The organism is Rhodococcoides fascians A44A (genome assembly GCF_000760735.1).
Classification (GTDB): Bacteria; Actinomycetota; Actinomycetes; order Mycobacteriales; family Mycobacteriaceae; genus Rhodococcoides; species Rhodococcoides fascians_E.
This window is the reverse complement of record NZ_JMEX01000005.1, coordinates 1-57,671: the sequence shown is the minus strand read 5'-3', so window position 1 is coordinate 57,671 and position 57,671 is coordinate 1. Positions and strand designations below refer to the sequence as shown.

Annotated in this window: 55 protein-coding genes and 1 tRNA gene (1 of these 56 running past the window's edge); 23 read left to right on the top strand and 33 right to left on the bottom strand. The window is 63.6% G+C overall.

Annotation, left to right across the window (positions count from 1 at the left end; genetic code table 11):
• Positions 1–86, top strand: the 3' portion of a protein-coding gene (locus BH95_RS04220) for an Fpg/Nei family DNA glycosylase (protein ID WP_037181171.1). The gene continues 733 nt to the left of window position 1, outside the view; only the last 86 of its 819 coding nucleotides appear in the window; its start codon lies beyond the left edge, outside the window; its stop codon occupies positions 84–86.
• Between the two features lie 73 nt (positions 87–159).
• On the opposite strand, the gene BH95_RS04215 is transcribed toward BH95_RS04220, so the two are convergent.
• Positions 160–909 (bottom strand): SDR family oxidoreductase, encoded by a 750-nt coding sequence (locus BH95_RS04215; RefSeq protein WP_037181169.1) that lies wholly within the window; start codon positions 907–909, stop codon positions 160–162.
• Positions 910–986: 77 nt separating this feature from the next.
• Complete coding sequence (locus tag BH95_RS04210) at positions 987–1,829, bottom strand: helix-turn-helix transcriptional regulator (protein WP_230594056.1); 843 nt, start codon at positions 1,827–1,829, stop codon at positions 987–989.
• A gap of 49 nt (positions 1,830–1,878) precedes the next feature.
• Between BH95_RS04210 and BH95_RS04205 the strand changes: the two genes are divergently transcribed.
• Positions 1,879–2,256 (top strand): VOC family protein, encoded by a 378-nt coding sequence (locus BH95_RS04205; protein WP_037181166.1) that lies wholly within the window; start codon positions 1,879–1,881, stop codon positions 2,254–2,256.
• Positions 2,257–2,298: 42 nt separating this feature from the next.
• Here BH95_RS04205 and BH95_RS04200 read toward each other — a convergent pair whose 3' ends face one another.
• Positions 2,299–3,477, bottom strand: coding sequence for an acyl-CoA dehydrogenase family protein (locus tag BH95_RS04200; RefSeq protein WP_037181164.1), 1,179 nt, complete (start codon positions 3,475–3,477; stop codon positions 2,299–2,301).
• A gap of 106 nt (positions 3,478–3,583) precedes the next feature.
• Here BH95_RS04200 and BH95_RS04195 point away from each other — a divergent pair, with 106 nt between their 5' ends.
• Complete coding sequence (locus BH95_RS04195; RefSeq protein WP_244164816.1) at positions 3,584–4,396, top strand: oxidoreductase; 813 nt, start codon at positions 3,584–3,586, stop codon at positions 4,394–4,396.
• A 30-nt stretch (positions 4,397–4,426) separates the two neighbouring features.
• Here BH95_RS04195 and BH95_RS04190 read toward each other — a convergent pair whose 3' ends face one another.
• The 8 genes from BH95_RS04190 to BH95_RS04160 all read right to left on the bottom strand — a co-directional run bounded on the left by BH95_RS04190 (position 4,427) and on the right by BH95_RS04160 (position 11,127).
• A complete protein-coding gene (locus tag BH95_RS04190) occupies positions 4,427–4,858 on the bottom strand; it encodes a hypothetical protein (RefSeq protein WP_037181162.1) in 432 nt (143 codons plus the stop codon).
• A 104-nt stretch (positions 4,859–4,962) separates the two neighbouring features.
• The gene (locus BH95_RS04185) at positions 4,963–5,484 is read right to left on the bottom strand and encodes a DUF3995 domain-containing protein (protein ID WP_019667769.1); all 522 of its coding nucleotides are present in this window, start codon (positions 5,482–5,484) and stop codon (positions 4,963–4,965) included.
• 234 nt (positions 5,485–5,718) lie between these two features.
• Entirely contained in the window at positions 5,719–7,710 is a 1,992-nt protein-coding gene (locus BH95_RS04180) for a TerD family protein (protein WP_020113262.1), read from the bottom strand.
• Between the two features lie 144 nt (positions 7,711–7,854).
• Positions 7,855–7,977 (bottom strand): hypothetical protein, encoded by a 123-nt coding sequence (locus tag BH95_RS29765; RefSeq protein ID WP_020113261.1) that lies wholly within the window; start codon positions 7,975–7,977, stop codon positions 7,855–7,857.
• A gap of 199 nt (positions 7,978–8,176) precedes the next feature.
• Positions 8,177–9,106: an aldo/keto reductase gene (locus BH95_RS04175; RefSeq protein WP_037159529.1), complete on the bottom strand. Its 930-nt coding sequence runs from the start codon at positions 9,104–9,106 to the stop codon at positions 8,177–8,179.
• 74 nt (positions 9,107–9,180) lie between these two features.
• On the bottom strand, positions 9,181–9,675 hold the full coding sequence (locus BH95_RS04170) for a pyridoxamine 5'-phosphate oxidase family protein (protein WP_019667772.1): 495 nt from the start codon (positions 9,673–9,675) through the stop codon (positions 9,181–9,183).
• 83 nt (positions 9,676–9,758) lie between these two features.
• Positions 9,759–10,082 (bottom strand): YbjQ family protein, encoded by a 324-nt coding sequence (locus BH95_RS04165; protein ID WP_026348243.1) that lies wholly within the window; start codon positions 10,080–10,082, stop codon positions 9,759–9,761.
• Between the two features lie 424 nt (positions 10,083–10,506).
• The gene (locus tag BH95_RS04160) at positions 10,507–11,127 is read right to left on the bottom strand and encodes a TetR/AcrR family transcriptional regulator (protein WP_033188761.1); all 621 of its coding nucleotides are present in this window, start codon (positions 11,125–11,127) and stop codon (positions 10,507–10,509) included.
• Positions 11,128–11,283: 156 nt separating this feature from the next.
• Between BH95_RS04160 and BH95_RS04155 the strand changes: the two genes are divergently transcribed.
• The 11 genes from BH95_RS04155 to BH95_RS04105 are packed head-to-tail and all read left to right on the top strand — an operon-like array spanning position 11,284 to position 21,898.
• Complete coding sequence (locus tag BH95_RS04155; RefSeq protein ID WP_019667777.1) at positions 11,284–12,513, top strand: sedoheptulose 7-phosphate cyclase; 1,230 nt, start codon at positions 11,284–11,286, stop codon at positions 12,511–12,513.
• Positions 12,510–13,547 (top strand): 3-oxoacyl-ACP synthase III family protein, encoded by a 1,038-nt coding sequence (locus tag BH95_RS04150; protein WP_019667778.1) that lies wholly within the window; start codon positions 12,510–12,512, stop codon positions 13,545–13,547. Before BH95_RS04155 ends, BH95_RS04150 begins: the two co-directional genes overlap by 4 nt.
• A gap of 3 nt (positions 13,548–13,550) precedes the next feature.
• Entirely contained in the window at positions 13,551–14,753 is a 1,203-nt protein-coding gene (locus BH95_RS04145) for an MFS transporter (protein WP_037159523.1), read from the top strand.
• A complete protein-coding gene (locus tag BH95_RS04140) occupies positions 14,750–15,745 on the top strand; it encodes a zinc-dependent alcohol dehydrogenase (protein ID WP_037181160.1) in 996 nt (331 codons plus the stop codon). The genes BH95_RS04145 and BH95_RS04140 overlap by 4 nt, the downstream gene beginning before the upstream one ends.
• Positions 15,738–16,571: an SDR family oxidoreductase gene (locus BH95_RS04135; protein ID WP_019667781.1), complete on the top strand. Its 834-nt coding sequence runs from the start codon at positions 15,738–15,740 to the stop codon at positions 16,569–16,571. The genes BH95_RS04140 and BH95_RS04135 overlap by 8 nt, the downstream gene beginning before the upstream one ends.
• A complete protein-coding gene (locus tag BH95_RS04130; protein WP_037181157.1) occupies positions 16,568–17,467 on the top strand; it encodes an NADP-dependent oxidoreductase in 900 nt (299 codons plus the stop codon). The genes BH95_RS04135 and BH95_RS04130 overlap by 4 nt, the downstream gene beginning before the upstream one ends.
• Positions 17,464–18,255, top strand: coding sequence for a VOC family protein (locus BH95_RS04125; protein WP_037181155.1), 792 nt, complete (start codon positions 17,464–17,466; stop codon positions 18,253–18,255). The genes BH95_RS04130 and BH95_RS04125 overlap by 4 nt, the downstream gene beginning before the upstream one ends.
• Positions 18,252–19,133, top strand: coding sequence for a TIGR03619 family F420-dependent LLM class oxidoreductase (locus BH95_RS04120; protein ID WP_037181153.1), 882 nt, complete (start codon positions 18,252–18,254; stop codon positions 19,131–19,133). The genes BH95_RS04125 and BH95_RS04120 overlap by 4 nt, the downstream gene beginning before the upstream one ends.
• Positions 19,130–19,834, top strand: coding sequence for an HAD-IA family hydrolase (locus BH95_RS04115; protein WP_037181150.1), 705 nt, complete (start codon positions 19,130–19,132; stop codon positions 19,832–19,834). The genes BH95_RS04120 and BH95_RS04115 overlap by 4 nt, the downstream gene beginning before the upstream one ends.
• Positions 19,831–20,790 (top strand): ROK family protein, encoded by a 960-nt coding sequence (locus tag BH95_RS04110; RefSeq protein ID WP_037181147.1) that lies wholly within the window; start codon positions 19,831–19,833, stop codon positions 20,788–20,790. Before BH95_RS04115 ends, BH95_RS04110 begins: the two co-directional genes overlap by 4 nt.
• 10 nt (positions 20,791–20,800) lie before the next feature.
• A complete protein-coding gene (locus BH95_RS04105; protein ID WP_037159502.1) occupies positions 20,801–21,898 on the top strand; it encodes an alcohol dehydrogenase catalytic domain-containing protein in 1,098 nt (365 codons plus the stop codon).
• A gap of 36 nt (positions 21,899–21,934) precedes the next feature.
• On the opposite strand, the gene BH95_RS04100 is transcribed toward BH95_RS04105, so the two are convergent.
• The 3 genes from BH95_RS04100 to BH95_RS04090 form a co-directional block, all read right to left on the bottom strand.
• Positions 21,935–23,080, bottom strand: a complete 1,146-nt coding sequence (locus BH95_RS04100) for a metallophosphoesterase (protein WP_037181145.1) — start codon at positions 23,078–23,080, stop codon at positions 21,935–21,937.
• Between the two features lie 111 nt (positions 23,081–23,191).
• Entirely contained in the window at positions 23,192–23,608 is a 417-nt protein-coding gene (locus BH95_RS04095; RefSeq protein WP_037181143.1) for a DUF1761 domain-containing protein, read from the bottom strand.
• Between the two features lie 125 nt (positions 23,609–23,733).
• Complete coding sequence (locus tag BH95_RS04090; RefSeq protein ID WP_208601140.1) at positions 23,734–25,017, bottom strand: MFS transporter; 1,284 nt, start codon at positions 25,015–25,017, stop codon at positions 23,734–23,736.
• A gap of 186 nt (positions 25,018–25,203) precedes the next feature.
• On the opposite strand from BH95_RS04090, the gene BH95_RS04085 reads away from it, so the two are divergent.
• The 4 genes from BH95_RS04085 (at position 25,204) to BH95_RS04075 (ending at position 29,225) form a co-directional block, all read left to right on the top strand.
• Positions 25,204–25,845 (top strand): TetR/AcrR family transcriptional regulator, encoded by a 642-nt coding sequence (locus BH95_RS04085; RefSeq protein ID WP_037181141.1) that lies wholly within the window; start codon positions 25,204–25,206, stop codon positions 25,843–25,845.
• Positions 25,842–26,867: an aldo/keto reductase gene (locus tag BH95_RS04080; protein ID WP_037181138.1), complete on the top strand. Its 1,026-nt coding sequence runs from the start codon at positions 25,842–25,844 to the stop codon at positions 26,865–26,867. Before BH95_RS04085 ends, BH95_RS04080 begins: the two co-directional genes overlap by 4 nt.
• A 40-nt stretch (positions 26,868–26,907) precedes the next feature.
• Positions 26,908–27,066: a hypothetical protein gene (locus BH95_RS28690; RefSeq protein ID WP_155291585.1), complete on the top strand. Its 159-nt coding sequence runs from the start codon at positions 26,908–26,910 to the stop codon at positions 27,064–27,066.
• A 1,532-nt stretch (positions 27,067–28,598) separates the two neighbouring features.
• A complete protein-coding gene (locus BH95_RS04075) occupies positions 28,599–29,225 on the top strand; it encodes a hypothetical protein (RefSeq protein ID WP_037159481.1) in 627 nt (208 codons plus the stop codon).
• Positions 29,226–29,746: 521 nt separating this feature from the next.
• Here BH95_RS04075 and BH95_RS04065 read toward each other — a convergent pair.
• Entirely contained in the window at positions 29,747–32,770 is a 3,024-nt protein-coding gene (locus tag BH95_RS04065; protein WP_230594054.1) for a DEAD/DEAH box helicase, read from the bottom strand.
• A gap of 328 nt (positions 32,771–33,098) precedes the next feature.
• On the opposite strand from BH95_RS04065, the gene BH95_RS04060 reads away from it, so the two are divergent.
• From BH95_RS04060 to BH95_RS04045, 5 genes are all read left to right on the top strand, one after another.
• Positions 33,099–34,979, top strand: coding sequence for a TerD family protein (locus tag BH95_RS04060; protein WP_167336892.1), 1,881 nt, complete (start codon positions 33,099–33,101; stop codon positions 34,977–34,979).
• A 253-nt stretch (positions 34,980–35,232) separates the two neighbouring features.
• Positions 35,233–35,919 carry a YncE family protein gene (locus tag BH95_RS27765; protein ID WP_052059965.1) on the top strand — a complete coding sequence of 229 codons (687 nt, stop codon included), beginning with the start codon at positions 35,233–35,235 and terminating at the stop codon, positions 35,917–35,919.
• Positions 35,916–36,530, top strand: coding sequence for a YncE family protein (locus BH95_RS27760; RefSeq protein ID WP_052059964.1), 615 nt, complete (start codon positions 35,916–35,918; stop codon positions 36,528–36,530). The genes BH95_RS27765 and BH95_RS27760 overlap by 4 nt, the downstream gene beginning before the upstream one ends.
• 318 nt (positions 36,531–36,848) lie before the next feature.
• On the top strand, positions 36,849–37,310 hold the full coding sequence (locus tag BH95_RS04050) for a hypothetical protein (protein ID WP_155291584.1): 462 nt from the start codon (positions 36,849–36,851) through the stop codon (positions 37,308–37,310).
• Between the two features lie 23 nt (positions 37,311–37,333).
• Positions 37,334–39,241: a GIY-YIG nuclease family protein gene (locus BH95_RS04045; RefSeq protein ID WP_037181134.1), complete on the top strand. Its 1,908-nt coding sequence runs from the start codon at positions 37,334–37,336 to the stop codon at positions 39,239–39,241.
• Between the two features lie 531 nt (positions 39,242–39,772).
• Here the strand turns inward: BH95_RS04045 and BH95_RS04040 are convergent.
• The 18 genes from BH95_RS04040 to BH95_RS28165 form a co-directional block, all read right to left on the bottom strand.
• Positions 39,773–39,846 (bottom strand) — tRNA-Pro (locus tag BH95_RS04040).
• 82 nt (positions 39,847–39,928) lie between these two features.
• Positions 39,929–41,374 (bottom strand): ribosome biogenesis GTPase Der, encoded by a 1,446-nt coding sequence (gene der, locus BH95_RS04035; protein ID WP_019667868.1) that lies wholly within the window; start codon positions 41,372–41,374, stop codon positions 39,929–39,931.
• Positions 41,371–42,069 carry a (d)CMP kinase gene (cmk, locus tag BH95_RS04030; RefSeq protein ID WP_033188366.1) on the bottom strand — a complete coding sequence of 233 codons (699 nt, stop codon included), beginning with the start codon at positions 42,067–42,069 and terminating at the stop codon, positions 41,371–41,373. The genes der and cmk overlap by 4 nt, the downstream gene beginning before the upstream one ends.
• The gene (locus BH95_RS04025) at positions 42,069–43,172 is read right to left on the bottom strand and encodes a pseudouridine synthase (RefSeq protein ID WP_080737951.1); all 1,104 of its coding nucleotides are present in this window, start codon (positions 43,170–43,172) and stop codon (positions 42,069–42,071) included. The genes cmk and BH95_RS04025 overlap by 1 nt, the downstream gene beginning before the upstream one ends.
• An 11-nt stretch (positions 43,173–43,183) precedes the next feature.
• The gene (gene scpB / locus BH95_RS04020) at positions 43,184–43,867 is read right to left on the bottom strand and encodes an SMC-Scp complex subunit ScpB (protein WP_037159470.1); all 684 of its coding nucleotides are present in this window, start codon (positions 43,865–43,867) and stop codon (positions 43,184–43,186) included.
• Positions 43,860–44,699 (bottom strand): segregation and condensation protein A, encoded by an 840-nt coding sequence (locus tag BH95_RS04015; RefSeq protein ID WP_019667872.1) that lies wholly within the window; start codon positions 44,697–44,699, stop codon positions 43,860–43,862. The genes scpB and BH95_RS04015 overlap by 8 nt, the downstream gene beginning before the upstream one ends.
• Before the next feature lie 3 nt (positions 44,700–44,702).
• A complete protein-coding gene (locus BH95_RS04010) occupies positions 44,703–45,602 on the bottom strand; it encodes a ParA family protein (protein WP_026348255.1) in 900 nt (299 codons plus the stop codon).
• Between the two features lie 305 nt (positions 45,603–45,907).
• Complete coding sequence (xerD, locus tag BH95_RS04000; protein ID WP_037159467.1) at positions 45,908–46,822, bottom strand: site-specific tyrosine recombinase XerD; 915 nt, start codon at positions 46,820–46,822, stop codon at positions 45,908–45,910.
• Positions 46,823–46,829: 7 nt separating this feature from the next.
• Positions 46,830–47,486, bottom strand: a complete 657-nt coding sequence (locus tag BH95_RS03995; RefSeq protein ID WP_033188363.1) for an NUDIX domain-containing protein — start codon at positions 47,484–47,486, stop codon at positions 46,830–46,832.
• On the bottom strand, positions 47,483–49,228 hold the full coding sequence (locus BH95_RS03990; RefSeq protein ID WP_037181132.1) for a CTP synthase: 1,746 nt from the start codon (positions 49,226–49,228) through the stop codon (positions 47,483–47,485). The genes BH95_RS03995 and BH95_RS03990 overlap by 4 nt, the downstream gene beginning before the upstream one ends.
• A gap of 152 nt (positions 49,229–49,380) precedes the next feature.
• Entirely contained in the window at positions 49,381–50,325 is a 945-nt protein-coding gene (locus tag BH95_RS03985; RefSeq protein ID WP_141216379.1) for a copper transporter, read from the bottom strand.
• Positions 50,322–51,506 carry a putative cytokinetic ring protein SteA gene (gene steA, locus BH95_RS03980; RefSeq protein ID WP_026348257.1) on the bottom strand — a complete coding sequence of 395 codons (1,185 nt, stop codon included), beginning with the start codon at positions 51,504–51,506 and terminating at the stop codon, positions 50,322–50,324. Before steA ends, BH95_RS03985 begins: the two co-directional genes overlap by 4 nt.
• A 157-nt stretch (positions 51,507–51,663) precedes the next feature.
• Positions 51,664–53,430 carry a DNA repair protein RecN gene (gene recN / locus BH95_RS03975; RefSeq protein ID WP_208601139.1) on the bottom strand — a complete coding sequence of 589 codons (1,767 nt, stop codon included), beginning with the start codon at positions 53,428–53,430 and terminating at the stop codon, positions 51,664–51,666.
• A gap of 2 nt (positions 53,431–53,432) precedes the next feature.
• Complete coding sequence (locus tag BH95_RS03970; protein ID WP_037181129.1) at positions 53,433–54,389, bottom strand: NAD kinase; 957 nt, start codon at positions 54,387–54,389, stop codon at positions 53,433–53,435.
• Positions 54,386–55,213 (bottom strand): TlyA family RNA methyltransferase, encoded by an 828-nt coding sequence (locus tag BH95_RS03965; protein ID WP_037181127.1) that lies wholly within the window; start codon positions 55,211–55,213, stop codon positions 54,386–54,388. The genes BH95_RS03970 and BH95_RS03965 overlap by 4 nt, the downstream gene beginning before the upstream one ends.
• A 1-nt stretch (position 55,214) precedes the next feature.
• Positions 55,215–55,430: a hypothetical protein gene (locus BH95_RS03960; protein WP_019667883.1), complete on the bottom strand. Its 216-nt coding sequence runs from the start codon at positions 55,428–55,430 to the stop codon at positions 55,215–55,217.
• 58 nt (positions 55,431–55,488) lie between these two features.
• On the bottom strand, positions 55,489–56,505 hold the full coding sequence (locus BH95_RS03955) for an HAD-IIA family hydrolase (RefSeq protein WP_037181126.1): 1,017 nt from the start codon (positions 56,503–56,505) through the stop codon (positions 55,489–55,491).
• Complete coding sequence (locus BH95_RS28165; RefSeq protein WP_019667885.1) at positions 56,502–57,395, bottom strand: hypothetical protein; 894 nt, start codon at positions 57,393–57,395, stop codon at positions 56,502–56,504. Before BH95_RS28165 ends, BH95_RS03955 begins: the two co-directional genes overlap by 4 nt.
• Between the last annotated feature and the right edge of the window lie 276 nt (positions 57,396–57,671).

The following is a 57,671-nucleotide window of genomic DNA, read 5'->3' as shown; positions in this document are numbered from 1 at the left end:
CGACGTGTCCTCGCTGCGGCGCACCGATGTCTCGCGGAACCGTCGGCGGCCGTACGACGTGGTGGTGTTCCCGCGAACAGGAGTGATGTCGTTCCCAGAGTCTATTCGGGCAGAGTAAATTCGGGCAGAGTCGACCCGGGCTGAGTCGACTCGGACGAGTCAGCCCCGTCCCATGTACGGCATCCGGTTCGCCATGATCGTCATGGTCGGGACGTTCACGTCGAGCGGCAGGTCCACCAGCTGCACGACAGTGTTCGCGACGTGCACCGGATCGAACGTAGGTTCCGGGCGGCTGGACCCGTCTGCCTGCCGAGCGGCGTGTGCGATGCCCGCGGTCATGTCGGTCGCGGCGTTGCCGATGTCGATCTGGCTGCAACAGATGTCGAAATCGCGGCCGTCGAGGGCGATGGACTTGGTCAGCCCGGACACTCCGTGCTTGGTTGCGGTGTAGGCGACACTCCCGGGACGCGGCGTGTGCGCGGAGATCGAACCGTTGTTGATGATCCGGCCGCCTCGTGGGTCCTGGGCCTTCATGATGCGCACCGCCTCGCGCGCGCAGAGGAACACCCCGGTGAGATTCGTGGCAACGGTCTGCGACCAGTCGGCGGGATCGACCTCGTCGATGCTTCCCGACGGCCCGAACGTGCCCGCGTTGTTGACGAGCACGTCGAGTCTCCCGAAGTCCGCGACCACTCCTTCGAACAGTCGTTTGACCGAATCGGGCACGGACACATCACATTCACGGACGTCTGCTCGATCGTGTCCTTCGGCAACCTCGTCGAGACTCGACCGGGTCCTGCCCACCAACACCACACGATGGCCGACGTTCAGCAGGCCGGTCGCCATGGCGCGCCCCAGCCCGGATCCCGCTCCGGTCACGACGATCACACGTTCGATTTCGATCACCATCACTCCATTCCATCACGCCGCCAGAACGAGGGTTCGGATCTGCGCACCCGACGCGCTCGACGCCTCACCGCCGACAGTCAGGTTTCAGTCGGTCGTGCTTGTGCATAGGTTCCCGGCGGAACGCCGACGAGTTCGGTGAACTCCCGCGTGAAGTGAGCTTGGTCGAACCAGCCGTAGCGAGCCGCGAGGTCAGCAAGCGATCCGGAGTAGCCGTTGTCCAGGTCCGTCACCGCGTCGTGGATGCGATAGCGCGCCAGTACCCACTTGGGTGTGGCGCCGACGAGCTTCTCGAAAAGTCGCTGCAGCCGCCTCGTCGCGATCCCGCACCGGTCCTCGACCTGCTGGACTCGGACGAGGGAGCGGTCGTGCAGCATCACCTCGATGATGTCCAGAACTGTGGAGTAGTCCGGCTCGACGCCCCGCACGTACGGGCGGAGTGCGGCGTCCATGTGCAATCGACACTCGTCCGGCGTGAGATGCGAACCCAGAGTTGCCAGCGACCCGACGGTCTCCGTCGAGAACGCGACGGGAGGTGCGACGAACACGTCGCGCAACGTGCGGGCGTGAGTGCCGGTGAACGACGCGAATCCTCCCGGACGAAACTTGGCCCCGAACACCCATCCGGAGTGCGCCAGTCGGACGTCGAACCGTCGAGTGAGTACGCCCGTCACGACCACCGGATCGGTCACCCCTTCTCGAAGGTGCCCGCGTTCGACGCTCAAGGTGCATGCTGGGTGCGGAAGCGTCGAGCTGGCGTACGTCGATCCGGACGGCAGATCCCAGCGCAAAAGCCAGTAGTTCTCGATCCACGGAGACAACGGAGCCGAGCAGGGAAGCCGAGTGAGCTCGACGTGGCGTGCGAGTTCAGCGGGTCGTAGAACACCCGCAGTGGTTGCTGTCGCATTTTTCCTATCCGCCACGTGGAGCAGTCTAGGAGGCTGTGACGACACCGTTCGTCAGGAGAGAGACATGAACACCACGCCCGTGGCAACACTGAAGATGGTCACACTGGACTGCGCTGACCCCGAGGCCAACGCGACCTTCTGGTCGTCTCTGCTCGGATGGGACGTCGTCCACTCCGAGAAGGACTACGCGATGTTGGCGGGCCCCAGCAGCGCGTTGGGGTTCGGACGAGTCGAGGACTATGCCCCGCCCACGTGGCCCAACGAACACGGCAGCAAGCAGTTTCACTTCGATCTAGCCGTGGCCGATCTCGACGACGCAGCACGCGCGGCCGTCGACCTGGGCGCCACCCTCCCCGACGACCAGCCCGGCGAAACCTGGCGGGTCCTGCTCGATCCGTCCGGTCACCCCTTCTGCCTGACCAAAGCCGAGAACTGGGGATAGTGCGAGAAGAACGACATCCCAGGGTCCGGTCCGTCCTGCGAGCTACTTATTCCGCTCCTGTTCCGCTCGGATCAGCCCGCCGCCGACGATCAAACGCTGTATCTCGCTCGTACCCTCGTAGAGACGTAGCAACCGCACGTCGCGGTAGATCCGTTCGACCGGTATCTCGCGCATGTAGCCTGCACCGCCGTGGATCTGGACCGCGAGATCGGCTACCTTGCCGACCATTTCGGTACAGAAGAGTTTCACGGCAGAGGGGGCGATGCGTCGGTCTGTTTTCTCGACCCAAGCCCTCGCTGCTTCCCTGACCATGGCGCGGCCGGCCATGACCCCTGCCTGCTGGTCGGCGATCATCGCCTGCACGAGTTGAAAGTTTCCGATCGGCTCACCGCCTTGCCTCGACACCGCAGCGTGAGACACCGACTCGTCGAGCGCACGTTGTGCCTGACCGACGGCGAGTGCGGCGATGTGCACTCGCCCGCGCGCCAACGACGTCATCGCCGCTTTGTACCCGATGTCGCCGTTTCCGCCGACAAGCGAATCGGCCGGGGCCCTCACGTCGGTGAACGTCACGTCCGCGGTTCCCGATCCCTGCTGGCCCATCTTGGCGTCCTTGGCCCCGACGGTGATTCCAGGAGTGTCGGCAGGGACGAGGAACACTGCGATACCGTTACCGCTCCCCGGTTTCGGATCCAACTTGGCGAAGACGACGAACATATCGGCGATCGGCGCGTTGGTGATGTACCGCTTGTTGCCGTTGATCACCCAGCCCGAACCGTCGTCTCTGGCCGTGGTCGCGAGCCCAGCAGGATTGGAACCGGCACCGTCCTCGGTCAGAGCAAACGAGGCGACGATGTCGCCTGCTGCCATACCCGGCAGCCACTTCGCCTTCTGCTCCTCGGTGCCGAAACCGACGAGAACCTGCCCGGCAATCCCGTTGTTGGTACCGAACATCGACCGCAGGGCCAGCGACGTGTAACCGAGCTCCATCGCGACTTCGACATCCTGAATCAGGTTGAGACCCAGTCCGCCCCATTCCTGCGGTATCGCGAACCCGAACAGGCCCATCTCCGCGCACTGCGCCCGCACATCATCCGGTACGGCATCAGCGTTCATGATCTCCACTTCGCGCGGTACGACGCGTGACCGCACGAATTTCGAGATCTGCGTCAGCACATCGGAAAAGACATCGTCGGGTACATCCGGGTTCAGGGTGTCCATGCACCCACTATCGACCCGGACACCACTTTGCAGCAATCACCAAGCGACTGGTTCGCTCGCACTGACAGCTTGACTCTCCCGTGCAGGGAGACTGGATGGTAGGAGCATGAACGAACCAACGCCGCCGGAAACACATACCTTCTACCCGACCACCCTGTCGCTGAAGGGTCGAAGGGCCGTTGTGGTCGGCGGGACCAGAGGCCTTGGATCGGCGGTCGTCGATCGCCTCGCAGACGCCGGGGCACTTGTGCTGTCGGTTGGCCGTACAGCTGCACCCGAAACCAGAGCGGCAGGCACGATCCAGGTCGACGTCACAGATCCGACATCGGCGGCCGAGATTGCTCGCGCAACGAAGCAAGCGGGCGGAGTCGACATCGTGGTGCACGTTGCCGGCGGGTCCTCCTCGCCGGGCGGTGGTCACGCGACGATGACCGATGCTCACTGGAACGACGAACTCGCGCTCAACCTGCTGGCAGCGGTCCGCATCGACAGAGCGTTGGTGCCACTTCTGTTCGCGAACGGCGCGGGTGCGATCGTGCATGTCGGGTCGATACAAGGCAGGATGCCGTTGTACGACGGGACACTGGGTTATGCCGCTGCCAAAGCCGCGTTGCGCACGTACAGCAAGGGGCTCGCGAACGAGCTCGCTCCTCGTGGAATACGCGTCAACACGGTCTCACCCGGCGGGATTCAGAGCGACGGCGCACTCGATCTGGCCAGGCGGATAGCCGCGGCTCGCGATGTGAACGAGCAAGAGGGCATGACTGTTCTCATGGACTCGCTCGGTGGGATTCCGGCCGGCCGATTGGCGCCGGCCTCCGAGATAGCCGACGTCATCGGATTCGTCGTGTCCGACGCGGCTGCATCGATGACGGGACACGACGTGATCGTGGATGGGGGCACCGTGAAGACGACGTGACCGCCGCACCCACGACGAGTCGACGGGTGCTCAGCGCGAGTGCGCAGTGACCTGTGCCGACCGCGGTCGGGTCAGGCTGCGCGGACCGACAGCAGCGGTACGGATGTTCGGGTACGACGGCTTCGGCGTGGAGGGCGCGGTCGTCGGCTCGGTGCGTCGTTCGCCCACACGAACCGACTCTGGACCGGCGCACGGGTATACGACGCCGTCGATCCGCAACGAAACCTCGTAGTTGCCCTCCACCAGCGCGAAGGTCGACATCGTGACGCCCGTGTGACCCTCGGGAACCACCACGCGGTGACTCAGTGCGAACACCCCCGCGTGCAACACCTCGCAGACCTGACCTGGGCGAACGTTGTCGGCTCGGACTACGATCACGTTGGCCGCACCGCTTCGTGGGACCGACGCGGACACCTCGGGTGCATCGTCGACGAGCCTGAGATGGTTCCTGTCGCCCCGCATGAACTCACTCCTCCAGTCAGCAGGCCCCGACATCGACGTCGAATGCCTCTCGATGGGTATTCGGATTCCGTCGCTGCAGGTATTGGTTTGTCCGCAGATCGGCTTCAGCGGTGACGCACTCGGCCGAGGCCCGCAGTCGATGATTCTGCGGTGCGCGTCAAACCCAACGCTGTCAACAACGCGATTCCCCACAGCGCGAACAGCGGATCCCACACGATCGCGTGTCCGATCATTGTCGTCTCGTTGTATCCACCGCTCGGTGTGAACAGTCCAGCCAGCACCGCGCCTGCCGCGATGGTCGACATGCCGCCCCACCCGACCAGAACGAATCCGCCCGCCCAACCGACCACCCGCAACGGGCGGTGGAAGCGCCCCTGATGACGCTCGTCGACCCACGGCACGACCGCCGCAACCAGCTTGACGACAGCGATCGTCCCCAGCGCCAGCCCGGTCGTCAGCGGGTGTTCAACCGAAAGCTGGACGGCCCACTCCCCGACCGATTCGAGCTGCCACCGCCCGCCGAGCGCCCAGTACATGCTTGCCACCGCGTGAACCACCCCGGCCCCGGCGGCAACCGCGAACGCTGCAGTCGAAGCCTTCGTTCGCTCGGTGCCCCGTGTTCGCATGGAACAACGGTACGAATTACCCGAGGGCGGCACATCCAGGATTACCCGGAGTGCTGCCCTGACCGCACCCGGATACCGACACCCAGTTTCCGGCGCCGCACTACGGGAGCGAATTCGCTTGAACGGTGACTGTTGTCGTGGGGCTCGAGCATCACGCTGGGGCTACCAGTGCGCGATGGGAACTGCATCTCGCTCCACTCCATGCGCCGCTATGAAGCACGGAGGTTGGCATCCTCACTCCGAATCGACCGTGCTCGTGGTCGATTCCGGCGCCGACGGCACCCAAGGCTTCAGCGGTTGCACCACATCACGGTAGAACGCATCTATCCCATCGGTGACACTGCCGATGAAGCTCGCAGCAGTTCCCGACCGCTTGCTGCCCATCTTCGAGGGTGACGTGAGGGTGAACCGTCGCAGTTCACTGACCCGCCCGGAAGTCAGTGATTTCGTGTCAGCGCGGACGGTCGCCAGGTTTTCGCACGATACCTCGCTGACATCGGCGAACACTGCCTCGACGAGCACGTCCGCCGGCGCATCCTTCAATTGTTTCAACAACCACGACGCGCGTCGGAGAGACGTTCCGTCGGCCGGGGCGTCGATACTCGTACTGCACTGAATCTTGTTGGTACGCAGATCCGCTTCGACGGTCACGTCACCCGCTGCATCGGGTATGCGGAGCGTGGCAACAAGACAACCGGTAGCGGCGAGTTGGTTGACGATGAACTCGTTCCGAGCCTGCGGGTCGCTGCCGAGTTTCCTGGGCAGGTGATGCTTCACCGTTGCTCCCAGATCCGCTGTCATACGCAACGCCAGATGCCGTGACAACGACGCCCATGTGTTGGCGACCGACAGTGCCTTCGCGTCGCTCGGACGAAGCGTGCCTGCCGACACCGAATCGCGCACCGCGACCCAGTGACGCCCCATGTCCACGAACTCCGTCGCGCCGGACTTGGGATGAGTCAGATATCGAACGAACTCGCTCAGGATCCAAACTTGCAGTGAGTCCGTGAGATCGCCGTGTGACAGCAACATTCGAGCTTCGTGAATAACTTCGGACCAGGACATGTGCCGCAAGGCAACATTGTTCAGCTTGAACTTGTTCACCTGAACCGGAAGTTCGCCCACCGACGCCGGAATGTCGTTGGACACGCTGAGCACGACCTCGTACTTGTGCCGTTTGGCAACGTCGAGATAGTTCTCGAGTTGCTCCTTCGTCAACTTGCCGGTGCCGGTCTTCACCTCGAGCAGTGCCGTCCATACGTGTCCGGCGCGGGACACCCGAAAGACGCCGTCGGGGATGACCTTGCCATCACCTTTGACGAAGGGAACCTCGAGGTACCCCTCGAACGGACCGGCCGGCGCCCCAGCGCGCGAACAGATGGCGCGAGCGAACGGACGCACCGCCTGCATCGTTGCGATGAGTGCGGAGGTCGCCCGCTTCTCCTGCTCTTCACCCGAGCCGACACCCGAGATGGAGAACAAACGGGCGGTGTGCCACCCCTCCCCTCCCGCCAGAGTGAATTGAGGCGGCGACGCCTTCTTCGCCACTGGCTTCTTCGTTCGAACGCCTCGTTTGGGCGGATCTACGTCGACTATCGAGACTTCGACGACCTCGCCCGTTTCCGTCCTGGCCTGCGCATGCGAATCTGCGACTTCGACCACGACGACGTCGTCGACCTGTTCGGTTCGATCAGCGTCGTCGACGTCGACACCGAAATCCTGCGCCAAACCGGCAAGTCCGGACTCCCACCCCTGGCCCACCGCCCGAAGCTTCCACACGCCGTCCCGGCGGTACACCTCACCGAACACGAGGGCATGCTCCGATGTCGCATCGGCTGTGACGAACTCACCCAGAATCGAACCGGATCTATCTCTGACCTGCAGCGCCAGCTTTCCGAAGTCGCTCAGTGGGCGCCCCTCCGAACTTCCCGCGATCACAACCTTGAGCACGTCCGCCGGAAGCGAGTGGAGATGGATCGATATCCGCTCCTGCTTGCCCTCGTCGGTACTGCTACGTCCCAAGTATCGAACTGCGGCATCGGCAGACTCGGGCTGGTTGTAGAACACGAAGTCGGAGTCCGATCGAACCCGGTTGCTGTCGTCGACGAGGAGAGCCGATGCATCGAGATCTCGGTCCGGATCCACCCACGACACGATGACATCCAGTTCGGTTACCTCTGCCGGTAACGCGACGTTCTCGCCCTTGGTCAGAAAAGGTGAACTCACGCGCAATCGCTCCTGTCGCACAAACAGACTCCGAAGTCTCAGAATATGCAGTCCGCCGGACGGTCGGGCGCTCTCCAAAGACATTCATTCGACCGAATGACTCCAGGACTGCTCCGAAGATCGACGATTCCAGCCTCGCCGGCGCTACCCGCCCCAACGCTTCAATTCGTCGGGCGCGAAGTACATCTGTTGAGTAGCACCGAAACGAACCAGGATCTGGTTCTTCTCCTCGTAGAACCAGACAACAGTGCCGTAGACACCGCTCATGGGCCCACCCGTCGTTGTTACCCCGTCTCCAACCTCGTAAGCCGCCATTCCCACAGATTACCTATCGCCCAGATGCGACGACGTGTGCAGAAGTAGTGAATCGACGCATTGCCTCTCGACCACTGCACCTTTGGGACTGCCCGACCTCACAGTTATCCGAGGATGATTGAAAGGAATCCGAGCAAACAGGCGCTGACCGTCAAGGCAGGCGGTATCCGGCAGCACGGAAGAGTCGATACCACTCTTCCCGGCTCAGACTGATATCGCTCCCGGCCACGGCTTCAGCTACTCGACTCGGCGTGGTCGTCCCCAGGACAACTTGGATCTTCGCCGGGTGACGCGTGAGCCATGCCGTCGCAATGGAAGTGGGAGTCACACCGTGATCGCGGGCGAGGTCGTCGAGAGCGTCGTTCAGTTCTGGGTAGTTGTCGCGATCACCGATGAAAACCTTTCCTGTGTAGCCGCTTTGGAAGGGCGACCAAGCTTGCAAGGCTATGTCGTTGATGCGCGCGTAATCCAGAAGGCCGTTGCTCAGGTCGATCGATTGGTCGAGACCACCGATGTTCGACGCCAAACCCGCAGCGATCAACGGCGCATGGGTGAGGCTCAGTTGCACCTGATCGATGATCAGCGGCTGCGTCACCTCGGTGGCAAGCAACTGAATTTGACCGGGTGTGTGGTTGGAGACGCCGAAACTGCGCACCTTTCCGGCCGAGTGCAGAGCGTCGAATGCAGCGGCGACCTCGCTGGGCTCGACCAGACTGTCCGGCCTGTGCAACAGCAGCACGTCGAGATGATCCATACGGAGCGCGGAGAGCGATTTCTCGACGGTGTCGAGGATGTGCGCCTTGGAGAAGTCGTAGAACCCGTCCCGGATCCCTACCTTGCTCTGAATGACGACCTGCTCGCGTTCGGAGGGCAGGAATGTCACTGCGTCTCCGAATCGACGCTCGCATCCGTGTCGACTTGTGCCGTAGATATCAGCGTGGTCGAACACCGAAACACCCGCATCGCGAGCGGTCCCGACGAGCTTCGCGATACTCGCATTGTCGAGTGCTTCGATGCGCATCAGGCCGAGAACGATGCTCGACGCGCGCGGGCCGCCAGCGGACATCTCGTAATACTTCACGCACACCCTCGATCACCATTCGTGCCTGCACCGTCCAGAGGCCGCCACCCTACCCTCCTCCAGCGCGCCAGTTTCTACATTTCGACGGTGTCGTTCGTGCCGACATCCGGCTTGTCGCCCGTGATCCTGGACTTGGCGTACGCGAGCAGGGTCGATACCTTGGACCCCGGCGCTGACCAGTATTCCGCGCCCTCCGCTTCGACAGAGATCAAAACGACCTCGGGAGACTCAGGGCCGTCGTCGAACCATGCTGCCGCCGCCTGATTCCATAGTTCCTTCTTCTTCGCCTCGTCGAGAACGATCTCTGCTCGTCCGGACACGGAAACCCAGGCTGTCCCCGACTGGAACGACACATTCACCGAACTGTCCGCGCGAACGTCGCCGACCTTGCGCGAATCGTTGCGCGCGAAGAACCACAGCGAACCGTCGAAGTCGTGCTCCTGCAGTGCCATTGGACGGGACAGCAGGTGTCCGTCACGGCCGTGTGTGGTGAACATGCACAGCTTCGAATCCTTCAGGAGCTCGGTCACTTTGGAGATACCGGCCGTACGGTCGTCGTCGATTGTCATTTCAGGGTTGTACCCACAGTGAGCCCCCGCAAACGACAACAGACTTGGACCCGACCGTTATCGCGCCCGTCCGGATGAAACCCTCAACTGGGTTCGGTGGTGACCGCGGTGCCGTAGGCGCACACCTCGACTCCTCCGGTGTCGCCGTAATCGTTGGTTTCGAATCGAAACGCGACCACGGCATTGCCACCCTTCGCCGTGGCTTCCGCCGACAATCGGGACAGCGCTTCGGTGCGAGTTTCCTGCAATAGCGTGGTGATGCCCTTCAGCTCTCCGCCCGCGAGCGCTTTGAAGGAGGCACCGATATTCGATCCGATGTGGCGCGAGCGCACGGTCAAACCGAACACCTCACCGTGTACCGCCGTGATGCGATGGCCAGGAATCTCGTTCGTAGTCACGATGATCATGCACTGCACGATAGGCGGTGATTCACGACCGCGACAACGTATTCGACAAGATGCACTGGCGGTGCCAGCCGCGGCCTCCGAAGCACCGACAACCACTCCGAAGTAGGTTCCGAGCCGTACTCGAATGTCGAATCGAGGGCGCATTTCAGGGAGCCTCCCCGTTTTTCGAAACGCGCAACCCGATGCGCGTTCCGCGAACGGCGCCGCAGAGTCTCGAACTCACGCCGGGGGTGAGGAACACCTGAACCACGCCAACCCATTCTCACGCAGCCTGCGGAGTTCAGCCCCAGGGTGCAATGACGTCGATGATCCAGGTGACTCCGAAACGGTCGGTGAGCCGAACGGAACGTGAATCGTGATGCGCTCGGACTCGATCCGAATTCAACTGACCTAGGTCATGAGTCTTCGACAGGGCGGGCAGTGATCATGTGCGCAGGGGCGTCGCAGCCGCTGCACCCAAGGACGCCACGGTTCGGTCGGCCACCCGCTCGAGCTGCGCACGCGTGGCGCCGTCGCGGGCTCGTTGCGACATGCCCTGGATGATCACGCCGATGTATTCGGCGATCTCGACCGGATCCCAGGATGTCGGGAGGACGCCGTCGGCAATGTCGGCGGTGATGCGCTCCGACAGAAGCGCCACGTTGGCATTGCGCATGTCGCGCAATCGATCTGCGACACCCTGGTTGGCGTCGGTGACGCTGACGGCAGAGCTGATGATGAGACACCCACCCGGACACGACTCGTCGGTGTAGTGCGACGCGGCGTCATACAACAGCCGGGAGATCAGCTTGGCCGCATGAGGTTCCTCCGAGAAGGCGCGGTCCATGAAGTCACCGCGTGTGGCGAGGTAATGCTCCACGGCCGCGAAGAAAACGCCTTCCTTGCCACCGAATGCGCCGTAGAGGCTCGGCGGGTTGATGTGCATCGCGGAGGTCAGCTTGGAGACGGATGTGCCCTCGTAGCCATGCTCCCAGAAGGCAAACATCGCCTGTTCCAGCGCGGTGCCCACGTCGAACTTCCGCCCCTGCCCCGGTACGCCTGCCATAGGACCTCCTGGTCTCGCTCCGAATTGTGATCTAGTCTACTCCTGTAGCGATCACTACGCGAATCCCTTACCCTCGGTTACGAACTTTGGTTCGCCGAAGCACAGCAAGGAACCGTCACAGCCCGAGCTTGCAGTTCATCGTCCAGGGGGATCGAAATGCGTAGTGCCGCTTCATTCAAACTCGGCCTCAGCCACACGGCGGACGCCGACTCCGCGTGGAAGGTCGAGGCCGTCAAGCAAGTCGAATACCATGTCATCGCCGCGCGAAACCTGTTCGCGCTGAAAAGTACGCAGCTACTCGACAGTTGCAGCGCGGCACCCTTGACCCGCGGCGACCGTCGTCTGATCATCATCGATGCCAATGTCGACCGCATCCACGGCGACCGTATCCGCAGGTACTTCGAACACCACGGCGTCGACGCACACTTCGTGCCCATGCGAGCCGACGAGACAGTCAAGGAGTGGAGCTCGGTAATCCGGGTGGTCGACGCCATGAACGGCTTCGGCATCGACCGGCGCCGCGAGCCGGTCATCGCCATCGGTGGTGGCGTACTGCTCGACGTCGTCGGATTCGCCGCCAGCGTGTACCGCCGTGGAACCCCCTACATCCGCATCCCGACCACGCTCATCGGCCTGGTCGACGCCGGTGTCGGCGTCAAGACCGGCGTCAACTACGCCATGGGCAAGAACCGTCTCGGAACGTATGCGCCGGCGATCGCCACCTACGTCGACCGCGCGTTTCTCCGCACCCTCGACGACCGGCACCTGTCCAACGGTCTCGCGGAGATTCTGAAGATGGCGCTGATCAAGTCGGTCGACCTGTTCGAGTTGCTCGAAACGTACGGTCCGCGTCTGATCGCCGACAACTTTCAGGGGACGTCAGGCGAACTCGACACTGCCGCAACGCAGGTCATCGCGGAGTCCATCCACCTGATGTTGGAGGAACTGCAACCGAATCTGTGGGAGTCCTGCCTCGAACGGTGCGTCGACTACGGGCACACGTTCTCCCCCACTCTGGAGATGGAAGCGCTGCCCGCGTTGCTACACGGTGAAGCCGTCGGCATCGACATGGCCCTGACGTCGGCACTGGGTTTCCTGCGCGGCAGCCTCGGCAGCGCCGACCTCGACCGGATACTGACGGTCATGAAGCAGCTCGGGCTGCCGGTCTGGAACGACGTGTTGGACAAGACAGGACTGCTCGACGCCGCACTCGCCGACACCGTCCGTCACCGTGACGGTCGGCAGCGATTGCCGCTCCCCGTCGGCATCGGCGGTCACCACTTCGCGAACGACGTCACGCCCGGCGAAATCGCCTCCGCGCTGAAATTGCTGAGCCGAAAGAACGCCGAACTCGGAGAACCGACGGTCACGAGGGTCGCGTCATGAAGTGGGACAGCCTCTACATCGAGGGCTTCGGTTCGTATCTTCCGGATGCGCGAGTCCAGGCTGCCGACATGGTCGCCGCGGGCCGCTTCGAGGAGGTCGAGCATCAGAAGACCGGGCAGACGTCGGCGGCAGTGTCCAACCCCGACCTCGGCGAGTCCGCTCCGGACATGGCCGTTCTCGCGGGCCGAGCTGCGTTGGAAGACAGCGGAATCAGCACCGAGGACGTCGACCTCCTCGTCCACGCCGTAGTCCTGCACAACGGGCTCGAGGCGTGGAACTGCGGCGCATACATCCAGAACGAACTCGGTATCGAGGACTGTTTGCCGATCGAGATCCGGACCGCCTGCGCCGGCGCGATCGTCGGGATGGAGATGATCGGACGCTGGTTCGACGGTCGCGGCAAGGGCCTGGTCACCGCATCCGACGCGTGGCGTGAGCCCCTGTTCGATCGGTGGACCTCCGACAGCGGACTGGTCTATGGCGACGGCGCGGGGGCCGCCGTCATCGGTCCGGATCCCGGCCCGTTCCGCCTGCTGTCCACCTCCGTGGTGAGCGACGCGCACCTCGAGCAGATGCACCGCGGCCACGACAGTCTCGCCATGCAGGTCTACAACACCGACGGTCCGCTCGACCTGCGGAAGCGGGTAGCCGGATTCACCGAAACGCATTCCATCGACGAATTCTGGTCCCGCAACTCGGCAGCCCTGTCGCGTTGCGCCGAAACAGCATTGGGTGATGCCGCCACGCACCACGGTGAGATCACCCGGTGGATCGTCCCGAACTTCGGCAATGTGCTGCTCCGCAAGCAATGCTTCGAGCCGCTGAAGATCCGCCCTGATCAGACACTTGTCGAACTCGGCCGCGAGATCGGCCACACCGGTGCCGCCGATCCTTTGCTCGGTCTCGATCTGCTCCGCCGTACCGAGACGCTGGACCCGGGTGACCGAATCATGCTCACCGGCATCGGCGTCGGATTCACCTGGGGATGTGCAGTCGTCGAATACACCGGCCACGACAACTCAACGAAGGGATAGACCATGGTCACCGAGACACGTCTGAGCGAGCCCGCAGCCACGCGTCCTACCAACGCGAACGTCGCCATCCTCTGGATGCTCCTCGCCGTATTCGGCGTCGGCACCGTCGAATATCTCGTCGCGGGTGTCCTCCCGGACATCTCGTCCGACGTCGCCGTGAGCAATTCGACGGCCGGCCTGCTCGTCACGATCTACGCCGTCACCGTCGTGATCGGCGGCCCGCTGCTCACCATCGTCACCACCCGGGTCCCGCGAACACCGCTCATCGCAGCGCTGATGGCCCTGTTCATCGTCGGCAACATCGGCACCGCATTGGCGCCGAACTTCGCCACCCTGGTCGTCTTCCGGGTCATCACCGCGCTTCCGCACGCGACGTTCTTCGCGCTGTGCCTCGTGCTGGCCACCTCCCTGGTGGCCCCCGAGTTCCAGGGCCGCGTCATCGCCCGCGTCACGCTCGGCCTCAACCTCGCTACGGTTCTCGGTGTTCCGCTGGGCACGTTGATCGGCACCCAACTCGGCTGGCGCTGGTCGTTCGCCATCATCGCGATCTTCCAGCTCGTCGTCACCGCAGCCCTCATCGTCTCGACCCGACGCGCAGCGCCGTCTCATCAGACCGGCAGCGTCACCTCGGAACTGGGCGTGTTCACCCGCGGCCCGGTGCTCTGGGCCATCGGCCTCACCGCGTTGAGCCAGGCCGCGCTGTTCGTCGTGTTCACCTACATCGCGCCGTACCTCACCGACCACGCCGGGATCTCGGCGTCCACCGTCACCATCGTGCTGTTCGTGTTCGGGGTCGGCTCGGTGGTCGGCAACCAACTCGGCGGCCACTTCGCCGACAAGGCCCTGGACAAGACGCTCTACGTCGCGCTCACCGCACTCGCCGCGGCACTGCTGGTGCTGTTCCTGTTCGGCGGCACCCCGTGGTTCGCGTTCGCATGGATGTTCGTCCTGGGCGCCGCAGGCTTCTCCATCATTCCGCCGTTGGCCTCCAAACTGATCGGCGCGGCCAGTCAAGCGCCGCACCTCGCCGCGACGGTCAACATCGCCGGTTTTCAGCTCGCGAACGCCGCGGGCGCGTGGATCGGGTCCATTGCGTTGTCCGGCGGCTACAGCGTCGGGATTCTGCCCGCCATCGGGGCTGTTCTCGCCGTCGCCGCCGTCGGATTGCTGTTCCTCAGTCGCCGTACCGCCCGGGTGGCCGCGTGAGAGCGGCCGTGATCGACGCACCTCACTCGGTGTCGGTCGTCGAACTCGACGCGCCTGTCTGCGGTCCTGACGACGTCGTCGTCGCGGTGAAGTACGTCGGCCTGTGCGGTACGGATCTCGAACTACTGCACGGCACGTCGTCGTATCTGGTGGACGGCAAGACGTCGTATCCGCATCACTTCGGACACGAGTGGGTGGGCATCGTCCAGGAATCGGGCGCTCACGTCCATGACCTCGCCGCCGGCGATGCCGTCACCGGCAGCACGATGATCTTCTGCCAGTCGTGCACGGCCTGCGGATCGGGTCGACGCAATCAATGTTCCGACCTCCGTGAGGTCGGCCTCTACGAGCACGGCGGCGCCGCAGCCGAATTCCTCGTCATGCCGCGTCGCGCCCTGGTATCCCTGGGCCGCGCTCCGGCCGAACCGGAACACGTTCTCATCGAACCCCTGGTCACCGTGCTCGAAGCCGTCGACTCGGCGTCGGTCTCCCCGGGCGATCGCGTCCTCGTCATCGGAGCGGGGACCATCGGCAGCCTCGCTATCGCCATGCTGTCGCAGTACCCCGTCACCGTCGACGTGCTCGAACCACGACCCATCGACCACCTCGGTCCCGGCGCCGCCGCACACAGCTTCACCAGTACCGAGGCCCTGGCAGGACCCTACGACATCGTCGTGGAAGCCTCGGGTGGCGACGGCGCGCTGGGAACGGGAATCGGCGTACTCCGACCGGGCGGAAAGTGCATACTCGTCGGGGTCGCCGCGCAGTCGGAGTCCATCGACCCCGGAGCGGTTGCGCTGGCCGGACTCTCGATCATCGGGGTGCGCCATGGCGTCGATCACTATCGGCGTGCAGCGGCCCTGTTCCCCCTCATCCGGCCCGCCCTGGCGTCGCTCATCGACAGCGTCGTGCCCCTCTCGGACGCGAAATCCGCCTTCGATCGACTCGAAAGCCACCGAACCCGGCCGAAGGTGGTGATCTCCATTGACTAGACCCGGCTACACGGTCGTCACCGGCGCGAGCAGCGGCATCGGCCGCGCCATCGCGCTTGCGCTCGCCACGGAAGGGCACAACCTCATCCTCGGCTACGGCAACGGAATCGATCGAATCGACGCCCTGGTCAACGATATTCGTGCGGATCATCCCGTCGATGTCGTCCCGCTTCGGCTTTATCTGCGCGACGCCCATGCCGCCGTCGAGACCGTTCTCGACGCAGCAGATCGCCTCGGCGAGATCCGATGCCTCGTCAACAACGCCGGTGTCAACGACCGTTCTCCGGCCGATGCGCTCGACGTCGGCCGCATCGAGGATGTGCTGGCGATCAACACGGTCACGCCGTTGGCGTTGGCGTCGGCGGTGGGTCGCCGCATGATCGCCGACGGTATCGCGGGATCCATCGTCAACATCACCTCGGTTCACGACTCGGTGCCCATCACCGGGGGATCGATCTACTGCGCGAGCAAGGCGGCGCTGGCGGCGTCGAGCAAGGTGCTCGCCCTCGAATTCGCGCAGCACGGTATCCGCGTCAATTGCGTCGCACCGGGCGAAACGGCGACCGCGATGAACGGCGTCGACGACGAGTCCTCCTACGCCGCCATCGACCGGCCCGCGATCCCGCTCGGTCGTCCGGCGGGTGTGCACGAAGTAGCCACTGCCGCGGTGTTTCTCGCGAGCTCCGCGTCGAGCTATGTCACCGGAACCACCATCACTGTCGACGGCGGACTCGTACTCACCGCCGCCGAGGAGAACGCACGCTATGCCGGTGAACTGCACACGGCCGATACATCGAAGGCCGCCACATCGAAGGGAGCTGCATGAGAGCCATCATCGTTCACGGCAAGGGTGACCCCGACGTCCTCACCGTCGGCGAGATCCAGGAGCCCACCGCGGGGCCCGGCGACATCACCGTGTCGGTGGCCGCCGCGGCCGTCAACCCGGTAGACCTCAAGACCCGGTCCGGATTCCTGCCCATCGAACTGACGTATCCCGCGGTGCTGGGATGGGACGTGTCGGGCACGGTCGAAGCAGTCGGCTCGTCCGTCACTCGATTCGCCCGCGGCGACACCGTCATCGGGATGATCGCGCAGCCGGCGCACCGTTTCGGTACGTACGCCGAGCGCGTCGTCGCCGACGAATCGCTGTTCGCCCACGCCCCCACCGGCGTCGGCCTCGAGCATGCGGCCGCGATCCCGTTGGCGGCGCTCACCGCCGTGCAACAGCTCGACAAGATCACGCTTCCGGCAGGCGCCACCGTGGTGGTGACCGGTGCTGCGGGCGCGGTGGGGCGCATAGCGTCGGCGATCCTGTTGTCGCGCGGCCACCGGGTCGACGCGCTGGCGCGGGAGACGGACACCGACGACCTTCTCACGCTCGGCGTGGGGACGGTGTTGGCCAAGCCCGTCGATCTCGAGCCACGGAAGTACGACGCGGTGGTCGACACCGCCGGAGTGGTCGAGGCCATCGACGGTGTGCGTGACGGCGGATCGTTCGTCTCCATCGAAGACGGCGACCAACCCGAGCCACAGCGGGGCATCACCCCGGGTAAGAGCTACGTGAACGAGGACGGGCCTGGCCTAGCGGAGTTCGCCTCACTCGTCTCCTCGGGGGAGATCACCGTGCCGATCGCTCGCACATTCGGATTCGACGAAGCCCCGCAGGCTCACGCCCTGCTCGCTGCCGGTGGAACACGAGGAAAGGTGCTGTTGATCCCATGACCGTCACCACGAATGCCCGAACATCGCTCAGCACGATCGGAATCACTGTTCCCGACGCGCACGAGGCAGCCGATTTCGTCGCGTCTCTGCTCGGCGTCGAGAGTGGCAACGGCGCGACGGTTCCGGTCGGCTCCACATCGATCGAATTCACGTCCTCGCACAGCCCGAATCAGGCCCCGCCGCGCCTGGTCGACATCGGCACCAATCACCTGTGCTTCACCGTCGGCGACATCGAACGCGCTGCCGATCACCTCGCCGGGCTGGACGGTGTGGCGGTTCTCGGCGAGGTGATCACCGTGCCGGAAGGCCCGATCGCCGGCAACAGATGGGTCTACTTCCGTTCACCGTGGGGGACATTGTTCGAACTGCAGAACTGGCCCGAGGTGCCGGGCTATTACGACGACACCGACGCCCGCCTGCATCACCGACGCGAGGACCTACCGTCGGCCACTCTGCCCACGTGCCGCGGATTGGACCACTCGGGGTACAGCGTCGCCGATCTGGACGCGGCCATCGACCGCCTCGTCAATTCTCATGCTGCGACCGAGGTTCTGCGGACCGAGATCGAAGCCGATCGCGGATTCATGACCGCGCAGTTCGACCTCGACGTCGAAGGCACCTCACGCATGGCGATGGTGTCGGTGGGTGAGCTGAACATCGAGCTGTTCGAACACCACATCGGCCGCCAGTACGACGCCCGCCCGCTCACCGCGAACGGCGGCAACTTCCTGACGCTTCCTGCCGCGGATCGGCGCGCCGGCGTCCGGTTGTTCCCGGGTGCGCTGTGAGGTACGGACTCAATCTCCCGAACTTCGGGCCACAGATCGATCCCGACGGGATCCTCGCGTGGGCCACCACCGCGGAAGCCGCCGGCTTCGACAACGTGCTGCTGTCGGATCACGTGGTGCTGACCGACGACGCCCATCGCCGTTCCCCCGCGCCGTTCTACGAGTGCCTGGCGACGCTGTCGTGGTTGGCGGGTCAGACCCACACCATCCGTCTGGGTAGCGGTGTCCTCATCGGCAGCCACCGCCATCCGGCGCACCTCGCGCACGCGACCGCAACGATCGACACACTCAGCGGTGGGCGGTTGATCGTCGGCGTGGGTGTCGGGTGGACGTCTGAGGCGTTCGACGTGCTGGGTGTCCCCTATCACCGGCGCGGGCGGCTGACCGACGACACCCTCGACACGCTGGTCGCGGCATGGTCGTCGGAGACCTACGAGACCTCCGGCGCCAGTGGCACCCCGCGCCGCGTGCACGGTGGACCGCTGCCCGCCCAGACGCCGCACCCGCCGCTGTGGATCGGCGGCAACGGCCCCGCTGCGATCGCGCGGACGAACCGCGTGGGCACCGGGTGGCATCCGCTGCACCCGTCGCGGCAGCTGTGCACGGCCGGCGCCGACGCCCTCGACGACGGCAAGGACTTCGTCCCACGTATCTATTTCCTGCCCACCGAGACTCCGGTCCAGTCGCCGAACCGTCCCCTCGGATACGGCAGCATCGAGCAGATCCACTCGGATATCGATTTCCTCGAAGGTGTCGGCGCCACCACCGTGGTCCTCGATACCGATCCGGGCGATCAACGGCTACGCCGATCCACCGAGCACGATCTCGAACTCGTTCGCTTCGCCGGAGAAACCCTGCGGATGGGAGTCACGGTATGAGCCTGCAGCCCAGACCGATTCGGCAGTCCATCACCGCGGGCGCGTTCCTGTTCGACATGGACGGCACCCTCGTCGACTCGCACGCATCCATCGAGGCGGTGTGGTTCGAGTTCGCCCAGCGGCACGGCGTCGACGAATCGATTGTTGCCGAGGCACTTCCGGGCCGACTCGCCGCCGATATCGTTCTGCGGGTCCTCGGACCCACAGCCGACGTACGATCCGAGCTGCAGTGGATACGGGAGCAAGAGCACCAGAGCTTGGTGCCGGTTCAGCCGATTGCCGGGGCCGCGGAGTTCCTTGCGTCGGTGCCGCCCGAGCGGTGGGCGGTGGTCACGTCGGCGACGCGATCGATGATGGTCCGGCGCCTCACCGCCGCCGGGCTCCCGACGCCGCGGATCGCGGTCGCCGCGGAGGACGTGAGCGTCGGGAAGCCGGCCCCGGAAGGGTTCCTGTCTGCGGCAGCGCAACTGGGCGCGTCCATCGAGTCGTGCGTCGTGTTCGAGGACTCGTCGGCCGGGATGGCGGCCGCAGCGAATGCCGGTGCGCGGTGCATCACCATCGGCGACGAGCCCGGCCGGAACATCGCGCGCGTCGATGACTTCGACTCCCTGCGCGTCGAGGTGCGCGACGGATCGCTGGTCATCGACGTGCACCCGGTGATTGACGTGCATCCGGTGATCGACGCGGTTCCGGTGCGATGACCGATACGGTCTCCGTCGATCTGGGTGGCACGTGGCTGCGCATCCGTGTCGGTACCTCGGTTGAACGGTTCCCGGCGCCCAGTGTGCTGCGACAGCCGGGCGCGTCCGCGGACGATCTGCTGCACCAATTGGTGGACACGCTCGACGCCCACGTGCCACAGGGTGCGGCGGTGAACATGTCCTGCGGCGCCGCACTCGACGAGCAGAAGGGCATCGCACTCGGTTCCGGGCCGCTGTGGGGCGGCGCGCCGTCTGGCGAGATTCCGCTGCTGCACCACCTGTCGTCCCGACGCCCCGATGTGCGCTGGACCCTCGTCAACGACGTGACGGCAGGGTTGGCGTCGTACGCTCGGGGGTTTGCGCGGCCCACCGACCGGCACCTGGCGTATCTCACCATCAGCAGCGGCATCGCGGTGCGCACGGCCTACCTGGCCGAGAAGACAATTCCGGTAGATCACCGCGGGTTGCAGGGCGAGGTCGGGCACGTTCGCGCCGTCAGTTCGGCACCGCCGGCCGTACTGCAGTTGCCGTGCGCGTGCGGTGGCGTCGGGCATATTTCGTCGATCTCGTCCGGTCCGGGGGTGGCGGCGGTCGCACGAAGCCTCGGAATCGACTACGACGTAGACAGTTTCGCCCCTTCCCTGGCAAGGGGTTCGCGTGACTCTGCACAGTTGCTGACCGTTGTCGTCGAGCCCATCGCGGAGTTGATTCGCACCATGATCACGCTCGAACCGCGACTCGACCGCATCGGGATCGGCGGCGGGGTGGCCGAGGGACTGGCCGAGTTCTACGAGCGCGAACTGACTGCGCAGCTTGCCGACTCGCGCTCGTATGCCGACTCGCTCACTCCGGACCGGGTTCGCGAGCTCATTCATGTGTGCACGCCCGGCGACGTCGACACGCTCGCCGGCTCCGACGCCATCGCCGACGGTTACCTTCGCGTCACCAAGATCTGAAAGAGGAACGATGACAACCGAACTCACCCATCGCGCCATCGTCCGGCACGGTAGCCACTCGTCCGTCGAGATTCGCCCGACGCCCTCCCCTGGGCCCGGCGAGCTGCTGCTCGCGCCGGAAGCGGTGTCGCTGTGTGGAACCGACATTCAGATCGTGCGGGGAGACCGGAACGATCCGTCCCCGATCGTCGGGCACGAGGGTGCTGCGCGAGTCGTCGAGCTGGGCGAAGGGGTGTCGGAATTCGCAGTGGGTGACCGCGTGGTGGTCAACCCGACCCATCCCCACGATTCGTCCTTCCTACTCGGCCACAATGTGGAAGGTCTTTTTCAGGAACGCGTCGTGATCGGAGCGTCCGCAGTCAGCAGCGGTCTGGTGTCGTTGCTGCCGGACGACTTGTCGAGTGTCCGAGCGACCCTTGTGGAGCCGTATGCCGTGGTTCGCTATGCACTGTCGTGTCTCGCGCGCGAGACCCCGCAAACGCTTCTCATCTTCGGGGACGGTCTGATCGGCAACCTCGCGGCCACACTTGCACCCTCGGCGATGTTCCCGACCGTCGAGGTGGCGATGGTGCACCGTACGGAGCTGGGTGCGAAGTGGACCGCCAACTACCTGCCCTCGGTGCAGAACTTCTCCTCCGGCGACGACTGGGAACGTCACATCACCGGGTCCGTTGCGGTGCTCGGCGCGACCCACCGCGCGGGAACTGTCGCCTCGATCGACGAGGCGATACGGCGTCTCGGGGATCGGGTAGTGGCCGTGCACCCTATCGGCGGGGTGCCGGCCAAGGCGACGTCGGGCCTGCTACCAGGTGTGGACATCGCCGGGGTGAGGCAAGCCAACACCGGTGGCCCGACGCCTCCCGCGGTCACCACGTTCAGCCGCGGTGCGCAGCGAGTGGCATTCACTGGTAATCGAGGCGTCACCAACGACCAACTCACCGCGGCGGCTACGGCACTGACCGCAGCGGACGACGCGATCGACGGACTACTGACCCACCGGCGCGACATCGTGGAGGGCACGGCGTTGATGAACACCATCTGCGAACAACGGACCCGGGTGGTGGACGGTGAACTCGTGATGCGGTTGGTGGTGGGGTTGGGGGCGTGAGGCGGGCCCGTGCCTACTTCGATAAGTGCCTCGAGGTCACGCACCAACCGAATGTAGTTCCAGCATCGATATTTCCGGCTCGGCACCTACGCGCACGGGCGGTCCCCACGTACCGGCGCCGCGCGTTGTGAAGACGGGGGTGCCCGCGACGGTGACGAGCCCTTCGATCGAGGGTTGCTGCAAGGGAACGAGATACCGCAGAGGCCACAACTGACCTGCGTGAGTGTGTCCGGAGAGCTGGAGATCGATTTCGGCACCGACGGCGTCCAACGCCTGAACTGGTTGATGAGCCGCCAACAGGGTGAATCGATCGGGTGTTCGCTCGCCGAGCGCGAGTCCGAGGTCGGGCGCATGTGGCGGCGGAGCGGAGACATCGTTGATTCCCGCAAGATCGATGAACGCGCCGCCACGCTCCAGTGTCGCAGTGGCGTTGCGCAGAACTTCCACACCCAGGCTCGACCACAGCCTGGTCCATTCATCGGCGTCGGCGTAGTACTCGTGGTTGCCGGTGACCGCGAACACTCCGAGGGGGGCGTTCAGCTCCGACAGCGGCGTCAACACATCGCCGACCAACTCGACCGTCCCGTCGATGAGGTCGCCGCCCAGAATCACCACGTCGGGATCGTGCTGATTGATCTCGCCGACGATCGCCTCGACGAAACCTGCACCTCGCGTGGGCCCGGCGTGGATGTCGGACACGAACGCGATCCGTAGACCGTCGAATTGCTGTGGGAGGCCATCCGACGCGATGGTGGTGTGCGTGACCTGAGGCTGGGCCGCTTCGACGAGACCGTATCCGACGGTACCGGCTGTTGTCAGCGCGACCACGGCGGCACCGACCCGCGCAACTCGCATCCTGGTGGGCGCACTGTCGCGTTGTTGCGCAACACCTTTGATCCGGATCGCAAGCAACACTGCACCGACCACAAGACCGCCGAGGCACAGATACAGCAGTGCGGCAGCCCACGTAGCTCCGACGAACCCCGGGCCGCGCGCCCAGGACGGATCGAAGATACTTCCGCTTCCGTAGCCGACCACCGTGAGGCACAACAAGACCGCGAGAACACAGTCCACGGTGCGTGCCAACGGACGTGACAGACGCAGAGGAGGAAAGAACATGACGCGCACGAAGATCGACAGCACTGCGACGATAGCGACGAGCGCGAGAAGAGGAGCAGGCATAGTGAACGATGACCGGGTTTCTGTTGAAAGAACCATTGCAGCAGACGACGTGAGTTCGTCACGTCGGGTGCCGCTCCGAAGCTGCTGGGCAACTCCGGAGCGACGGACGTCTCAGCCGATCAAGACGATGATCACGCTGGTGAGCACGCTGGTGATGATGAAGAACGGGGCATTGAGCACCCCGTAGTACAGCGGACGGGGGAAGTTGGGGTTGAGCGCGATCTGAAACGTCATGGCCGTGAGATAACCGATCCCGACGAGGAGACCGAATACGACGGCGTCGCCGACCGCGGTGATGTCCAGCGCGGTGATCAACACCGCGCTCGTGATGGTGGTGGCAAGGATGCACACCACCGGGCCGAGATTACGCACGAGCGAGGACTCGGGCTCCCGCGCGTTCTCGCGGCCGAGTACAACGATGTACGGCTTGGCGATGAGGACGGGGAAATACACGCCTGCGATCACCGCGGAGGCCACGAACGCGGCAAGCACTGCGAGCCAATTGATATCGGTCAGAACATCGAACATTTCGGATTCCTTCGAGAATGAGCGTCCGTCGACGCCCGTTGAAGTCGGTTGGTGAAACGGGTGTGCGGTGTGCCGCTCAGAGCGCTGTCACGGCCACCTCGCCCCGCTGCGCCGCAGCAGCATGCTCACGACCGTCCCGAGAGGAGATCGACAACGCCGCGAAAACCATGCCTGCCACCGCGACACCCGCCCCGACGAGAAACGCGTCGTGGAAGCCGTCGGTCAACGCCACGGTTCGATCGACACCGCCGGACATCGCGCGTGCAGTCGTCGCTGTTGCCACCGCCGAGATGACCGCCAGCCCCACTGCCCCACCGATTTGGTTGCCGGCGTTGACGAGACCTGAAGCGGGGCCGGCCTGTTCGTCCGTCGTTCCGGTGAGGGCGGCTACGGTCACGGCCACCAAGGATCCACCCAGTCCGAGGCCGGTCAGAACGGACGGACCGAAGACGTCGGAGATGAATCGACAGAGCCAGAGGCAGGTACGCAAGACCAGCCTGAAGCGGGGTGAACCCCAGGACCTGCTGTAGGTACAGGGTGATGAGGAAGAAGCCGGAGATCAAGGATGCGCCCACGAGGAGCACGACGACGTTTGCGCCACGAAGGGTACGTAGTCGGAAGATCGACAGTGTCACCAGCGGTGCCGCACTGCGCCGCTCGATCACCACGAAGACCACCAGAAGTGCGACTGCAGCCGCAGCTCGCAGCAGTGTCGTAGTCGATGTCCATCCGGCTTTTTCGGCGTCGACGAGTGTGAACACCAACAGCGCCAGGCCGGCCGTCACGCTGATCGAACCGGGTAGGTCGAAGCTGCGGGCCCCGTCGACTCTGCTCGACGCCGGGAACAGGCGGAATGCTTGCCACACCATGAACAATCCCACGGGAACATTGACGAAGAGCACCCATTCCCATCCGAGATACTCGGTGAGCACACCGCCGAGCAGCACGCCGGCCGCCCCGCCCGCACCGGACATCGCACCCCACACCGCGAGCGCGCGGTTACGTTCGGAGCCTTCTTTGAAGGTGGTGGTGAGGATCGACAGGGCAGCAGGAGAAACGATGGCCGCCCCGAGTCCCTGCACTGCTCGGGCAATGTTGAGCCATGCGTCGTTCTGCGCCAAGCCGCCCATGAGCGAGGCGACCGTGAAGATGAGCAATCCGGTGCCGAACATCTTGCGCCGTCCGAGTAGGTCGGCGAGCCTGCCGCCCAACAGCAGGAACCCGCCGAACGCGAGGATGTAGGCGTTGATCACCCAGGACAGGCCGTCTTGACCGATCCCCAGTGATTCACCGATCGACGGCAGCGCGACGTTCACGATCGACGCGTCGATGACGATCAGGAATTGAGTCAGGGCAAGTAACGCGAGAGCAAGATTTTTTGCTCTCGGCGTCGAAAAATCTCGTGACATTGTGTGGACTTTCCCGAGTGAGAACTGTGCGACCCGGCGCGCGATACGCGAGCGATCGGATGTCGGGGTGCCGACTGGTGGAGAGCTGACGAGCGAGACGAACTCTCATTACGGTACTTGCTAGTATCGGATCTGTCCAGTACCGTAATTACCAGGCCAGCATCCAACCCGGAACAAGGAGGAACCGTGCCAGATAGGACAACGACGCCCGATGCGCCGACGCCGCGCGGACGCAAACGCGATCAGTCCCGCGACGGCGACATCCTGGACGCAACAGTCGAGGTTCTCGCCGAGCACGGCTACGACGGAATGACGATGGATATGGTCGCTGCCCGCGCGAAAGCCGGAAAGGCCACGGTGTACCGGCGGTGGCCGTCGAAGGCGCACATGATCGTCGACGCCGTCGCGCGTGTGTCCAAACAAGAAGTCGACGTCGACGAGCTGCCGGACACGGGAACCCTTCGGGGCGATCTCAAGGCCTTGATGCGCCCGGAGGCGTTCGACAGCGGCAACAAACAGCTGAAGATCATGAGTGCGGTGGCAAGCATGCTTGCCGCCCAGGACGATCCGGAATTGGCAGCGTCGATATCCGGCACCAATCCGTGGATCGCGGCCAATCGCATCATGATCGAACGTGCCGTCGCGCGTGCTGAAATCGCCGCCGACACGGACGTCGAGTTCATGGCCCGAGTCATTCCCGCCATGTGCTATTACCGCGTGACCGTGGAGGGTCGCTCCCTCGATCCCGAGCACGTACTCACACTGATCGACACTCTGCTGCTGCCAGCACTGACAAACCCATCCGACGCCACAGAAGGTGGACAATGAAGTACCGAACCCTCGGACGAACCGGTGTACGAGTGAGCAACCTCTGTCTGGGCACCATGATGTTCGGAACGTGGGGCAACAAGGATCACGACGAATCGATCCGAGTCGTGCACCGCGCGCTCGACGCCGGAATCAACATGATCGACACCGCAGATCTGTACTCACACGGTGAAGCCGAGACAATCGTCGGAAAGGCATTGGCCGGCGGACGCAGAGACAATGTGGTGCTGGCGAGCAAATTCCACAACCCCATGGGCGACGACGTCAACGCACGAGGAAACTCCCGCCGTTGGATCGTGCAAGCCGTCGAGAACAGTCTCCGCAGACTGCAGACCGACCATCTCGATCTGTACCAAGTGCACCGCCCCGATCCGGACACCGACATCGAAGAGACATTGGGCGCGCTGACCGATCTGCAACGAGCCGGAAAGATCCGATACTTCGGCACAACGACGTACCCCGCACACGAACTCGTCACTGCACAATGGACCTCGGAACGGCGAAATTTCGGCCGCTTCGTCACCGAGCAGCCTCCCTACTCACTGTTCGCACGAGGAATCGAAGCCGACGTTCTCCCCGTCGCACAACAACTTGCTCTCGGAGTCCTGGTCTGGAGTCCGCTCGGCGGGGGCTGGCTTTCCGGTGCATATCGAAAGGACTCCCCCGACTTCGTCAGCGACCGAAACAAGCTCATGCCCGGCCTGTTCGACATCACCGCACCGCACAACGCGGGCAAGTTGGACGCCGCCGAAGCCCTCGCACTCCTTGCCGAGGAACTCGGCATCTCGCTCATTCATCTCGCACTTGGATTCGTTCTGTCGCACCCGGCAGTGACCGCGGCCATCATCGGCCCAATGAACGTCGATCAACTCGAAAGTCAGCTCGCGGACAGCGATCTCGTGCTCGATCACGAGACACTCGACCGAATCGACGACATCGTCTCCCCCGGCCGCAACATGACCGAGCGCGATGCGGGCTACCTTCCCCCTGCCATCGTGCAGCCGTCTCTGCGTCGGCGCTGAACCTCCGACCCGACAGCGGGCCCACAGAAAGAGTCGTCGCATGAGTCGCCCTCCGGAGACCACTCCCGGCAACGAGATTCACTGCCCTGCCGGAGCGAACAACCCAACTAAGCACCATCCCCTCGCCGACAGCCCACCGTTCGTTCAGATGTTCTTCGAAGCCACGACCGATGGACACACCTCGAACAGCAACCGTTGAGACACAGGCCTCACCTACAATCCCGTAGTGCTGACCTCCGGTCGAGGCTCGAACGCTCGACACCTCGACCGGCTGCACAGTGCTTAGCAGCGGGTGCACGCTTAGAATCAGGCCCACAACGGCCTGCGCTCGTCTTCTCGATTTCACATAGGCGCAACTGAAAAAGGCGACCTCGGATTTCTCCGAGGCCGCCTTTGAACTGCATTGTGCCGGGCTGACAGGATTTGAACCTGCGACCACTTGACCCCCAGCTAGATAACCCACATTGCCGTGGACTCACCTGTACCCAGTGCATAGCCGATGAGCAGGCAGTTTCGTCCGCAATCGTATGCGACGATCCATACCCGGTTGCACCGAGTAGTGACACGCTCGCGGCACGCTCGAATTTCGATTGCTTCATACGGATCCACCGACATTTCTCCGCACGCTGTGGGGGTCCATTGTCGCGAAAAGTGGTTAACCCGTCGACGCGCGACCGTATCCACGCATGCGTTCTGGCTCTTGAAACCGACAGCAAGTCACCCATGACGGTCTCCGCGCGAACACCGCAGTCACCGACTCACGTCCACGGAACCATTCCGCACCATCGGGCGAGACCCAACCGACGAGCGCGAGCGCGTCCGCGACGTCATCAAGAAAGAACACGTTGATGAATTGGCTCATGATGCGCAGCCCTGTTCCGCACGAACGCCAAACTCTGAAGCCGCAACTCCACCTGGCGTCGCCGCTGCCGCGCATCCTGACCGCCGTACGGGAATGCGTGCTGCAGCGCCGGAACCCACAGCGACATCAGATACCGCGATTCAGCTAGGTACCGCCACAACCGCAATGACACCTCAGCAACCACCTTGCCGTCTACCTCGCTCGGCTGGCGCCGAACGGCCCGCCCACGCGCTTCGACGACATCGCCTCGACCACGCGGATTTAACGGACTATGACCGAATCATTCTGCCGTCCCCCGCGTGCGCTGCGACCACCCGCTCAACCGGCCGTCAAGCGAGTTTCGAACAACGACCTCGACCATCGACTTCAGCGACAACACTGCACCCGATGCTTCTATATTCCGGTCTTTCAACGCAATCGCCGTGTCGCCATGCCCACCACTCGCCGCTGGAACGACTTAAGCGCTACCGAGTCAACAGATCGGCGATGACCTCGTTACCCCACGACAAGGTCACTCCCTGCTGGTTGACACACCGAGACTGTTCCCCAAAACTGGACAACGAAGGCCCCGGAACGATCCCTGACTCTCGTCACATCGCCGGGGCGACGCCCCTTCCCCAAACATTTCACCTCGAGCACCTCGACGCAGTCAAACCACTTCAACCTGCATTCACGACCCTGCACTGCCGATTGGGTCTCGAATCGTCGTCAATCGAGTGTGGCAAATCCGCAAGCCGAGGCTGCGCTTGGCACACAGCACCGCGAATACTTCGACCGAGTTCACCGACATTCTGAACTTGCCCGGACCGGAGACCGGGCGACTCCGATGTGTCTATCGAGGGTGCAGGGGCATCAGCTAGCGTTGCGGTATGAAAGTCGGTGACTCGGTTCGTTACTCGTTGGATCACTGGGATCGACAAGAGTGGGAGCCAGCCATGCTGCATGCCTGCAATGCCGTTGATGGAACTGGCAGGAAACGCTTTCCCAAGAAGGGAGTCGCGGACCGGTTCAAGTCAACAATTCGCGAGTCGCTCGAGGTGCTGTCCATCCTGGGCCTACCTGGCATTGACTTGGAGAAAACCAGATTTCCATTGAAGGTCGAGTCACACCTATCGGACAAGCGACCCGACATCGCCGACGTGATTTACGGTGTGCATCGCTGTGCACACGGCCATGGTGACGAACTACCGGACGGTTATGAGCTGACACCGTACGAGAACGGCAGTGGCGCGCAGCAATATCAGTTCGCGAAGGACGAAGCCCATCTACCGTCCTCCGTTGTGCTGGGACTGCTGGGCGTCGCCGTGTTCGCAAGCGAGAACCGCGGTCAACCAATTCCTCCGGGTTACCAACTCTCCTGGCGTGATTGTAAATTCGAAATCTGCAACTGGTGGGGCCGACTTGAAGACTTCCATTCCGAGATGCCGGGCGACTGGATTCGGATTGAAATGGATTGGGGCGACTGGTGGGATGACTGGGTGCCTTTGAGACGCTGACCTATAAACCGCGCGATCGGGGCTTGCTGACGCCCTTGCACGTAGCTTTCAAGCTTGCTCTGCTACCTGTCTGCGCAGTTTGGTGGTCCGGTGGCGTTCGGTTTGCGGTCACGGCTCGCATCGGACGCAACGGCTGCTTCGATGCGGCGGCGCTCGTCGGCGAGCCATCGGCCGAGCAAGACTTCGTTCACACCCAGTCTTCGGCCTCGGCGATCCTGCGGCCGGCACCGATCACCCAGTGGGCGGCCTCGACCTTGCACTCGGTCTAGAACGACCCGCGCTTGCGGAACACGGGATATCTTTTAAGCGAACCATCGATCCCGCATCTCGATGTCCATCATCTAGGGTGGCAACTCATAATGCGCAAGATCGCTGAGAGGCTTCTCTTCCTCCAAGTACGGTTCATCATCGCGCCATTTCGGCGATGCAGGGCGCTTCCCTTCCTGCAAACTGGGCAGCGGGCCTCAGGATGAGCGCACCGAACGACCTAGCCTTGCGCTTCGAAAAACCGTGCATATCCACTAGGGGGAGCAGACCAGCGCCGAGTCACCGAGCGAACCAAGGGCATCATCGAAGACTGCCAAGAGGTCGCGGATCTGCGTCGCACTCAGGTCCTCCCGTTCAAGCTTGTTCTGCAATTTGGTCCACGACAATCCAGGCTGTGCGATGACGATGGTGCCACGCAGTTGAATCGCACGATTGGTCATTGACCAGGCTGGATGGTGTCCAACGACGCCGAGTATGACTCTGAGCAGGGCTTCGCGATCGCTGCCGGCAATCAGTTTGAGTACCGGCGACTTTGCACGTGAATAGCGGTCGGCCATTTCCTTCCAGATGCCGCGGTCGGTGAGCCAGCGCCTACTCTTAATGGCTTGCGCGGTCACTACTTGCATGTCGCTCACTCGCACAGAGGGCTTGGCTCCACTAGCGGGCTTCGCGTGCCATAATTCAAGGGACACTTCGTAGGTCCCGTTGAGTTCAAGGACAATCAGATCGGCAAGTTCTCCGGAGCCGTCGTTCTCTAGGACCCAGCGGCGCAGGGCTTTCGTAGGCCGCGTGGTCAAGTACGTGCGCAGAGTCTGGTGAATCGACTCACCAGCACCAGCAGTATTCGCGCTTCGGTCAGTCTCCTTTTCGATGTTGGTGGTGCTCCAATCGAAGAGAGTTGGAGCCCATCTAGTCAGGTCTCGTTGCACGGATGGAGGCATGTAAAGCGTTGCGCCGCTTACACTTTGTCCGTTAAGGAAGTAAACCGTTGGTGGCATCGAGGACAATAGATGAGCTATTGACCGAGGAGATTGATGCCCCCTTGAGACGAAAACCGGTGAGCTGGTGTCTGTAACGCCTCCTTGAGTATCGAGGTACCCGGTCCAGATGTTCTCAGCTGTGTCTGGTCTCACCAGGTTGAACTGCAGATGCTGCCTTGAATCTTCAGTGGCCACGCGCTGCAGATCGAGGCGATCAATCGGAAACCCGTTCGAAACCGTCCATTCACTTGCCAGCAGCCAGGGATTCATTTCGATGGCTGCGACTGGGGCCTCGGGGAAGTTTTCGAGGCGAACACCCCGCGCTACCGCTGGCAGCAGTGGAGCGATGATCTCCGTGGATGACCAGTAGCGATCCGCAAAATCCATTAGTGCGCCGTTGTACTCTCGAAGCGAGACATACCTCGACTCCCAGAATTTTGCTTTCTCAACGGCGAAGCCAGTGTTGTATGCCCCATTTCCTGGTCCCTCGCTCACCTGAGCCATCGCATGGCCGATCGCAGCCTGTGCGGTGTCGGCCTCCCGCATTCCGTGATCGACCCCGCTGCCAGCAAACATCTTGTAACTCGCGCTTCCCCTGCCGCCACCATAGGTGTTCCGCACCCCGACATTGGAAACGCTGAGGCGAGGCAGAATATCGAACGCACGCTGTAAGCGCTCGGGATCAGCGGTTCGGAGGTGCTCCACGGTTGCGTTGAGCGTCTCCTTGATTGTTGTCATGATCGCTCCGTCGCTCGTATTCGCCAGAACGAGCGCGCGGCGCAGTGATCCCGCAAACGGGAGGTAGGTGATGAGGTGCAAAGCGTACTCGGGCGCGTCCAAACCGGAGTCGAGATTCCATCGAGGCGATCGGACGCCCTGAGTGACCACGAGCAGGGTCCGGTTGTCCGGTGTAACCGTTGAGTACAGAACTTGTTGTCCCCGAATCGCGTCGCCCCGTACGAGACCGGCCGGCACGTCACCGTCCACAAAGGTCGGCACCCAGCCATCCACTACCTCAAACACTGTGGACCGAACTAGCGGCCGAAGATTCTCGAGCGAAAGTTCGGCTGGAGGGCTAGCGAGCAGTTCGGCGAAGCACTTGTCTGCGATGTCTGCGGCGACTTCGTCATCGATTACTCCGGGTAGGAGGGACGACCAGTCCGCGTCCTCCTGATAGAGGCTCCACAGCGCGCCCTTCAGCCCTGGGTATACTTCAGCATCCATGACGGTGACCAGCACTGACGGCTGAGGGAAGTCGGAGTGGCTGCGGACGAGCCGTCCGATCAGTTGAATAGTCGACGCGACCGACTTGTGTTTATCGTGGTAGGCGGCAAGTCGAAGGCGCGGCAGATCGAAGCCCTCGCCCAACATGCCGACGACAGCAACGGCGCGGATGCGACCGTCCTTGAGCCCATCAACGATTTCCGTTCGTCTGACCTCCCCGAGGTCAGACGTCAACGCGATTAGCTCTATACCTACCTCGGCGTATAGCTTCACCAGCTCAGTCGCCCGCGATCTGCTACCTGCCCGAACGAGCAAAGTGCTCGACCTGTGCTCCGGTCTATTGAACTCACTCCGAATTTTATCGCGAATCAGTTCGTCACACTCTCGGCGCTGTGCATTAGCGCTGGCGCTGAGTAATCTCGCCTCGACCTTCTTGTAATAGCCGTCTGACATCGCCGCGCGGAGCGGGTAGTGGAAAACCAGTGCACCGGGGACGCGTTTGCCGTCGCGCCGCCGAGGGGTTGCAGTGAGAAGCACCTTTCTCGCGTCATCGAAGTGGTCCAGAATGGCGCGCCAGGTTCGTGCCGGCGCATGGTGAGCCTCGTCGACAATGACACAATCGAAGAGGTCGGCGGGCGGCTTTGAATCATCGTCATAGTGTTCGGGGCTTATCGAATGCGGCAGTGCCACCACCACATCGGCCGACTCGCAATCGCGCCAGGACGTGAGTCGCCCCTTCACTTCGAAAACTCTCGGATCGCCTTTACCCGCCAATGCACCGATCCGGCGGAGCACGTCTTGATTCTGGAAGGCGCCTACTGTCTGATTACGCAGCTGGGTACTCGGGACAACCACCAACGTGCGTCGCGCCCCGGCCATGTATGGAGACGCTAGAGCGATCGCCGTCTTGCCTGAACCTGTCGGCACAGCAAGGAGCGCCGGTTCGCGGTGACGAACGGACCAGTGAGCCAACAGTGCTCCCAAAGCTCCGCGCTGGGGTGGTCGCCAGCCCGGAAACTCTGTGTCCCGAAAAAGCTGGAAACCACGGGACGGGTCGCTATAGAAATTCGGCACACGTTATCTTGCGACCTCCGCCTCGTCCGCTGCATTCGACACGCCCGAAGCAAATTTCCGCACTTACCGACAGGCATCCAGATCGCCGGCTACAGCGATTACTGCGATAAGAGTTCGTACTGCTCAGACAGCGCGATTACTGCATGTGTTCCGCCGTTTGCCAACGTTCGTCTTCTAAAGTGCACGACAGGCCCTCGGTTGACCCTCGATCAATCATTCGATCGAATGAATACCTACCGTGGAACGTCCCCGACCAACCAACCTCGCCACATCGTGAACGCGAGTATTCTCGCCTGCCAACTTCTACCCTGAGACCGTAGAGTCAACAATGAATCCCGCGATACTGGAGGACGAGTTGAGTTTCGGATTTCGAGTCGGAGTGCCCGGCATGCGCGTCCGCGTCTCTACTCGCGGGGTCCGCACCTCGCTCGGACCACGAGCCGCCCGGATCAACGTCGGATCAGGACGCACCACCGTCTCCTCTGGACTCGGACCGTTCTTCGCCTCCACCTCACTGTCGAGCGGCCGCGGCCGCACCACGACAAGGCGAACCACCCGCAGACACTACGGACCCTCCCCCGCACAACTCGCCCGCGCCGAGCGCGCCGCAGCACGCGCACAGCAAGACGCCCAACGCGACGCCGCGATCGCCGAACTCCACGAACTGCGCCGCTCCTCCACCAGCGTCCACCTCGACACCTTCCCGATCGCAGCCCATCCGGTCATACCCCCACCACCAGCGCTCCACATCGCACACGCCGACGCACAAGCAACCGCACACCACCTCAGCGGCATCGGCCTCCTCGCACGCACCGAACGCAAGCGCGCCAAAGAACGCGCCCGCACCGACGCACAGCACTACCTCGCCGCCGAACAACATCGTCTCCGCCACATACACGAGCAACTACAGCACCACGCAGACCAATGGTGGAACGCGCTCATCACCAACCACGAACCCACCGTCTGCGACGCCATCAACTCCGCATTCGCCGACAATGCAGCCGCCGGATGCGCCCTCGGAGTCACTGGAACCAGAGTCTCGATCGTCATGCGCCAGCAGGACATCGACACCCTCCCCACACAGACACCGTCCCTCACTTCCGCCGGACGACCCACACTGAAAACCCTCACCAAGCGCGACCGCATCGCATGGTGGCTGACCATCATGGGATCCAACGTCATCGCCACCTGCAAAGAAGCACTCGCCGTCGCCCCCGGCATCACCGACGTCGACCTTGCAGTGATAACCCGACTACCCGACACCCAACGACTCGGCATCGTCACCTACGGGTCCTGGTCCCGCCGCGCCATCGACTCCACACCATGGCACAACCCAAACGATGCCCTACGCTTCCTCGACGTCGGCACCGACGTTGCCTGTAGCGTCCGCACCACCGCGAGCGGCAACCTCTCCAGCTCGGTGAAACCACTCGACATCGACCGCATCCCCGGCCTCGCGGAACTACTCGACACCACTGACGACGACAGCACCACCAACCCGATCTCCGAAATCGACGCTGCCCTCACCCCGCACAACCAGCCCACCGACGCACCTACGTGCGATGATCCCTACGCACCAATTCCGTTCAGCCAGTGGGTCCTTCATCAGTCCAGTCAGAGCTTGCCACCAATCTCGCCACCACCACACGCCCCTACCCCGGCGACCACGCCGACAACGCTCTCACCCGGGCAGACACTCCCATTACTCGACGAGGCCGTCCATCAGATAGACGCAGCATTCGAGTTCCAGGGTGCCGACGCCGACATGACCCTTCTGCTACTCGAACACACCGGACGAGTAGGCACGGACGACGACTTCATCTTCTACAACCGACCCATCGGATCCGGCGGCGCAATCCGACTGCACCACAAAGACACCGACGCCACCACCACGACCGAACGAGCAACGCTGCACCTGTCCGACCTACCCCCGCGCATCACCACAGTCGTCATCTCCATCAACATCGACGTCGAATCCAGTCAGACCTGCGCAGACCTCCAAGGCGCCCGATTGACGATCTCCACACCACAACAATCCTGGCTGTTCACCCCACCGCCCGACCCGCACATCCGCGCCATGACCGCCGCCCAGATCTACCGCCACACCGCACCCGATGGCACACCGATCTGGAAACTTCGCGCTCTCGGCCAAGGATGGGCCGACGGCCTCGACGGACTCGCCCGCGCACACGGCGTCGACATTGACTGATCACCGACCAGCCGAGGCTCCGCGTTCATCCCGCGCTACGGCCGCGCGGCACAGCCGCGACCTTCATTCGTTCAAATGAACAAACCAAAAACGAAGAGGCACTGTCGGTTCCAATGTAATGGTGTATCGAGTACGATTCCGCAGTCGAGATGCGCTCTGCCCGATGGGCGTGAACTCCGACGTTCCCCGACAGCGACGATCAGGAGTTCGAGTGGCGCGTAGAAATAACAACTGGGCCATTGGCATATGCGCCGTGACTGTACTCGCACTCTTCGGCAGTTGCGTCGACGACGACAAGAGCACACCAGCAATGACCGACCCCGGATCGCCGAGCCCATCGACGACGTCGAGTCCGCGGACCACGTCGAGCGCGCCCGTACCGATCGAGGCCACGTCCGAATGGGTCGGGACCGTCACGGACTACGACTTCGAATCCAGTGGCGGGCCGGGATTGTTCATCGATCTGGCCGTGGAGCGAACACGTGTCGACCTCAGCCACATTACCGCGCTCGTATCGCCCGCAACGGCGGCTCCTACGGATACGTATGCCGTGACCGGGGCACTCGCGGCACCGGATCTTGCAGAAGGCATTGCCTTCTCCCTTGATGGATCGCGTGCATACGTGACGCACGGGCCCGACGGACAACACGGCTTCCTCGGCATCTACGACACCCGAACCAAGAACCAACTCGCCGACATCCCGGTGGGAATCTTCCTTGTGGGAATCGCACCGACATCTGACGGATCCAGAGCCTACGTCGCGAACAACGTCGACAATACCGTCTCGGTAATCGACCTGACCGCCAATGCAGTCGTCGCCACAATCCCATTCGGCGCGGGCCCTTTAGGTGTCGCAGTCACCCCGGACGGCCGCAAGGTGTACACATCGAACCAACACGACAGCACACTCACCGTGATCGACACAGCACACTCACCGTGATCGACACAGCAACACTGACGGCCACCCGCAAGATCGCACTCGGGGACGCGCAAGCACCATTCGTCGAACTCACCCCGGACGGGGGCTACGCCTACGTCACCGTGAACTCAGGAATCGCAAAGGGCGATACGACCACCGACGAGATCGTCACAACGATCGACGGGCTCGGCGGCACACCACTCGATCTCTCGATCACAGCGGATGGTTCCACACTTGTCACCTCCAACGGCAAAGACATCCTCACTATCGATTTCGCCGACAACAGCATTCCGAACACTTTCACCGTCTACGGAAACGCCTCCGTAGTCGCGCCCGGAATCGGAAGTGTCGCTGTCACACCAGACGGGCGAACCGTCTACGCCATCGCGTCATGGTTCCCCAGCCAACTGATCGTCCTCGACACCACGACGGGAATCATCGAAGAACGATTCGACATCCCCGGCAGCGCCCAACCGGTGGCGGTCAGCCCCGACGGCAACGACGCATACGTTATAAGCCAGAACAACAACGTCACCATCATCACCAAAACCCCCAACCACAGCCTCCCGCCCCGACACTCGGATCATCCGACCTCCCGAACACCGGATCCGCGCAACGCTGAGAACATATAATTCTCCGCGGCTCGACACGTCGTTGGGCCTGGTTCTTTCGATGCGAAAGGTCGTTCTTTGCAGTTCTGGAAGCCGGTCCGCGCCTTCCCACCGATGCCTCGTCGTCCTCTGCCACACTGCGTACTTGTCACTAGCCTTCACCCGAGTCGCTAGCGGAGTCGACGAGGATTGCGCGACAACCGATTCGAACCGCAATCATCGCGACTGTTTAATATCGCGCGTTTTGACGGAGAAGACATGGTAACGGTCAATCGAATGATCCCCTACGTCGCGGTGTAATGTCAGATCGCTCAAGTTTGCTGCGCAGGAGGCACTTTTATGACCACAAAGATTTCGTCGACGTCGTCTCGACTGGGTGTGTTTGCTGCCTTTGTTGCGGTCGTTGCATCTGTCACGGGGTGCGGTTCGCCCAATAATAACGTGGAGGTACCGGCTGCAGTAAACGAGCAGGTGTGCTCGGACTTCGCCGCAGCTCAGAATATCGTCGTGCGCTACCAGTTCGATGGCAAGGGGACCATGACACTGGAAGACTTCCTAGTTGCCGAAAAGGCAGCGCAAGACCGTCTCGACAGCATCGGTCTGCACGCGGAAGGAGAAGTGCGGGCACGGATCGGTGAACTCGCAAGTGAACTGCCGATACGATCCCGAGACCTTGGAACGCGCTACTCGGTCGCGACAGCATTCGATGAGAATTCACGACGTGTGGCTCGCGCGTGCGAAGCTGAGGGTTTTCCCATTCAGGTGAGAACGTTGCCCAAGATTCCTAGTTCGATGAATTAGCCCTCTACCTATCTGCTTACCCCATGAGCACCACTGCACCGGGCACCCACGTGACCGACAATCTCGACAACGAACTCGACGGCTGGACCCGACCCCTCGGAATCGATGTCGAAAACACCCTGACCATGTTCGTCATATCCGGCCACCACGTCACAGTCGAACCGTCACCAGCAGGACTGTCCATTACCGCACGCATAAACACCACGTGCCCTGATGAAAAATCACTAGTCACATCATTCGTCCTCCACGGGGACACTTGGGTCGACGACAACGATGCCACCGGGATAATTGAAGCGGGAGCGCTGCTCGTCGACCGTGATGACGAGATGTTCGACGCACTGTTCTCCCGCGTGCCCTTCTATATGTGGAACGCACGGCTGGCCACCGGACAAACCCGGACCAATGACATCCGCGGATACCTGACCGGCGACAACGAGACCGACCTCAGGCAACTCGACCTCAACATCCTGTATCCGTTGGCGGAGATCCTGCAAATCGTGCCACTCGCGGCGCGATCAGGATGGCACCTCACGCTTAACCACAGCCTCAGCACCGCGGGTGACCGCTCGATACGCCTCACAGCAACACCGCCAGAACAAGCAGATGTCGATTCAGATCGAACGCCACGACGGACCGACAACCGGCCCGTCGCACACGCGCTGACTTGGATCCGCACGACCGAAAGCTGGACGCTCGACGAAACCGTGACGCCGGACTCCGAGGGACCGTCGAACGTCCGCCGTGCGCTCGATGACATCGAGCTCTACCCCGCATCCTTCACACTCAGTCTCGAAGCAGCCGCCGCGATCACCGGACGCTGGCACTCCGACGGATCTCTGACCGGTCCATCCGCGCTACCTGCTCGCCCCCTCCCTCACGAACCGGCACCCACGCCGGCAGAACTGAAAAAACGTGCTCAAGACATCGCACGGTGGGCAACTGAACACGAATTCTCCGAACTCCTACTCCCCCAACCCGCGACGGTCGCAGCATTCCTCACAGACAACGCAAATGGGACCGCCGGCTACTACCTGCTCGAGTTCGCAGACGGACAGTGCTACATCGGCGAGTCAGTCAACATCGCGTCCCGTCTCACCCAACACCTGAGTCGATTTCGCGACATCACCACGATCCGCGTACGCCCGGAGACAGAACACGACGCCACGACCTCGGTTCTGGACCACAAGCGCCTTCTTCGGCTTCGCGAACGACAACTGATTCACCGCGCCCAGGAATCAAAACTGTTGGCACGCAACGTCAACGAGATGGCAACCTTGATCGGGGTGAGTAAACACCTCGACGAGATCATCCCCGACACTCTTCAGCGACGGTGGCTTAACGCACCCGACACGGTCAACCGTGCAGACTCGACGACACAACGCATCGACCACGGCCAATTCCTTGGCGCCGCAGACAACTTTCGACGATTCACGTCCATTCCTGCGTCCGCAGAGGTTCTCGACCTGATCGGGCAGTACCTCAGCCGATGTGTCCCTTACCCCCTGCAAACCGAATATCAATCGTGGTCGGCGAGCTGCCTGCCGACAACCAGAACAATCCCGCGCCGACTGTCGTGCGTCAGCATCGCCATGACCGAAACCTTCGTCGTCAACAGGGACCAGGCATCCGGCATCATCGGTGGATTCATCCAAGTCAACGATGCAGAACTCTTCTCAGGCGGCGTAGCGAGCGAGCTGGCATTCCTCCGGCGCCACCCCCACGCCACACTGCGCGCCGCGCACTACCAAGAATCCGGTCCGGGCCAGACCATCATCTTCGCAAATTCGCTCGCACAACTTCAACGACTACTCGACGACGTCGCCGTAACCCGCGCCGCCGCCACAACCGCACTCAACATCATGAGAAGGGGACCGAGCATGCACCGACGGTCCCACTGCCCACAGCTCGTCGCGGCCGCACTCAACCTTTAGCGGCGGGGTAGCTAGTCCATCTGGCCCTCGACGTTTACAGCTTCAGCATGGAATGTCGTGAATCAGCATCGCCACCGCCGAGTCGAACTGCGGCGCGACTCGTTGACAAATAGAGACGACGCCGACCTTGACGGCGAACCACGCGGCCGCAAAAACCGCTAGGCGAGAACCTGTTGCGAGCGTGACGGCCGGTGCCGCTCGCGGACACCGAACGGAACGTCGGCGGGCCGCCCTGCGACGGGTCTCAGCTAAACCCGGGGGCCACTGATTGCACGGTCCGGTTCCCCAATCTGGCTCAGACCCCCGAATTTCGGAGCCACTTGGACCGAACCAGCCGACTCAAGTGGCTTCATCCACCCTGGTCCATTCGGCCAACCAACGCAGACTTCCGGACACCCGTGGGTCCACCTGGACACCGTTCAAGCGCCGATTCCGACCCTGTAAGAAACGAGTAGTGACACTTTAGCGGCACGCAGACGAAAAAGACGGTTCCAGATTTCTCCGAAACCGCCTTTGACCTGCATCTATCTGTCGGGCTGACAGGATTTGAACCTGCGACCACTTGACCCCCAGTCAAGTGCGCTACCAAGCTGCGCCACAGCCCGCCGCGCCGGTTAAGGCGCTCGATGAGATTACCCCAGCCCCACCCCTGACACGAAATCGCCTGGTCAGGGGTGGGCGGAGAATCTATCGGCGGTTGTTGCCCTTGCCCGGCCGTTCGCGCTTTTCGCGGATACGGACCGAGACACGGACGGGGCTGCCGTCGAAGCCGAACTCTTCACGCAGACGCCGCTCGATGAACCGGCGGTAGCCGGCCTCGAGGAAGCCTGTGGTGAACAGAACGAATGTCGGCGGACGGGTGGTCGCCTGGGTGGCGAACATTATTCTCGGCAGACGCCCACCACGCATCGGTGGAGGTGTCGCCGCGACGACCTCCTTGAGCCAGTTGTTGAGCCTGCCGGTGGGGATTCGCTTGTCCCAGGACTCGAGAGCTGTTTCGAGGGCCGGAACAAGCTTCTGCACGGCCCTGCCGGTGTGCGCGGAGATGTTGACACGCTGCGCCCACGGCACCCGAGCGAGATCGCGATCGATCTCCTTCTCCAACTGCAGTCGACGGTCCTCGTCCACGAGGTCCCACTTGTTGAACGCCAGCACGAGCGCACGGCCCGCGTCGGCGACCATCGACAGAACTCGTAGATCCTGCTCCGAGATGACCTGTGACGAGTCGATGAGCAGGATTGCGACCTCGGCGGCCTCGATGGCCGATTTCGTCCGCAGCGACGCGTAGAACTCGGCGCCGCTGGCATGGCTGACTCGCTTGCGCAGGCCGGCCGTATCGACAAAACGCCATGTCTTACCGCCCAATTCGACGAGCGAGTCGACGGGGTCGACGGTGGTGCCTGCAACGTCGTGCACAACGGATCGCTCGTCGCCGGACAGCTTGTTGATCAGCGACGACTTGCCGACGTTGGGCTTACCGACCAAGGCGACTCGTCTCGGACCGCCGCCGGGAATACCTTCGCGGGGTGTTTCCGGGAGCGCTTCGAGAACGCGGTCGAGCAGATCACCGGTGCCGCGGCCGTGCGTCGCCGACACCGCATTCGGCTCGCCGAGGCCGAGCGACCACAGTGATGCAACCTCGGACTCGGTGCGTCCGTCGTCGACCTTGTTGGCCACCAACAGCACCGGGGTTTTCGAGCGGCGCAGCACCCGCGCAACCGCTTCGTCGGTCGTCGTCGACCCGACGCGTGCGTCGACGACGAGCAGAATCGCGTCGGCGGTGTTCATCGCCAACTCGGCCTGGCGCGCAACGGACTGCTGCAGCCCCTTGGCGTCGGGCTCCCACCCGCCGGTGTCCTGCACCAGGAACCGACGTCCGGCCCAGTTGGCCTCGTAGGACACTCGGTCACGCGTGACGCCGGGAATGTCCTCGACAACTGCTTCGCGTCGGCCGATGATGCGGTTGACGAGAGTCGACTTTCCCACGTTGGGCCGTCCGACGACTGCGAGGGTCGGGACTGCGACCGCTGCCTCTGCATCGTCACCGTCGACGTAATCGAGAAGGTCCCACTCCCCCTCTTCGCTCCACGTGCCGTCGCCTGCGACCTCGCCTGCGTAGAATTCCTCGGTCACTGCTTCACTCCAGTTCTGTCGTGCACAACCTGGAGCAACGCGTCGATGACGCCGTCCATGCCCAGATCGCTGGTATCCACGATCACGGAATCCTCGGCAGGCCGCAACGGAGATACGGCGCGAGTGGAATCCGCATGATCGCGGCGTTGGACGTCGGCGAGAACTGCCTCGTAATCGTCGACCCGTCCCTGAGAGATGTTCTGTTTGTTGCGTCGGTCCGCCCGTGCTTCCGGCGACGCCGTCAGGAAGACCTTGACGTCGGCGTCGGTCAACACGACGGTCCCGATGTCGCGACCCTCCACGACGATCCGCGGAAACGACGCCGAGATGTCGCGCTGCTTCTGCACCAGGAGCTCCCGCACCCGAGGAACGGCCGACACAGCAGAGACCGCCTTGGTGACGGCCTCGCCTCGGATCTCTTCCGAGACGTCCTCACCTGCAAGAGTGACTGCTTCCGCCGCGGGATCGGTGCCGATGTCCAGAGGAAGCGTCGCGACGACGTCGGCCACCTTCTCCGAATCCGTCGGATCGATCCCGGCGCGCAGCACCCACACCGTCGCCACGCGGTACATCGCACCGGTGTCGAGGTACCGAGCGTCGAGTGCCGTGGCGAGCTTGCGCGAGACCGTCGACTTACCGGTTCCCGACGGCCCGTCCATGGCAATGACCAGGCCGTCGATGCCGAGATCGTCCATCACAGACCGACCGACTCGTAGAGCTTGCCGACCTCGCCGCGTCCCAGCACACGCAACGTGCCGGGACGCTGGTCGCCGAGAGCAACGTTGCCGACGTCGGTGCGCACGAGGCGACCGACCGGGAATCCGACCGAGTCGAACAGGCGCCTGACGATGCGCTTGCGGCCCTCGTGCAGCGTGACGCGCACGAGTGACAGGCCGTTGGAGATGTCGAGGAGCGCGAACCCGTCGACCTTCACCGGACCGTCGTCGAGGGTGACGCCGGCCTTGAGCTTCTTGCCCAGATCCCGCGGGATCGCGCCGAACAACGTGGCCAGGTAGGTCTTCGACACCTCGTACGACGGATGCATCAGGCGGTGAGCAAGATCACCGTCGTTGGTGAAGAGCAGAAGGCCCTCGGTGTCGGCATCGAGACGTCCGACGTGGAACAGTCGCTGCCCTGCCTGCACGCGCTCGGAGACGATGTCGCCGACGCATGGGCGTCCCAGATCGTCGGACATGGTGCACTGCCATCCACGCGGCTTGTTCATCGCGAGGTGAACGAGTTCTTCCTTCACGACGATGCGTGTGCCGTCGACGCGGACGATCGCGACGTCCGGATCGATCCGGATTCCCTGCTCGGTGACGATGCGGCCGTCGACCTCGACGCGACCGTCGGCGATCAGTTCTTCGGCAGCCCGGCGCGATGCGACACCGGCCTGAGCGAGCACCTTCTGCAGACGCACACCCTCACCGCGCGGGACGTGACGCCGCTTGGCGTCGGGCTCGATGTACTGGTGCTTCGCGGGCTTCGCGTTGGAAATGGTGGTCGACGGAGCCTGCTTCTTCTGCGGCTTCGGTGGCTTGGGCCGAGAGGGCTTCTTGCGCGGCACGGCGTCGTTGCTGCGATCGTTGATGCCACTGTCGACCGGCTTGTTCTCGAAGGGTTTGCGCTGGTCGACGCCTTTGCGCGGGACTGCCTTGCGGGGTCCTCCGGCGCGGGGTGCATCGTCCCTGCGTCGGTTCTCGCGCGGATCCTCCGACCGTCCGGTCGTCGGCTTCCTACGCGGAGCCTGTCGTTTGTTCCTGTCCGGTGTGCCATCACGGCGAGCGGGCTTGTTCACTTCTTTACCTATCAGTCGTCCGAGTCGAGCTCGGCTACCGGATCGGGTTTCGATCCGCGGTTCTTGGTGGAGCGGGTGACTCTCGGGTCGGTATCCATGCTGTCACTGATCTCGTCGATCAGGTCCACTCCCGGCAACAACGGTGCCAGCGGTGGCAGATCCGTGAGCGAAGCCAGACCGAGCCGTTCGAGGAACAACTCGGTTGTGGAGTACATGGTTGCGTTCGATTCCGGATCCACTCCAGCTTCCGAAATCAGTCCGCGAGCGAGCAACGTGCGCATCACTCCGTCGACGTTGACCCCTCGCACGGCGCTGACTCGCGCGCGGGTCAACGGTTGACGATATGCGATAACGGCGAGAGTCTCCAATGCCGCGCGTGTGAGCTTGGACCGAGCGCCGTCGAGAAGCAGCCTCTCCACGTACGGCGCGTACACCGTGCGCGTGTAGAAACGCCAGCCGTCACCGGCGTATCGGAGATCGATTCCGCTGCGTCGTTCGGTCAGATCCGCGGACATCCTCTGGAGAATCGTCTTCACGCGTCCGACATCGCTCCCGACGGCCGACGCCAACTGCTCGTTCGATGCCGGCGAATCCACCACCAGTAGGACGGCCTCCAGAGCCGAGACGAGCGTGGCGTCGTCCAGCTCGTCCGTCTCCTCCGCAGACTCCACGTCGAGCGGCTGTTGCTCATCCATAATCCACCGCCGAGACCAGAACCTGCCCCGACTTCTCCTTACCCGTCCACGTCACCAACAGCTCACCCAGCGGCTCGGGCTGCTCGAACGCCAGAACCTGCTCGCGAAACAACTCGAGCAGCGCAAGGAACCGCGCGACGATCTCCACGGTGTGTTCGCATCCCTCGGTCAGCTCCGAGAACGGCGTCCATGCGCCCTCGCCTTTGCTCTCCAGCCGTTCCATGACCCACTTCGCCTGCTCGGGAACCGACACCGAGTGCTGGTGAATGTGATCGAGACCGACCTTCGGGATCGGCTTCGGCCGGAAGGCAGCCGCCGCGATGTCCGCAAATCGAGCTGCATCGACGCCCAACAGCACCTCGGGGATCAGGTCTGTGTAGCGGTCCTCCACGGAGACCGACCGCGGATACCGACGCAGGGCTGCTGCCTCGAGCTCGCCGAAGAGCTGAGCAACCTGCTTGTACGCCCGATACTGCAACAACCGCGCGAACAGAAGATCGCGCACTTCGAGAAGGGCAAGATCCTCGGCGTCCTCGACATCACCCGACGGCAGCAGCCTCGCCGCTTTCAGATCCAGCAGAGTCGCCGCGACGACCAGAAACTCCGTCGTCTGATCGAGGCCCATCTCCTTGCCCAGGCTCTTGGTGAAGGAGATGAAATCGTCGGTGACAGTGTGCAGCGCGACTTCGGTGACGTCGAGGCGATGCTGACTGATCAGTGTGAGGAGGAGATCGAACGGCCCCTCGAAGTTGAGCAGCCGAACACGAAAACGCGACGGGTCCTCGTTCTCGGGTACTTCGATCGGCGTGGTCTCGGTGGCGGTGTCGGTCATCGGTTACGGACCGGAACGGTAGATGACCTCACGGGCCAACGACCGATAGGCTTGTGCACCAGACGATTTGGGCGCCCAGGTGGTGATCGGCTCGCCGGCGACGGACGTCTCGGGGAACCGGACCGTCCGAGTGATCACCGTGTCGTAGACGACGTCGCCGAACACCTCGACGACACGAGTCATGACCTCACGCGAATGCAGCGTCCTCGCGTCGAACATCGTCACCACGATGCCGGCCAGCTTCAGCCGAGGATTCAGCCTGTCGCGCACCTTCTCGACGGTGTCGTTGAGCAGCGCCAGACCGCGCAGACTGAAGTACTCGCACTCCATCGGAATGAGCACCTCGTCGGCGCAGGTGAGTGCGTTGACGGTGAGCAGACCCAGCGACGGCTGGCAGTCGATGAGCACGTAGTCGTACCGATCGAGCACCGGATGCAGAACCCGACCGAGCGTCTGCTCGCGGCCCACCTCGGTCACCAACTGGATCTCGGCTGCCGACAGGTCGATGTTGCTCGGCAGGAGATCCAGATTCTCCACCCGCGTGCGCATCAGGACGTCGTCGGCGGAAATCTTCGGTTCGACGAGCAGGTTGTAGACCGTCAGATCCAGCTCGTGGTGCGCGACGCCGAGGCCGGCCGACAACGCACCCTGAGGGTCGAGATCGACGAGCAGGACACGCCTGCCGTAGGCGGCAAGCGACGCACCGAGGTTGATCGTCGACGTCGTCTTGCCGACGCCACCCTTCTGGTTGCACATCGCGATGATCTTCGCGGGACCGTGCTTCGCCAAGGGCTGGGGATCGGGGACCTCCCTGGTCTTGCGACCGGTCGGGCCTAATTCGGTTGCCGCAGGAATGGTTTCTCTCGTCTCACGGCTGGTGTCGGGCTGACGCGTATGGAACAACGCGCCTTCGTTGTGCGGATGCTGGGGCGTGAGGCCGTCGGGAGTGGCCTCGTAGCTTCGATAGGACGAGTCACTCGCCGGAGCCGAGTGCGTGGCCGGGCCCTGCGGTGCCGGTGGAGCGGGAGGCGTAGGGGTCGACTCTTCCCAGGTCTTCTCCGAACCAGACTCCGCCGCTGGCGGCCACGGTGTCGACACGTCTCCAGCGCTCCCCTGTCCGTTCGTACTGTGCGATTCTTCCTTCGCGACTGCTGTCCAACGCTACCGCGTGCTCGGTCGACACCTTCGCCGGACACGCGCAAAGCATGTCACCGGGCGCGCGGATGCGCCTCGGCCCACACTTCACGAAGCGTGTTGACGGTGACAAGGGTGTACATCTGCGTCGTCGTCACCGATGCGTGCCCGAGAAGTTCCTGAACGACGCGCACATCCGCACCACCGTCGAGCAGGTGCGTAGCGAACGAATGCCGCAATGTGTGCGGAGAGACCGCGGTGGCGATACCGGCCCGTTCCGCCGCCGTGTGCAGCACCTGCCACGCACTCTGCCGTGACAACCGCCCGCTCCGAGCATTGAGAAACAGCGCAGGAGTCGCCTTCTTCGCCAGCGCCGGTCGACCCCGCACGAGATACGCGTCGACGGCGTCGACCGCCGGACGGCCGATCGGTACGACGCGCTGCTTGTCGCCCTTGCCGCGCAGCAGTACCGCACGGTTGTCGGTGTCGATGTCGTCGACGTCGAGGCCTACGGCTTCCGAGATACGAGCACCCGTCGAGTAGAGCAACTCGAGTAGCGCCTTGTCCCGCAGCCCTCTCGGAGCGTCGGCGCCGTCCGTCGTCGCAGCGTCGAGAATCGCGATGACCTGATCCAGCGGCAGAGACTTGGGTAGCCGACGACTGGGCGTCGGCGGCTTGACCGCGCTCGCCACGTCGACGCGGGTGAAGCCTTCGAGTGCCGCGAACTTGTGCAGCCCGCGGACCGCGATGAGGGTACGCGCGGCGGAACTCGCAGCGAGAGGTGGAAACTCGTCTCCCCCACGTCGGAGCTCGATGACGAACGCGGTGACGTCCTGTTCGCCGACGGCTCCGAGATCGTCGATGTGATGCCCGGACAGGAAGGCCTCGTACCGCCGAAGATCCCGGCGGTACGAGGACAGAGTGTTCTTCGCAGCACCGCGCTCGACCTCGAGGTGGTCGAGATACGCGGATATCTGCTTCGCCAGCACCCCTGACCTATCCGTGAGAACGCTTCCGCAGCTCGAAGGTCGTCGGAAGATCCGGCCACGGGGCGTCGGCGGGCCGCAGCGGCGTCGACCCAGCCCTGGACGCTGCCAAGGCGAGGATCCCCGACACCGCGGAGGCGTTGATGAACTCACCGGACAGGGCGCGTTGGACGGCTTCGGTCAACGGGACGAATTGCAGCACCAAGTCCGCTTCTTCATCCCGTGCTTCTGGGCGGTCCACCTCGGACAGATCCTCCGCCAGGAAGATCCGCACACACTCGTCGGTGAAGCCTGGCGACGCCGTCACGTCGACGAGCACCGACCACGTGTCCGCGGCAAGACCGGTCTCCTCGGCCAGTTCGCGCTTGGCGGCGTCGACAGGTGGCTCGTCGAGCTCGTCGAGCAGACCGGCAGGCAGCTCCCACAGGCGCCGACCGATCGGGTGACGGTACTGCTCGATCATCGCGACGCGGTCCGACGAGTCGAGTGCCACGATCGCCACAGCGCCGTGATGTTCGACGACCTCACGCTCGGCCACACGTCCGCCCGGCATCTCGACCTGGTCGAGCCGAAGCGCCAGAATTGCACCCTCGTACACGGTTTTGGTTGCGACGGTGGTGAACTCGTGGCGGTCCTGCGGACCCGAGCCGGATTCCGAAGTGGTCATCCGACGCTTTCGGTAGTGGCACCGGACACCGGGAACTCGGAATCCTTGGTGGCCTCTTCACCGTGCACATCGACCGGAAGACGCTCGGCGGCCTTGTACTTCAACGCCGCATTGATCAGTGCCGCGAAGAGCGGATGCGGACGCGTCGGGCGGCTCTTCAGCTCGGGGTGAGCCTGCGTACCGACGAAGAACGGATGCACCGACGCGGGCAGCTCGACGAACTCCACGAGGTGGCCGTCGGGTGAAGTCCCGCTGAAGACCAAGCCGCTCTTGGAGATTCGGTCACGGTAGGTGTTGTTGACCTCGTACCGATGACGGTGACGCTCGGACACCTCCGTCGCACCGTACGCACCGGCCACGACAGATCCCTTGTTCAACTTCGCCGGGTAGGCACCCAGACGCATCGTTCCACCGAGATCGGCCTCACCGGCGACAGCATCCTCCTGGTCCGCCATCGTCGAGATGACGGCGTACTTCGTGTCCGGCTCGAACTCGGCCGAATTGGCGTCGGTCAAGCCCACCGCGCGCGCCGCCTCGATGACCATGCACTGCAACCCGAGGCACAACCCCAGCAGCGGAACCTTCCGTGTCCGCGCGAACTCGATAGCTCCGAGCTTGCCCTCGATACCGCGAATACCGAACCCTCCGGGAATCAGCACCGCATCGACATCGCCCAAGGCAGCATGCGCACCGGCAGGCGTCGCGCATTCGTCGGACGGCACCCACTTGATCTCGACCTTCGACCGGTGCGCGAAACCTCCGGCACGAAGCGCCTCGGTGACCGACAGGTAAGCGTCGGGTAGATCGACGTACTTGCCGACGAGGCCGACACGCACCGTCTCGCGGGGCTCGTGAACACGCTCGAGGAGACCGCCCCACACCGTCCAGTCGACGTCACGGAACGGAAGTCCGAGCTTGCGGACGACGTACGCGTCCAGGCCTTCCTTGTGCAGGACCTTCGGGATGTCGTAGATCGACGGCGCGTCGGGGGTGGAGATGCAGCCGTCGACGTCGACGTCGCACATGAGCGCGATCTTGTTCTTGAGGCCCGGAGTGACCTCCCGATCGCAGCGCAGAATCAACGCGTCCGGCTGAATACCGATGCTGCGCAGCGCCGCGACGGAGTGTTGCGTCGGCTTGGTCTTCAGCTCGCCCGACGGGGCGAGGAACGGAACCAGCGACACATGCAGAAAGAAGACGTTCTCGCGTCCGACGTCGTGACGGACCTGGCGAGCGGCCTCGAGGAACGGCTGCGACTCGATATCGCCGACAGTGCCGCCGATCTCGGTGATGACGACGTCGGGCTGATGCCCCTGCAGATCCGGCCCGTTCATCGCAAGGATGCGACTCTTGATCTCGTCGGTGATGTGCGGGATGACCTGAACGGTGTCTCCCAGGTACTCACCGCGGCGTTCCTTGGCGATCACGGCAGAGTAGACCTGACCGGTGGTGACGTTCGCGAACCCGGAGAGATCGCGATCGAGGAACCGCTCGTAGTGGCCGACGTCCAGGTCCGTCTCCGCGCCGTCCTCGGTCACGAAGACCTCGCCGTGCTGGAACGGATTCATGGTGCCCGGATCCACGTTGAGGTAGGGATCGAGCTTCTGCATGGTGACGCGAAGGCCACGTGCGGTCAGTAGCTGCCCGAGGCTCGACGCCGTGAGGCCCTTGCCGAGCGAAGACGCAACGCCTCCGCTGACGAAGATGTGCTTGGTGTCAGATCGCGACTGAAGGCGTGACAATGATGCTCCCGTGACCAATCTGCAGGGCTTGCTCCTGCCAGAGAGCTGACAAGAGAGGTACAACGTCCATAATGGGCCTGCTACCCACGGGTCTTCACGGTAACACCACTACGGCAGTTCACGCGAACGACTCGCCACTTCTGTGCTGCGAGTTACCGCGCGGGGGCTCCCACCGTCACTGCCGTCGAGTTGGCCCCGGTGCCGTACCGCCCCGCAGCACCGTCCAATTGCTCCTGCAGCGCGAGGGTTGTCGTGATCCGGCCCGCCTCACGGTCGACGTTGTCGACCGTGCTCACGCCCGTGGACAACGCCGGATCTGCCCGCACCACGGCGACCGGCCCGTTCCCGTTCGCGGCTCCGGTGCGACCGGCAAGAACCGTGCCCGCTCCCCGGGCGTCGAGTCCGCCGGCGAACCTCGCGACGATCGCACCTCGATTGCCGTCACCGTCCTCGGAACTACCACCGGTGACGACCACTGCGAGCTGAGCGGGTGCAACAGCACCGTTGTCGTACGCGATGAACCCGCCGCTGCGCAGCGTCTCGAGAGCCAACGCGAGCTCTTCCGGCGTCGACTGAGGCTCTGCGGTCTGTGCGTTCAGCAACAACACCGAACCGAGCAGATCACCGGCCATGCTGCCCTGATCCACTGCACCCGTGCGCAATTGAATCCCGGCAGGCACCACGTTGGTGAGTCGCGTCCGCAGATCGTCGCCGCTCGCAGCGGAGACGAACGAGTCGGTGAGCGACACCCGGCCCGTCACCGCAGCGCCCGACGCCTCGATGGACCGCGTCACGCCGTCGACGTCGCCTGGGTCCGCGTCGGGAGTGCTGATGACGACGACACTCCTGTCCAGCAACGCGTCGCGTACGACGCGGCCTGACACCGCAGCGTCGAAACCGTCCGCTGAGTTCAGCTGCTCACCGAGTTGATTGTTGGTGTCCTGCAGCGCACCGACTTCGTTCTCGAGATCGGTCTTGTCGTCGCGAAGGCCCGAGACGAGGCCGCTCGACAGCAACCCGGAACCGAGAACCACTCCGATCGCAAGAGCAACGAAGATCGCCGCGATCGAAATGGCATGTTGACGCATCGAAATCACGCGAGCAGCCCCTGAACCCACGTCGCGAACTGATTCCAGAGGTTCACAGCCCAATCGAGCACGTCGCCGCCCATGTTGGACACCACCAGAGCGACGATCACCGCAACCAGAGCCGCAAGAATCAGCAGAGCGATGGCCCCGCCGGAGACGCGACTGCGATACAGAGTCGCAACGGCTTTGGCGTCCACCAATTTCGCGCCCACCTTCAGGCGGGTCATGAAGGCCGCGGGATTGGTGTTGCGACGACCGCGGTCGAAGAACTCGTCCAGACTTGCCGGGCTACCGACTGTGACGATCAACGACGCCCCGTGGTGGTCGGCCAGCAGCAGTGCCAGATCGGCGGGCGCGCCCGTCGCCGGGAACGTCATCGCGCCGATGCCCAGATCCTGGATGCGCTCGAGACCGTTGGCGTGACCGTCGGAGTCGGCAGGAAGAACGACCTCCGCGCCGGACTTGAGGGTCTGCGCCGTGATCTCCTCGGGGTCTCCGACGATCAGATCGGGTCGGTATCCCGCCTTCATCGCCGTGTCCGCGCCGGCGCCGACACCGATGATGATCGGCTGGTACTCCTTGATGAACGGCTTGAGATTCTTCAAGTCCTCGGCGTGACCGGGACCGTCGGCCACCACCACGACATGGCGATCCTGCAACACGATGTCGATGTCCGGCACGCCGACACCGTCGATCAGCAACGGACTCTCGGTGCGGATGAACTCGATCGTGTTGCCCGAGAACGCCTCCAGATGGTCGACCAGACCGGTCTTGGCCTCGATCATCCGATCGGAGATCTCGGCTTCGCTCTGCTCCTCACCTTTGGCGAGGCGACGGTCGCCCGTGTAGACGCCGCCGTCGTTCAAGCGGATCTTCGACCCGTCCTTGATCTTCTTGAACACCTCGGCGCCGGCCGAGTCGATCAGGGTGATGCCGTTCGCGACGATCACCTCGGGTCCGAGATTGGGATACCTTCCCGAGATCGACGGGGAGGCGTTGACGACCGCCAGCACACCCGCCGAAACGAGCGCATCCGCCGTCAGCCTGTCCAGATCGAGCTCGTCGAGCACGACGATGTCCCCTGGACCGACGCGTTTCAGCAGCTTGGCAGTGTTGCGATCGACCCGGGCGATACCACTGATTCCGGGCAGCGAATCCTGATTGCGTGACAGCAGAGCCGGCATCTTCATGGCACCCATGATGACGCCGACGACACGCCCGACGGTGGAGGCGCGCCGAACCAATTACCACACTGGTCACATCTGTACCAGCAGGAGTGGAGCCTGCAGGAATGACCGGAAGGAAGGAGTGGAGCCTGCAGGAATGACCGGATCGAAGCTGCGGCGGTTATTTTTGTCGGTCTGCGCGGGCGGTGGCGAGTAGTTCTTCTGCGTGGGCCCGACCGGTTTCGGTGTCGTCCAGACCTGCCAACATTCGGGCCAACTCGACGACTCTTTCCGACGAGGACAGTGTTTTCACGCCGCTGTTGGCAGCGCCCTTCTTCGTGTCCGCTTTGTCGACCACCAGATGTGTGTCGGCGAATGCAGCTACCTGAGGCAGGTGAGTGACGACGATGACCTGGTGCGTCCTCGCCAGGCGAGCCAGCCGTCGTCCGACCTCGACCGCTGCGCGACCACCGACACCGGCATCGACCTCGTCGAAGACCATGGTGGCGCCCTTGTCGGACCCTGCCAACACGACCTCGAGCGCCAACATCACGCGGGACAGTTCGCCGCCTGAGGCGCTCTTGCTGATGGGTAGCGCCTGAGCCCCGTCGTGCGCCGACAGTTTGAACTCGACCTCGTCGACACCGCTGGCACCGGCATGAAGCTCTGCACCGTCGACCGACAGCGGCGCGGAGTCCTGGGGTCCGGCGGGGATCGTGCGCAGATCCAGCTGCAAGTTGGCTTTGCCCATCGCCAGACCCGCCAGCTCTGTGCTGACGGCTTTGGCCAGCTTCGCGGCTGCCTTGGCTCGCGCAGCCGTCAGTTTGCTCGCTGCCGCGGACACCTCGACCGCAGCGGATTCGACCTTCGCGGACAATTCGGCGAGAGCGTCGGCCGACACATCGATCTTCGACAGACGATCACGCGCATCGTCGGCCCACGCGATGACACCGTCGACATCCGCTGCGTACTTCCGCGTCAACGACTTCAGCTCGGACTGACGGTTGAGCATCGTCTCGAGCGCGGACGGATCGGACGGTAGGTCGGAGAGATAGCTCGTGATGTCCGCGCCGATATCGGTGACCAACGCCAACGCGTCGTTCAGCCGGGGCAGCAGATCGGTCAACGTGGTGTCGTCGGTCTGTTCAAGCCTTGTTCTGGCCTCGCCCAGAAGATGAAGAGCCGAAATGCCGTCGCCGACGTCGTCCGCAGCCCCAACCAGCGCTGCGCCGGCACCTTCGGCGGCTTCGCGCAGCGAATCCAGGTCGCCGAGCCGTCGCACGTCGGAGGCGATGGTGACGTCCTCGCCCATCTCGGGCGCGATGGCATCGATCTCCTGTAGGCCGAACTGCAACCGGTCGGCTTCCTGTGCCAGCTCGCGGCTGCGCTCGGTGCGGTCGATGAGTTCGGTTCTGGCAGCGAGCCACTCGGTGCGTGCGGTGCGATACTTCTTCAGCGGCGTGGCGACCGAGTCACCTGCGAACCGGTCGAGCGCATCGAGCTGACGGTCCGCGCGGAGCAGCCGCAACTGATCGTTCTGGCCATGGACGGTCAGCAACGAATCGGTGAAGCCGGACAGAATTGCTGCCGGGACACTTCTGCCCCCGAGGTGGGCGCGCGATCGTCCGTCTGCGTTGACGGTCCGCAACGCGATGATGGAGTCGTCCTCGTCGCGCTGAGCCCCGGCCGATTCGAGTACACGCTCGACCTCGTCGACAACTTGCGCCGACGCGGTTTCGGTGCTGAACCTGCCCTCGACGACTGCACGATCGGCGCCGAGGCGCACCCTGCCTGCGTCGGCGCGGGCACCCGACAGCAGGTGCAGGCTCGTGACGACCATCGTCTTGCCCGCACCCGTTTCACCGGTCAGGACTGTGAGTCCTTCGTGGAACTGTGCGCTTGCAGTTGAAATGACTCCGAGGCTGTCGATTCGAATCTCTTCGAGCATGCTTACCTCGCTCTCCCCCGCCATCCTGATGTAGGTAGCGCGAACTTGGTGACCATTCGATCGGCGAACGGCGCCGAATCCAGGCGAACCCACCGAATCGGCGTGCCCCCACGGATGACTTCGACGCGGCCGCCGGCAGGCAACTTCATGGTTCTACGTCCATCACAGAACACCAACGCATCGTGCCCGGCGGCATCCGTTTCCACGGCGATGAACGACTCCGGACTGGTCACCAGAGGACGCGCGAACAACGCGTGCGCATTGCTGGGGATGACCAGAATCGCCTCCAACTCGGGCCACACCACCGGACCGCCGGCCGAGAAGGCATAGGCCGTCGACCCTGTGGGCGTCGCGATCAACACCCCGTCGCAGCCGAACGCGGAGACGGGACGATCGTCGACCTCCAACACGACCTCGAGGACGCCGAGGCGTGAACCGTTCTCGATGCTTGCCTCGTTCAAGGCCCAGCCTCGCTCGACAATCCGGTCGCCGACGCGCACCGCAATGTCCAACGTCATTCGCTGCTCGACGCGGTACTCCCGACTCACCACTCGGGTGAGTACCTCTTCGAGATTCTCGGCCTCCGCTTCGGCAAGGAACCCGATACGTCCGAGATTGATCCCCAGCACCGGAATGTCCGCGCTGCGTGCCAGTTCCGCTGCCCGCAGAAACGTACCGTCCCCGCCCAGCACCAGCACCAGCTCACAACCCGCGGCGGCGTCGGGACCGAACTCGACGACCGACAGTTCCAGATCTGCACCGAGTGTCACGTCGGTACCGGTAGGGCCGACGGCTTCGATACGCGACGAGTCCACCTCGTCCAACAACACGCGCAGGCGAATGCCCGCTTCACCCAGCACCTTCGCGACCCGTCTGGCGGTGTCGGCTATCTCGCGACGACCCGGATGAGCGACCAGCAAGACCTCGCGCACCGGAGTAGTCGCCGGAACGAAAGTCATTGTGGGCCCTCCTCGACCGCGCGTTCTACCAAGGCCTGCACATCGGCATCCGCAGCAGGTTCCTGCGCGGACGAGTGCGATCGTAGCCACAAAAAATACTCGACGTTGCCCGAGGGACCGGGAAGCGGACTCGCCGTCACGTCCCGAAGCGACAAGTTCAGCTCGGCAGCTGCTCGTGCCACGTCGACGACCGTCTCGATGCGCAGCTGCGGATCACGAACCACACCGCCTGAACCGACACGGTCCTTGCCGACCTCGAACTGCGGCTTCACCATCAATGCCAGGTCCGCGTCGGTCGCCGTGCACGCCACGAACGCAGGCAACACCAGTTTGAGCGAGATGAACGACAGGTCCGCGACCACGACCTCGACACGACCTCCGATCGTGTCAGCATCGATGGAACGCACGTTGGTTCGATCGACGACATGAACCCGCTCGTCGGACTGCAAGCGCCAGACGAGTTGGCCGTACCCGACGTCGACAGCGACGACTTCCTTCGCGTCCTTGCTCAGCAGAACATCGGTGAACCCGCCCGTCGACGCCCCTGCATCGAGGCACCGTTTGCCCGCGACCGAGAAGCCATCTCGCTCGAACACCTCGAGTGCTCCCAGAAGCTTGTGTGCACCTCTCGACGCCCACTGAGTTTCGTTTTCGGCCTCCGACACCAGCAACGGCGTACCGGCCTCCACGGCCGTCGCAGGCTTGGTTGCTACCGTTCCCGAGATCTTCACCCGCCCGGCAGCGATCAGCTCCACAGCGTGTTCCCTCGAGCGCGCCAAGCCACGACGAACGAGCTCGGCGTCGACGCGTGCGCGTCGTGCCATGTCAGCTCTTGTCCACGGAGGAGAGCGCATGAACGAGGACGTCGTGCGCCCGTCCGAGAATCTGCGCCTGAACGTTCAGATCCATCGGTGCGTCGCCCTCACCCGGCAGCCGGTCCAGCAAAGCGTCGACCTCCGACACGACGGCGCTCGGGTCGACATCGGGGGTCGCTGAATCCTGCGGGCGGTGCTGCCCTGGAAGTGGAATCGACGTGCTCATCGACGCTAACGCTATCGGATAGGTCCGACGTGTGCCCGAGCGCCCGACGCCGCGCCGGTTACGTAAGCAGTCGAGCGAGCACCTCGGTGCCGACCCCGTCGACCGTCACGGTGTTCCACTCTCGATCGGAACGATACGCAGCGTCGGCTGCTGTCAGGAGTCCGTCCACGGTATCCGGTGCGTCGGTTCCCCTGTAGGTCACCACCAGCGCAGCGTCCCGGACCTCAGCGGACCAACCTTGCTTCGCCCCGACCCGAGACTTGTCGGAGGGCAGATTCAGCACGTCGAGGTCGAAACCGATGTGCGTCGGACGCTCCGACGGCACCGCACGCACCGCATCCAACGCACTGCTGACGCCGGTGAGCACGAGCAGCGACGGAATGCCGATGGTGCAGGCACCGGCGATGTCCGTGTCCAACCTGTCGCCGACGACCAGCGGGCTCGCAGCCTCACTCAATCGAATGGCGTCCTGCATGATGGGCGCCGCCGGCTTTCCTGCCACCAGCGGCTCGCTGCCGGTCGCCGTTCGAACGGCAGCGACCATCGATCCGTTGCCGGGCGCAAGACCTCTTTCGGTCGGCAGGGTCGCGTCGGTGTTGGTGGCTACCCACACAGCTCCTCCGCGGATGGCGAACGCGGCTTCGGCGAGAACTCCCCAATCCGTCGCCGGATTGTGCCCCTGAACGACGGCAGCAGGCTCGCCCTCGGCTCGACGAACCGGACTCAGACCCACCAGTGAAATCTCCGCCGACAATGCATCCGTGCCGACCACCACGACCGTCGAGCCGGCAGGGACACGCTCAGCGAGCATCCGAGCAGCGACCTGGGCACTGGTCACCACGAACTCCTCCGACGTATCGAACCCGAGCTCGACGAGATGCTGCGCAACATCCGACGGCGACCGACTCGCATTGTTGGTGACGAAATACTGCTTCTCGGTACGCCCGGAGTCCTCCGAACGACCGCGCAGGTACTCCACCGCTCCCGGAATCGGATCCTTGCCCTGGTAGACGGTGCCGTCCAGATCGAGCAACAGAACGTCGTGCTGAGACCTCAGAACCGAATCAGTGGTCACTGCCCGGACAGCTCCTCGACGCGCTCCTCGGCGTCCGTCTCTCCGTCGACGTCGGCTGCGGCCGCGTTGAGGAACCACTTGACGCCCTCTTCGACGCGGCCTGCCGCCACCAGAGCGTCGGCGTACACGTAGAACAGCCGCGCAGCCGCGGTGCCCGAACGCGATGCATCGAGATCAGGAGTCTGCAGCGTCACCACTGCCTGATCGAACTGGCTCAGATCCATACGCGCACCGGCAACGACGATACGCAGCTCCGACGCCGCCTCACCGGTCAGCTCCCGCGCCTCGTCGCTTCGACCGAGTTCGATAGCTCGCTCCGGACGACCCAAGCCGCGCTCGCAATCCGCCATCACCGCCAGATGGCCCGGTCCACCGGCCATACGACGAGCTGCACGGAGCTCGGACAGAGCCTCCGCCCACTCACCGGCGTGGTAGGCAGTCACACCAGCAGTCTCGCGGACGACGGCGATACGTCCCGCTCGCTGCCGCGCAGCACGTGCATGCTGCAGCGCGAGTTGCGGATCGTCGTCGAGCAAGCGGCTCGCCATCACGAGATGCCGTGCAACAGCGGTGGCATTGTTCTTGTCGAGACTCAACAGATCACGACGGATCGCAGGCTCGAGTTGACCGGCCTCGACCTCGTCGGGCAGATCCGGCTCCTCGGGACGCGGCGGACGCCTGTCCGCGGGTCCGCTTCCCCTGCGATCGCCCGAGAATCCGCCTTCACCGCCTCGACGACGAGGAGGCCCGTCGGACCTACCTCCACCGCCCTCGCCTCGACGAGGATTGCCCGAACGGCCTGCGCCACCGCCGGCACGGCCCCGCGAATCGTTGGAGCGAGGGTTTCCGTCGCCACGGAAGGAGCGGCGGTCGTTGCTGTCTTCCGGCACAACGGGTCCTTTCTATAAAGAGATAAAGCTCTGCGTCGGTCGACCGACACCGTTCATCCAAACAGAGAATGGGTTGAAAACTGAAAATTGCAGACCCCCGATGTGGGTTACGCAACTACACATGCGCGACGACCAGAACATAGACGCATCCACTCGTACTGTTCCGGACCTCTGGTTTCGTACTGAGTCTCCGGGTCCGATGAGTCGATTCACCCTCTGTTGTGCGTGTGGTGGTGGTGTCAGCGCACATTCGGGGGGTGTTTTCGTGGGTGCTCG

Coding starts and splice junctions, on each gene's coding strand:
- BH95_RS04215 (WP_037181169.1), bottom strand. CDS start 909: ATGGTGATCGAAATCGAACGTGTGATCGTCGTGACCGGAGCGGGATCC.
- BH95_RS04205 (WP_037181166.1), top strand. CDS start 1,879: ATGAACACCACGCCCGTGGCAACACTGAAGATGGTCACACTGGACTGC.
- BH95_RS04200 (WP_037181164.1), bottom strand. CDS start 3,477: ATGGACACCCTGAACCCGGATGTACCCGACGATGTCTTTTCCGATGTG.
- BH95_RS04195 (WP_244164816.1), top strand. CDS start 3,584: ATGAACGAACCAACGCCGCCGGAAACACATACCTTCTACCCGACCACC.
- BH95_RS04190 (WP_037181162.1), bottom strand. CDS start 4,858: ATGCGGGGCGACAGGAACCATCTCAGGCTCGTCGACGATGCACCCGAG.
- BH95_RS04185 (WP_019667769.1), bottom strand. CDS start 5,484: ATGCGAACACGGGGCACCGAGCGAACGAAGGCTTCGACTGCAGCGTTC.
- BH95_RS29765 (WP_020113261.1), bottom strand. CDS start 7,977: ATGAGCGGTGTCTACGGCACTGTTGTCTGGTTCTACGAGGAGAAGAAC.
- BH95_RS04170 (WP_019667772.1), bottom strand. CDS start 9,675: ATGACAATCGACGACGACCGTACGGCCGGTATCTCCAAAGTGACCGAG.
- BH95_RS04165 (WP_026348243.1), bottom strand. CDS start 10,082: ATGATCATCGTGACTACGAACGAGATTCCTGGCCATCGCATCACGGCG.
- BH95_RS04160 (WP_033188761.1), bottom strand. CDS start 11,127: ATGGCAGGCGTACCGGGGCAGGGGCGGAAGTTCGACGTGGGCACCGCG.
- BH95_RS04155 (WP_019667777.1), top strand. CDS start 11,284: ATGCGTAGTGCCGCTTCATTCAAACTCGGCCTCAGCCACACGGCGGAC.
- BH95_RS04150 (WP_019667778.1), top strand. CDS start 12,510: ATGAAGTGGGACAGCCTCTACATCGAGGGCTTCGGTTCGTATCTTCCG.
- BH95_RS04145 (WP_037159523.1), top strand. CDS start 13,551: ATGGTCACCGAGACACGTCTGAGCGAGCCCGCAGCCACGCGTCCTACC.
- BH95_RS04130 (WP_037181157.1), top strand. CDS start 16,568: ATGAGAGCCATCATCGTTCACGGCAAGGGTGACCCCGACGTCCTCACC.
- BH95_RS04125 (WP_037181155.1), top strand. CDS start 17,464: ATGACCGTCACCACGAATGCCCGAACATCGCTCAGCACGATCGGAATC.
- BH95_RS04115 (WP_037181150.1), top strand. CDS start 19,130: ATGAGCCTGCAGCCCAGACCGATTCGGCAGTCCATCACCGCGGGCGCG.
- BH95_RS04110 (WP_037181147.1), top strand. CDS start 19,831: ATGACCGATACGGTCTCCGTCGATCTGGGTGGCACGTGGCTGCGCATC.
- BH95_RS04105 (WP_037159502.1), top strand. CDS start 20,801: ATGACAACCGAACTCACCCATCGCGCCATCGTCCGGCACGGTAGCCAC.
- BH95_RS04100 (WP_037181145.1), bottom strand. CDS start 23,080: ATGCCTGCTCCTCTTCTCGCGCTCGTCGCTATCGTCGCAGTGCTGTCG.
- BH95_RS04095 (WP_037181143.1), bottom strand. CDS start 23,608: ATGTTCGATGTTCTGACCGATATCAATTGGCTCGCAGTGCTTGCCGCG.
- BH95_RS04090 (WP_208601140.1), bottom strand. CDS start 25,017: ATGTCACGAGATTTTTCGACGCCGAGAGCAAAAAATCTTGCTCTCGCG.
- BH95_RS04080 (WP_037181138.1), top strand. CDS start 25,842: ATGAAGTACCGAACCCTCGGACGAACCGGTGTACGAGTGAGCAACCTC.
- BH95_RS28690 (WP_155291585.1), top strand. CDS start 26,908: ATGAGTCGCCCTCCGGAGACCACTCCCGGCAACGAGATTCACTGCCCT.
- BH95_RS04075 (WP_037159481.1), top strand. CDS start 28,599: ATGAAAGTCGGTGACTCGGTTCGTTACTCGTTGGATCACTGGGATCGA.
- BH95_RS04060 (WP_167336892.1), top strand. CDS start 33,099: ATGAATCCCGCGATACTGGAGGACGAGTTGAGTTTCGGATTTCGAGTC.
- BH95_RS04050 (WP_155291584.1), top strand. CDS start 36,849: ATGACCACAAAGATTTCGTCGACGTCGTCTCGACTGGGTGTGTTTGCT.
- BH95_RS04045 (WP_037181134.1), top strand. CDS start 37,334: ATGAGCACCACTGCACCGGGCACCCACGTGACCGACAATCTCGACAAC.
- cmk (WP_033188366.1), bottom strand. CDS start 42,069: ATGGACGATCTCGGCATCGACGGCCTGGTCATTGCCATGGACGGGCCG.
- scpB (WP_037159470.1), bottom strand. CDS start 43,867: ATGGATGAGCAACAGCCGCTCGACGTGGAGTCTGCGGAGGAGACGGAC.
- BH95_RS04015 (WP_019667872.1), bottom strand. CDS start 44,699: ATGACCGACACCGCCACCGAGACCACGCCGATCGAAGTACCCGAGAAC.
- BH95_RS03995 (WP_033188363.1), bottom strand. CDS start 47,486: ATGACCACTTCGGAATCCGGCTCGGGTCCGCAGGACCGCCACGAGTTC.
- steA (WP_026348257.1), bottom strand. CDS start 51,506: ATGAAGATGCCGGCTCTGCTGTCACGCAATCAGGATTCGCTGCCCGGA.
- recN (WP_208601139.1), bottom strand. CDS start 53,430: ATGCTCGAAGAGATTCGAATCGACAGCCTCGGAGTCATTTCAACTGCA.
- BH95_RS03970 (WP_037181129.1), bottom strand. CDS start 54,389: ATGACTTTCGTTCCGGCGACTACTCCGGTGCGCGAGGTCTTGCTGGTC.
- BH95_RS03965 (WP_037181127.1), bottom strand. CDS start 55,213: ATGGCACGACGCGCACGCGTCGACGCCGAGCTCGTTCGTCGTGGCTTG.
- BH95_RS03960 (WP_019667883.1), bottom strand. CDS start 55,430: ATGAGCACGTCGATTCCACTTCCAGGGCAGCACCGCCCGCAGGATTCA.